This is a genomic window from Corynebacterium sp. HMSC034H07 (assembly GCF_001815175.1).
In the GTDB taxonomy this organism is placed as follows: domain Bacteria; phylum Actinomycetota; class Actinomycetes; order Mycobacteriales; family Mycobacteriaceae; genus Corynebacterium; species Corynebacterium hiratae.
In genome coordinates this window covers 1-57,016 of record NZ_KV819499.1, presented here as the reverse complement: position 1 = coordinate 57,016, position 57,016 = coordinate 1, and the positions used below count along the sequence as shown (strand labels likewise).

The 57,016-nt window shown below is 59.8% G+C and carries 52 protein-coding genes (1 of these 52 cut by a window edge); 24 read left to right on the top strand and 28 right to left on the bottom strand.

Annotated elements, in window-relative coordinates; genetic code table 11:
* Positions 1–416 carry the 5' end (the start) of a DUF4192 domain-containing protein gene (locus tag HMPREF3009_RS01980; protein ID WP_070679662.1) on the bottom strand. Its footprint begins 733 nt before the window's first position, so 416 of the gene's 1,149 nt are visible here — the first part of the coding sequence; the start codon lies at positions 414–416; the stop codon falls past the left edge of the window.
* 335 nt (positions 417–751) lie between these two features.
* Between HMPREF3009_RS01980 and HMPREF3009_RS01975 the strand changes: the two genes are divergently transcribed.
* The 5 genes from HMPREF3009_RS01975 to HMPREF3009_RS01955 all read left to right on the top strand — a co-directional run bounded on the left by HMPREF3009_RS01975 (position 752) and on the right by HMPREF3009_RS01955 (position 6,915).
* Complete coding sequence (locus HMPREF3009_RS01975) at positions 752–1,771, top strand: PAC2 family protein (RefSeq protein WP_070516895.1); 1,020 nt, start codon at positions 752–754, stop codon at positions 1,769–1,771.
* A 102-nt stretch (positions 1,772–1,873) separates the two neighbouring features.
* Positions 1,874–4,447 carry a DEAD/DEAH box helicase gene (locus HMPREF3009_RS01970; RefSeq protein ID WP_070516893.1) on the top strand — a complete coding sequence of 858 codons (2,574 nt, stop codon included), beginning with the start codon at positions 1,874–1,876 and terminating at the stop codon, positions 4,445–4,447.
* An 82-nt stretch (positions 4,448–4,529) separates the two neighbouring features.
* On the top strand, positions 4,530–5,654 hold the full coding sequence (locus tag HMPREF3009_RS01965) for a PTS sugar transporter subunit IIC (protein ID WP_070516891.1): 1,125 nt from the start codon (positions 4,530–4,532) through the stop codon (positions 5,652–5,654).
* A gap of 28 nt (positions 5,655–5,682) precedes the next feature.
* On the top strand, positions 5,683–6,060 hold the full coding sequence (locus HMPREF3009_RS01960; RefSeq protein ID WP_049157524.1) for a hypothetical protein: 378 nt from the start codon (positions 5,683–5,685) through the stop codon (positions 6,058–6,060).
* 144 nt (positions 6,061–6,204) lie between these two features.
* Positions 6,205–6,915: a VIT1/CCC1 transporter family protein gene (locus HMPREF3009_RS01955; RefSeq protein WP_070516890.1), complete on the top strand. Its 711-nt coding sequence runs from the start codon at positions 6,205–6,207 to the stop codon at positions 6,913–6,915.
* A gap of 132 nt (positions 6,916–7,047) precedes the next feature.
* Here HMPREF3009_RS01955 and HMPREF3009_RS01950 read toward each other — a convergent pair whose 3' ends face one another.
* Together HMPREF3009_RS01950 and HMPREF3009_RS01945 are read right to left on the bottom strand one after the other, a co-directional pair.
* A complete protein-coding gene (locus HMPREF3009_RS01950; RefSeq protein ID WP_070516888.1) occupies positions 7,048–7,581 on the bottom strand; it encodes an alkylhydroperoxidase, AhpD family in 534 nt (177 codons plus the stop codon).
* A gap of 44 nt (positions 7,582–7,625) precedes the next feature.
* Complete coding sequence (locus HMPREF3009_RS01945) at positions 7,626–8,219, bottom strand: peroxiredoxin (protein ID WP_046648222.1); 594 nt, start codon at positions 8,217–8,219, stop codon at positions 7,626–7,628.
* A 173-nt stretch (positions 8,220–8,392) separates the two neighbouring features.
* Here HMPREF3009_RS01945 and HMPREF3009_RS01940 point away from each other — a divergent pair, with 173 nt between their 5' ends.
* Positions 8,393–9,352, top strand: a complete 960-nt coding sequence (locus HMPREF3009_RS01940) for a hydrogen peroxide-inducible genes activator (RefSeq protein ID WP_070516885.1) — start codon at positions 8,393–8,395, stop codon at positions 9,350–9,352.
* Positions 9,353–9,516: 164 nt separating this feature from the next.
* Here the strand turns inward: HMPREF3009_RS01940 and HMPREF3009_RS01935 are convergent, their stop codons facing one another.
* On the bottom strand, positions 9,517–10,599 hold the full coding sequence (locus HMPREF3009_RS01935; protein WP_049157529.1) for a hypothetical protein: 1,083 nt from the start codon (positions 10,597–10,599) through the stop codon (positions 9,517–9,519).
* Between the two features lie 110 nt (positions 10,600–10,709).
* Here HMPREF3009_RS01935 and hrpA point away from each other — a divergent pair, with 110 nt between their 5' ends.
* Entirely contained in the window at positions 10,710–14,585 is a 3,876-nt protein-coding gene (hrpA, locus tag HMPREF3009_RS01930; RefSeq protein WP_070547107.1) for an ATP-dependent RNA helicase HrpA, read from the top strand.
* A 4-nt stretch (positions 14,586–14,589) separates the two neighbouring features.
* Here the strand turns inward: hrpA and nrdR are convergent, their stop codons facing one another.
* On the bottom strand, positions 14,590–15,048 hold the full coding sequence (gene nrdR, locus HMPREF3009_RS01925) for a transcriptional regulator NrdR (protein ID WP_046648225.1): 459 nt from the start codon (positions 15,046–15,048) through the stop codon (positions 14,590–14,592).
* A 777-nt stretch (positions 15,049–15,825) separates the two neighbouring features.
* Here nrdR and lexA point away from each other — a divergent pair.
* Both lexA and HMPREF3009_RS01915 read left to right on the top strand, forming a co-directional pair.
* Positions 15,826–16,548, top strand: coding sequence for a transcriptional repressor LexA (lexA, locus tag HMPREF3009_RS01920; protein ID WP_046648227.1), 723 nt, complete (start codon positions 15,826–15,828; stop codon positions 16,546–16,548).
* Between the two features lie 372 nt (positions 16,549–16,920).
* Entirely contained in the window at positions 16,921–17,703 is a 783-nt protein-coding gene (locus HMPREF3009_RS01915; RefSeq protein ID WP_046648229.1) for a DeoR/GlpR family DNA-binding transcription regulator, read from the top strand.
* Positions 17,704–17,808: 105 nt separating this feature from the next.
* Here HMPREF3009_RS01915 and ptsP read toward each other — a convergent pair whose 3' ends face one another.
* Positions 17,809–19,503: a phosphoenolpyruvate--protein phosphotransferase gene (gene ptsP, locus HMPREF3009_RS01910; protein ID WP_070679659.1), complete on the bottom strand. Its 1,695-nt coding sequence runs from the start codon at positions 19,501–19,503 to the stop codon at positions 17,809–17,811.
* Positions 19,504–19,740: 237 nt separating this feature from the next.
* Between ptsP and HMPREF3009_RS01905 the strand changes: the two genes are divergently transcribed.
* From HMPREF3009_RS01905 to HMPREF3009_RS01895, 3 genes are read left to right on the top strand one after another with little or no spacing between them, the layout of a single operon-like run.
* Complete coding sequence (locus tag HMPREF3009_RS01905; protein ID WP_070679656.1) at positions 19,741–20,712, top strand: 1-phosphofructokinase family hexose kinase; 972 nt, start codon at positions 19,741–19,743, stop codon at positions 20,710–20,712.
* Positions 20,713–20,735: 23 nt separating this feature from the next.
* Entirely contained in the window at positions 20,736–22,820 is a 2,085-nt protein-coding gene (locus tag HMPREF3009_RS01900) for a PTS fructose transporter subunit IIABC (RefSeq protein WP_070679653.1), read from the top strand.
* A 58-nt stretch (positions 22,821–22,878) separates the two neighbouring features.
* The gene (locus HMPREF3009_RS01895) at positions 22,879–23,148 is read left to right on the top strand and encodes an HPr family phosphocarrier protein (protein WP_010190265.1); all 270 of its coding nucleotides are present in this window, start codon (positions 22,879–22,881) and stop codon (positions 23,146–23,148) included.
* Between the two features lie 364 nt (positions 23,149–23,512).
* Here HMPREF3009_RS01895 and HMPREF3009_RS01890 read toward each other — a convergent pair whose 3' ends face one another.
* The gene (locus HMPREF3009_RS01890; protein ID WP_070679650.1) at positions 23,513–24,793 is read right to left on the bottom strand and encodes a uracil-xanthine permease family protein; all 1,281 of its coding nucleotides are present in this window, start codon (positions 24,791–24,793) and stop codon (positions 23,513–23,515) included.
* A gap of 34 nt (positions 24,794–24,827) precedes the next feature.
* On the bottom strand, positions 24,828–26,306 hold the full coding sequence (gene hflX / locus HMPREF3009_RS01885) for a GTPase HflX (protein ID WP_070679647.1): 1,479 nt from the start codon (positions 26,304–26,306) through the stop codon (positions 24,828–24,830).
* Between the two features lie 122 nt (positions 26,307–26,428).
* Between hflX and HMPREF3009_RS01880 the strand changes: the two genes are divergently transcribed.
* Positions 26,429–27,211, top strand: a complete 783-nt coding sequence (locus HMPREF3009_RS01880) for a hypothetical protein (protein WP_046648241.1) — start codon at positions 26,429–26,431, stop codon at positions 27,209–27,211.
* 21 nt (positions 27,212–27,232) lie between these two features.
* The gene (locus HMPREF3009_RS01875; protein ID WP_070679644.1) at positions 27,233–27,766 is read left to right on the top strand and encodes a hypothetical protein; all 534 of its coding nucleotides are present in this window, start codon (positions 27,233–27,235) and stop codon (positions 27,764–27,766) included.
* Between the two features lie 18 nt (positions 27,767–27,784).
* Here the strand turns inward: HMPREF3009_RS01875 and dapF are convergent, their stop codons facing one another.
* The 3 genes from dapF to HMPREF3009_RS01860 are packed head-to-tail and all read right to left on the bottom strand — an operon-like array spanning position 27,785 to position 30,191.
* Positions 27,785–28,621 (bottom strand): diaminopimelate epimerase, encoded by an 837-nt coding sequence (gene dapF, locus HMPREF3009_RS01870; RefSeq protein WP_070679641.1) that lies wholly within the window; start codon positions 28,619–28,621, stop codon positions 27,785–27,787.
* 11 nt (positions 28,622–28,632) lie between these two features.
* Positions 28,633–29,559: a tRNA (adenosine(37)-N6)-dimethylallyltransferase MiaA gene (gene miaA / locus HMPREF3009_RS01865; protein WP_070679639.1), complete on the bottom strand. Its 927-nt coding sequence runs from the start codon at positions 29,557–29,559 to the stop codon at positions 28,633–28,635.
* Positions 29,559–30,191 (bottom strand): hypothetical protein, encoded by a 633-nt coding sequence (locus HMPREF3009_RS01860; RefSeq protein WP_046648247.1) that lies wholly within the window; start codon positions 30,189–30,191, stop codon positions 29,559–29,561. The genes miaA and HMPREF3009_RS01860 overlap by 1 nt, the downstream gene beginning before the upstream one ends.
* A gap of 131 nt (positions 30,192–30,322) precedes the next feature.
* Here HMPREF3009_RS01860 and HMPREF3009_RS01855 point away from each other — a divergent pair, with 131 nt between their 5' ends.
* Positions 30,323–31,639 carry a DUF349 domain-containing protein gene (locus tag HMPREF3009_RS01855; RefSeq protein WP_070679636.1) on the top strand — a complete coding sequence of 439 codons (1,317 nt, stop codon included), beginning with the start codon at positions 30,323–30,325 and terminating at the stop codon, positions 31,637–31,639.
* A gap of 13 nt (positions 31,640–31,652) precedes the next feature.
* A complete protein-coding gene (locus tag HMPREF3009_RS01850; RefSeq protein ID WP_070679633.1) occupies positions 31,653–32,738 on the top strand; it encodes a GNAT family N-acetyltransferase in 1,086 nt (361 codons plus the stop codon).
* On the opposite strand, the gene HMPREF3009_RS01845 is transcribed toward HMPREF3009_RS01850, so the two are convergent.
* From HMPREF3009_RS01845 to miaB, 3 genes are read right to left on the bottom strand one after another with little or no spacing between them, the layout of a single operon-like run.
* Complete coding sequence (locus HMPREF3009_RS01845; protein ID WP_083312699.1) at positions 32,711–33,799, bottom strand: alkene reductase; 1,089 nt, start codon at positions 33,797–33,799, stop codon at positions 32,711–32,713. The two genes, HMPREF3009_RS01850 and HMPREF3009_RS01845, sit on opposite strands and share 28 nt — an antisense overlap.
* A gap of 28 nt (positions 33,800–33,827) precedes the next feature.
* Positions 33,828–34,460, bottom strand: coding sequence for an Rv2732c family membrane protein (locus HMPREF3009_RS01840; RefSeq protein ID WP_070679630.1), 633 nt, complete (start codon positions 34,458–34,460; stop codon positions 33,828–33,830).
* Positions 34,461–34,480: 20 nt separating this feature from the next.
* Positions 34,481–36,043: a tRNA (N6-isopentenyl adenosine(37)-C2)-methylthiotransferase MiaB gene (gene miaB, locus HMPREF3009_RS01835; RefSeq protein ID WP_083295550.1), complete on the bottom strand. Its 1,563-nt coding sequence runs from the start codon at positions 36,041–36,043 to the stop codon at positions 34,481–34,483.
* A 138-nt stretch (positions 36,044–36,181) separates the two neighbouring features.
* On the opposite strand from miaB, the gene gluA reads away from it, so the two are divergent.
* The 4 genes from gluA to HMPREF3009_RS01815 all read left to right on the top strand — a co-directional run bounded on the left by gluA (position 36,182) and on the right by HMPREF3009_RS01815 (position 39,563).
* Complete coding sequence (gene gluA, locus HMPREF3009_RS01830) at positions 36,182–36,910, top strand: glutamate ABC transporter ATP-binding protein GluA (protein ID WP_046649369.1); 729 nt, start codon at positions 36,182–36,184, stop codon at positions 36,908–36,910.
* Between the two features lie 68 nt (positions 36,911–36,978).
* Positions 36,979–37,863: a glutamate ABC transporter substrate-binding protein gene (locus tag HMPREF3009_RS01825; RefSeq protein WP_070679628.1), complete on the top strand. Its 885-nt coding sequence runs from the start codon at positions 36,979–36,981 to the stop codon at positions 37,861–37,863.
* Between the two features lie 75 nt (positions 37,864–37,938).
* Entirely contained in the window at positions 37,939–38,625 is a 687-nt protein-coding gene (locus tag HMPREF3009_RS01820; RefSeq protein ID WP_070679625.1) for an amino acid ABC transporter permease, read from the top strand.
* Positions 38,625–39,563, top strand: a complete 939-nt coding sequence (locus HMPREF3009_RS01815) for an amino acid ABC transporter permease (protein ID WP_046649359.1) — start codon at positions 38,625–38,627, stop codon at positions 39,561–39,563. The genes HMPREF3009_RS01820 and HMPREF3009_RS01815 overlap by 1 nt, the downstream gene beginning before the upstream one ends.
* Before the next feature lie 20 nt (positions 39,564–39,583).
* On the opposite strand, the gene recX is transcribed toward HMPREF3009_RS01815, so the two are convergent.
* The 3 genes from recX to HMPREF3009_RS01800 form a co-directional block, all read right to left on the bottom strand.
* Positions 39,584–40,177, bottom strand: coding sequence for a recombination regulator RecX (gene recX, locus HMPREF3009_RS01810; RefSeq protein WP_070516857.1), 594 nt, complete (start codon positions 40,175–40,177; stop codon positions 39,584–39,586).
* A 9-nt stretch (positions 40,178–40,186) separates the two neighbouring features.
* Positions 40,187–41,320: a recombinase RecA gene (recA, locus tag HMPREF3009_RS01805; protein WP_046649357.1), complete on the bottom strand. Its 1,134-nt coding sequence runs from the start codon at positions 41,318–41,320 to the stop codon at positions 40,187–40,189.
* Between the two features lie 257 nt (positions 41,321–41,577).
* Positions 41,578–42,087: a hypothetical protein gene (locus HMPREF3009_RS01800; protein WP_141756286.1), complete on the bottom strand. Its 510-nt coding sequence runs from the start codon at positions 42,085–42,087 to the stop codon at positions 41,578–41,580.
* 111 nt (positions 42,088–42,198) lie between these two features.
* On the opposite strand from HMPREF3009_RS01800, the gene HMPREF3009_RS01795 reads away from it, so the two are divergent.
* From HMPREF3009_RS01795 to HMPREF3009_RS01785, 3 genes are read left to right on the top strand one after another with little or no spacing between them, the layout of a single operon-like run.
* Positions 42,199–42,771, top strand: coding sequence for a biotin transporter BioY (locus HMPREF3009_RS01795; RefSeq protein WP_070679622.1), 573 nt, complete (start codon positions 42,199–42,201; stop codon positions 42,769–42,771).
* 5 nt (positions 42,772–42,776) lie between these two features.
* Positions 42,777–43,469, top strand: a complete 693-nt coding sequence (locus HMPREF3009_RS01790; RefSeq protein ID WP_070516851.1) for an energy-coupling factor ABC transporter ATP-binding protein — start codon at positions 42,777–42,779, stop codon at positions 43,467–43,469.
* Between the two features lie 4 nt (positions 43,470–43,473).
* Positions 43,474–44,088 (top strand): energy-coupling factor transporter transmembrane component T family protein, encoded by a 615-nt coding sequence (locus tag HMPREF3009_RS01785; RefSeq protein WP_070679619.1) that lies wholly within the window; start codon positions 43,474–43,476, stop codon positions 44,086–44,088.
* A gap of 3 nt (positions 44,089–44,091) precedes the next feature.
* On the opposite strand, the gene HMPREF3009_RS01780 is transcribed toward HMPREF3009_RS01785, so the two are convergent.
* The 4 genes from HMPREF3009_RS01780 to pgsA form a co-directional block, all read right to left on the bottom strand.
* Positions 44,092–44,928, bottom strand: a complete 837-nt coding sequence (locus tag HMPREF3009_RS01780; protein WP_070516847.1) for a PspA/IM30 family protein — start codon at positions 44,926–44,928, stop codon at positions 44,092–44,094.
* 106 nt (positions 44,929–45,034) lie between these two features.
* Positions 45,035–45,382, bottom strand: coding sequence for a helix-turn-helix domain-containing protein (locus tag HMPREF3009_RS01775; protein ID WP_049157573.1), 348 nt, complete (start codon positions 45,380–45,382; stop codon positions 45,035–45,037).
* 45 nt (positions 45,383–45,427) lie between these two features.
* On the bottom strand, positions 45,428–45,913 hold the full coding sequence (locus HMPREF3009_RS01770; protein WP_049157575.1) for a nicotinamide-nucleotide amidohydrolase family protein: 486 nt from the start codon (positions 45,911–45,913) through the stop codon (positions 45,428–45,430).
* Complete coding sequence (pgsA, locus tag HMPREF3009_RS01765) at positions 45,910–46,500, bottom strand: CDP-diacylglycerol--glycerol-3-phosphate 3-phosphatidyltransferase (protein ID WP_198531099.1); 591 nt, start codon at positions 46,498–46,500, stop codon at positions 45,910–45,912. Before pgsA ends, HMPREF3009_RS01770 begins: the two co-directional genes overlap by 4 nt.
* Positions 46,501–46,547: 47 nt before the next feature.
* On the opposite strand from pgsA, the gene HMPREF3009_RS01760 reads away from it, so the two are divergent.
* Positions 46,548–46,838 carry a YciI family protein gene (locus HMPREF3009_RS01760; protein ID WP_010190299.1) on the top strand — a complete coding sequence of 97 codons (291 nt, stop codon included), beginning with the start codon at positions 46,548–46,550 and terminating at the stop codon, positions 46,836–46,838.
* 17 nt (positions 46,839–46,855) lie between these two features.
* Here the strand turns inward: HMPREF3009_RS01760 and HMPREF3009_RS01755 are convergent, their stop codons facing one another.
* From HMPREF3009_RS01755 to dapB, 7 genes are all read right to left on the bottom strand, one after another.
* Positions 46,856–47,974: a TerC family protein gene (locus HMPREF3009_RS01755; RefSeq protein WP_070513055.1), complete on the bottom strand. Its 1,119-nt coding sequence runs from the start codon at positions 47,972–47,974 to the stop codon at positions 46,856–46,858.
* A gap of 179 nt (positions 47,975–48,153) precedes the next feature.
* Positions 48,154–51,384, bottom strand: coding sequence for a DNA translocase FtsK 4TM domain-containing protein (locus HMPREF3009_RS01750; protein ID WP_070516845.1), 3,231 nt, complete (start codon positions 51,382–51,384; stop codon positions 48,154–48,156).
* A 77-nt stretch (positions 51,385–51,461) separates the two neighbouring features.
* Positions 51,462–52,088, bottom strand: coding sequence for a TIGR03085 family metal-binding protein (locus tag HMPREF3009_RS01745; RefSeq protein WP_369816101.1), 627 nt, complete (start codon positions 52,086–52,088; stop codon positions 51,462–51,464).
* A 55-nt stretch (positions 52,089–52,143) separates the two neighbouring features.
* Entirely contained in the window at positions 52,144–54,207 is a 2,064-nt protein-coding gene (locus tag HMPREF3009_RS01740) for a ribonuclease J (RefSeq protein ID WP_083295551.1), read from the bottom strand.
* A gap of 2 nt (positions 54,208–54,209) precedes the next feature.
* Complete coding sequence (gene dapA, locus HMPREF3009_RS01735; RefSeq protein WP_049157584.1) at positions 54,210–55,118, bottom strand: 4-hydroxy-tetrahydrodipicolinate synthase; 909 nt, start codon at positions 55,116–55,118, stop codon at positions 54,210–54,212.
* 71 nt (positions 55,119–55,189) lie between these two features.
* Positions 55,190–55,939, bottom strand: coding sequence for an FAD-dependent thymidylate synthase (gene thyX, locus HMPREF3009_RS01730; RefSeq protein ID WP_070513046.1), 750 nt, complete (start codon positions 55,937–55,939; stop codon positions 55,190–55,192).
* Positions 55,939–56,685 (bottom strand): 4-hydroxy-tetrahydrodipicolinate reductase, encoded by a 747-nt coding sequence (gene dapB, locus HMPREF3009_RS01725; RefSeq protein ID WP_070513043.1) that lies wholly within the window; start codon positions 56,683–56,685, stop codon positions 55,939–55,941. The genes thyX and dapB overlap by 1 nt, the downstream gene beginning before the upstream one ends.
* Positions 56,686–57,016: the final 331 nt, after the last annotated feature.

Here is a 57,016-nt window from a genome sequence, read left to right as displayed (position 1 = left end):
CTCCCATCTGCGTTGACGGTTCCGTGCAACAGAACGTAGGGCTCATGTTTGGTGATTTCCTTGGCGTACCAGGCCGCGTCAATCTCCAACCCGTCACAGGAACGATCCAGGCCGTAGAGCCAGTGGGTCACCTCCCGTAATTCAGTAAGCGGGCGCTGCGAAATGAGGAAGGCGAAGACGCCTTCGCGGGCATTCTCTGCCAGCATCGCCGCGATGTCTGGCAGGGCTCCGGCGGCATCGGGGATATCGACGCGGGCGAGCGGACCCATGGCCGGGCCGCGCGGGGGGGGGTCAATGGCCATGAATACCACCGATTCGGTGGGATAGAAGCCAAGGAGTCCGGGGATGTTAGCAAGGAGATGACCAGGTGTCGTAATCGGTGGGGTGTTATCTGTGTGCGTTGAGAATGTGCTCATACTTGTACCCTGAACCAGGGCTGCCACAGGACGCTAGGGGGATCACGCCACACACGGAGAATCTGTGGATAACTAGTCCGGACTGGTCTGCAATCCGAGGGAAAGAGCCAAGTTATTCACACCCACCAACTCGACATGCTGGCACAACGGATGGCCATGTGGCATGCTTGAACGATCATCACCAGTGCCCATGATCAATCCCAGCTCGGCTTGGCAAGGAACGCACAATCGCAGCTGGGAATAGGTAGTAGCCCTACAGCGTTGCACGGCACAGAACGCTGATTAAGTCCGTACGCTTCTAAAGAAGCGCACGGATAGAAGGAGGAGTCACAATCATGCAGGAAGAACAGGGCCGCATGTATGAGCTGGAGTATCCCGCACCAGTGGTCAAGGACGATTCCGCCCCAGACAATGGCCCTACGATGATCGTGGCCATGAATGGCTATGCCGATGCGGGCCAGGCCGTCGAAGCCAGTGCTGATCACCTCAAGGCCGCGTTAGAGAACCGCCAGCTGGCTTCGTTTAATAATGACGAGCTTATTGACTACCGCTCTCGCCGCCCCGCCGTCACCATTGACCACGACCGCACGGTAGAGATTGAAAACACCGATCTGGGCATCAAGGTGCTGCGGGATAACTCCGGCACACCTTTCCTGCTGCTTTCTGGACCGGAACCGGACTTGCGCTGGGAAGCATTTACGGACGCGGTGGTGAACTTGGTAGAAAAGTTCGATATCAAGAACACCATCATGCTGTACTCGGCCCCTATGCCGGTGCCGCACACCCGCCCCACCGTGGTCACGGCGCACGGCAATGAGCCAGAGCTCCTAAACTCCATGGTGCGCATGGAATCCACCATGATGGTCCCCGGCGCCGCCGCCCTGTATATCGAGCGAGCCTTGGATAAGAAGGGCCGTCGCGTTGCTGGATACACCGCTCATGTTCCGCACTACCTTGCGGCGTCCCCTTACCCGGCCGCCACGCTACGGCTGCTGGATTCGGTCGCCACGGCAGCTGACCTCAACATTCCGCTGGGCAGCCTGGAAGCGGACGTTGCTCGCATCAACCAGCAGTTGGAGGAGCAGGTTACCGATTCTGAGGAGATCGCTGGCGTCGTGCGCCAGTTGGAAGAGCAGTACGATGCCTACATGGAGCGCTACCGCTCCCGCCACCCGCAGGCCATCATGCCAGGTGAGGAGCACATGCCCACCGGCGAGGAGATCGGTGCGGACTTTGAGGCCTTTCTTGCTGGCCTCGATGACAGCTCGGACATTCTGTCCGAAGATATCGATGACCGCGAAGACAACTACGGCCGCGATGAAGGCCCCGGCTTAGACATGGATGACGACGTCTAAGCATGTCTTGCCCCGGCTGTACGGCAACTGGCAAGGCGGTGAAGTTGGGGCGCAGGGCCGACGCGCTCTGCTCTATAGAGCTTTTCGCCTAAGGTGGGACGGGTGAACCTTTCTCAGATGTTGCCCGATCTCGCCGAAGTCCCCGAGTCGATGGTTGATGAGGCCATCTGGGACACATTTTTGTCTTGGACTTCCGGCCGCGGTATCTCGCTTTACCCGGCGCAGGAAGAGGCCTCCCTTGGCGTTCTCGCCGGGGATAACGTCATCTTGGCCACCCCCACCGGTTCTGGTAAGTCCATGGTGGCCAACGCCGCCCACTTTATTGCATTAGCCCGCGGCCAGCGCAGCTTCTACACCGCTCCCATCAAGGCCTTGGTGAGCGAAAAGTTCTTCGCTCTCTGCGAGATTTTCGGCCCCGAGAACGTCGGCATGATGACCGGCGATGCCACGGTCAATGGCTCCGCCCCGATTATCGCCGCCACCGCTGAGATCGTGGCCAATATTGCGCTACGCGATGGCGCGGAAGCCGCCATCGATCAAGTGATCATGGACGAGTTCCACTACTACTCCGAGCCCGATCGCGGCTGGGCCTGGCAGGTACCGCTCCTGGAGCTACCGAAGGCCCAGTTCCTGCTCATGTCCGCCACCCTGGGTGATACCGCCTGGCTGGAGAAGGATTTGACGGAGCGTACCGGCCGCACGACGACTCTGGTAGCGGGAACAACTCGCCCAGTGCCCCTCGACTTCTCTTATGTCTTTTCCGCGGTCCACGAAACAATCGAAGAATTGCTCGCCGATGGCAAGGCGCCCATCTACGTCGTCCACTTCTCCCAACGCGAAGCCTCAGAGCGTGCGCAGGCGCTCACTTCGTTGTCGAAGATCATCACTGCCGAGGAGAAGGAGGCCATTGCCGCGGAGCTCGCGGGCTTCCGCTTCACCACGACGTTTGGCAAAGACCTCTCTAAGCTTCTGCGTAAGGGAATCGGTGTCCACCACGCTGGCATGCTGCCGAAGTACCGGCGCTTGGTTGAGCGCCTGGCTCAGAAGGGCCTTCTCAAGATTATTTGCGGCACCGATACTTTGGGGGTGGGCATCAACGTCCCCATCCGCACAGTGCTGATGACGGGTTTGGCCAAGTACGACGGGACCCGCCAACGCATTCTAAAATCCCGTGAGTTTCACCAGATTGCCGGGCGCGCGGGACGCGCGGGTTATGACACGGAAGGCACCGTCGTCGTGCAGGCGCCGGAGTATGAGATTGAGAACGCCAAGGCGCGGCGCCGTGTGGGCGATGACCCAGCAAGGCTCAAGAAGCTGAAGAAGAAGTCCGCGCGCGACGGTGAAGTGTCATGGTCGGAACAGACGTACGCACGGCTTATCGACGCCGAACCGGAGCAACTGACCTCCCAGTTCCGAGTGTCCAATTCCTTGTTGCTCAACGTACTTGCGCGCCATGGCAACGGTTATGAGCATCTCAAGCACCTGCTCCGCACGAGCCATAACACGCGTGCCCGCCAGAACGAGGACATCCTCACAGCGTTGAGTCTGTTCCGTGGCCTCCTTAATTCGGGCGTGGTGCAAAAGTCTACGAAGGGACTCGACATCTACGGCCGCCCCTACCACGTGGTGCGTGAGATGCCGCGCGATTTCGCCCTCAACCAGCCTTTAGGGCCCTTCGCGCTGGCGGCGCTCACCTTGCTGGATCCCGAGTCCGAATCCTATGCCCTCGATGTCATCTCTGTCTTTGAATCGGTGCTGGATGATCCACGCCAGGTGCTCATTGCCCAACAGAAGCAGCGGCGCGGTGAGGAAATCGCGGCGCTCAAAGCTGAGGGCGTGGACTATACCGAGCGCATGGCCATCGTGGAAGACATCACGTGGCCAAAGCCCCTAGAAGAGCTCCTCGAACAATCCTATGAGACCTTCTGCCAGACCAACCCATGGGCCAAAGAGTTCGAGCTGCGGCCTAAGTCGGTGGTGCGCGACATGCTGGAGAGCGCCATGACTTTTTCCGATCTCGTCGCCACCTACGGTCTTGCCCGCTCGGAAGGCGTCATTTTGCGCTACCTCACCGATGCGTGGCGTACTCTCAAGCAGTCCATCCCCGCGGAATTCCTCACAGAGGAACTCGAGGACATCATCGTCTGGCTCGGAGAGCTTATCCGCCAAGTCGATTCTTCGCTTGTCGACGAGTGGGCTGAGATGGCTGGCGAGGACTCCCCCATTTCCCAGGAGGATTTGGACCGCGAGTTGGCCTTCGGAGTCGAGGATCCCACCGCCTTGACCGCTAATCAGCGGGCTTTCAGCATCATGGTGCGCAATTACTTCTTCCGCCTTGCACAGCTCTTTGCGTTGGAGAAGGAAGAGCGCTTGGCAGACCTGTTGGACTACTTAGAGGAGATTCCTGACTTTGGCCGTGCCCTCGATGACTACTTCGATGACTACGATGACATCGACACTGGGCCAGCGGCTAGGGGGCAGGAATACTTTGTCTTAGACAAGGGCGACACGGGCTCGGGCGCTCGTGGCGTTGGCGGCTCGCGGTCGTGGACCGTGCGTCAGATTCTTAAGGACCCAGAGGGCGATAACTCCTATCAGCTCGTTGGCACCGTAGATCTCGATGCCTCCGATGAAGCCGGGGAAGTACGGCTATCTGAGCTGAGCGTGGAGTACTAGGGCGCATAAGCAGGGAATATTAATACCCCCTTGCCTGCATTAATATTTTCTACCCATCGCATATTATGCGTATGATTGAGGGATGACCACGCCACAGCAGATAGACGAACGCAAGCTTTCCCCTATCCCACACGCCAGCGCTGCCCCCGCGGCCGAGCGCCTCACACCCGGTTCCTTCACCATGAAGGTCCTCAACGGCATCTCCATCGCCGTCGTGGTGTCACTGGTTCCGCAAGCCCTACTGGGCGAACTGGCCAAGGCACTGCTGCCCTTCTGGTCTGGTGCCGCCACCGTCATGGCCCTCACCGGTTTGGCCGCTAGCCTTTTGCCCGTCATGATCGGCGTCCTCATCGGCATCGAATTCAAGATGACTCCCATCCAAACCGCCGCGGTGGGTATTGCCTCCTTCTGCGGCTCCGGCGTGGCCACAGTGAATCCCGAGGGTGGCTTCTTCCTCAAAGGCACTGGCCTTGTGATCAACTCAGGACTTACCGCAGCCATCGCGGTGGGACTGCTTCTTTTTATCGGTGACAAGCTCAAGAACTACTCAATCTTACTGCTCTCCACCATTGTGACTCTGGTCGCGGGCACGATTGGATGGGTAGTCACTTTCCCCGTTGTTAAGGTCTTCACCCTGTGGTTGGGCAACTTGGTCAACGGCGCAACCACCTTGCAGCCAGTCCTCATGGGCGTGGTCCTCGCTATTCTTTTTGCCGTCATGATCGTCTCCCCAGTCTCCACCGTTGGCATTGCCACTGCCATCTTCATTGACGGCGTTGCCTCCGGTACCGCCAACCTGGGCGCCGTGGCCGCCGGATTTACCCTCCTGGTTGCTGGTTGGCGCGTCAACGGCTTCGCCACCTCCATCCTGCACGTCCTCGGTTCCCCCAAGGTGCAGATGGCCAATATGCTGTCCAAACCAGTGACCTTCCTCCCGGTAATTTGTTCCGCGGCCGTCTTGGGCGGCGTCGGCGGCGCCCTAGGGATTTCCGGTACCCCGATTTCCGCTGGCTTCGGCATCTCCGGCCTCATGGGCCCCTTGGCCGCCCTCAACTACGAAGGCTGGGGCTGGAGCGCTGGCAACGTAATGATCATCACCTTTGTATACCTCGTCCTGCCACTCGCCCTTGCGCTGCTCTTTTGCTGGCTCTTCGAGAAGGTCCTGCATCTCACCAAATCTGAATACTTTTCTCTCGATTTCAAGTAGTGGCATGGGGAGTACAGTGGGTGGCGCTATGAATACTCCAGACTCCCCAGCCACCAGTATTCGCCTCGCAGGCGTTCACTTTGAAACGCAGGATGACGCCGTCACGGTCCACTGGCTTCTCGGAGGCCTTCCCCACCACCGTGACGTCGTGTTTAAGCTACACACCCTCGATCTTCAACTCATCATCCACTTTGAGCAAGACCAGCTCGCCTCCATGGAAATCGCTTCCTTTGGTGAGGACACCAGGGATGCCCACCGGCCCGTCGATTATCACTACATCTACACCCCCGAAGAGCTCGTAGTCACCGTGCCAACGGCTCATTTTGAACTCACCGACCAGGTTTTCACCATGGGTCTGTCTGTGGACGGCGCGCCGTGCGGCGAGTGGACTGGAACTATTACCTAAGCCTCCACTTTCCCACTTGAGCTAAGCCTACACACGCTTTACAGGACGTTGACCAGCAACAATACTGGAGAATAGAAAGTTCTCTAGACAATTGCGAGAGCCCTAGAGCACGATGCGGACACCCTAGACTTCGAGGAGCTGGCAATGCCCCACCATGGCAACGAACCCCACGGATCTTCGCACAACGCACGTCTCAACTCTTTGCGGGCAGGCGTTCTCGGCGCCAACGACGGTATCGTCTCCGTCGCCGCGCTTCTACTCGGAGTGGTGGGCTCGGGGGCGTCGGCAAGCGCCATCCTCACCGCAGGCTTGGCTGCTACCGTGTCCGGTGCCGCCTCCATGGCGCTCGGAGAATACGTCTCGGTGTCCGCGCAGCGCGACTCCGAGCGGATGATGATCGACAAGGAGACCCGCGAGCTGGCGGAAATCCCCGAACAAGAACATGCTGAGCTCGTCTCCATGCTTGCCAGCTACGGCATGGGAACTGATACCGCAGACACCGCAGCGCGCGAAATCGCCGCCGAGGATCGGCTGCTGGAGGCACACCTCCGACTTGAAATGGGCATCGACGGCGAGGATCTGACCAATCCCTGGCATGCGGCTTTCTGGTCCGCAGTATCCTTCCTCGCCGGCGCTGCGCTGCCCCTTCTATCTATTTTCCTCGCGCCGATGGACAAGGCGGTAATCGTTGTGGCCATCGTGACACTTTTTGCCCTTGCCATCACAGGCTACGTCTCCGCCCGCCTCGCTGACACGAACACCGGGCGCTCCGTCCTCCGCCTCGTCATCGGTGGCGCACTGGGCCTGGCCGTCACTTATGGCATCGGCGTCGCTATCGGCGGGGTCGTCGGCTAGGCAGAAAAGAGCCGCCCGACGCGACCTCTACGCACCGACGCCCCTCCCCGATGGGCCAAAACAGAAAGCCCCACCTCCCGCCTAATGCGGGCAGTGGGACTCTACGTTTAGCTAGAAAAGTGCTAGCTGGTTTTACTCAGCGGTGCGCACGGCCTCGGCCTGCAGCGCCTGGGCCACAGCCTCGATGACGCCAGCTACCTTGATACCTTCCCAGATCTGCTCCTTGGTCACGCCCTCTTCCAAGAGAGTGTTGGCGTGAGCGGACAGGCAGTGCTCGCAGCCGTTTATGGCGGAGACCACGGTGCTCCACAGCTCAAACGTGGCCTTCTCCACGCCAGGCTTAGCGATGATGTTCATGCGAAGACCGAACTTGACCTGAGCAAAGTCATCGCCCAACCAGCTCTTTGCGCGGTAGGCCACATTGTTCATAGCCATCACCGTGGCAGAGCCGAGAGCTGCGTCAATTGCCTCTTCGCTGAGGTGCTCGCGGGCTTCCTCAAGAATCTCCGACAGTACCAAGTCATTGCGGGTAGCGGCCGCGGCAGCAACCAAGCTTCCCCACAACTGCTCCTCGTTCAGTTCGGTCGTACGAGTAAGGGTACCGATGTTGAGCTTCTGATCCTTGGCATATGCCGGAAGCGCGGACTTCAGGTTTTCGATGGACATTGATGTAACTCCTTTAAGGTTGGACGGTTGTGCTTAGTGCTGCTTTACAGAGCGGACTGAACAACCTCGAGCTTGTCGATGTTCTTGGTCGGGTCATTAGCCTCCCAGTTGCAGGCACAGACCTCTTCGGACTGCAGGGCGTCCAGCACACGCAGAACCTCATCCACGTTGCGGCCGACAGCATCCGGAGTCACGGACACGAACTGGATAACACCGTCCGGGTCGATGATGAAGGTAGCGCGGTCAGCAACACCGTCGGCATTCTCCACACCGAGGGCACGGATCAGGTCGTGGCGAATATCAGAGAACATCGGGAACGGAACTTCCTTCAGCTCCGGGTGGGTTGCACGCCAGTTGAAGTGTGCGAACTCGTTATCGGTGGAGCCGCCAAGGACCTGGGTATCGCGGTCCAAGAACTCCTCATTCAGCTTGCCGAAGGCCGCAATTTCAGTCGGGCAGACGAAGGTGAAGTCCTTCGGGTAGAAGAACACAACCTTCCACATTCCCTGGTACTTGTCCAGAGATACCTGCTCGAAGTAGTCCTCCGGCTGGTTAGCGTTAACGTCGTGGAGGTCACCGCCCTTCAGTGCGGTCAACTCGAACTCTGGGAACTTCTCGCCAACGGTCAGGATAGGCATTAAAGGCTCAACTCCTTATAGTGTCACAACAATGCATAACTGTGATGCAACTCTCTACAACCACACACCAATCTGCCTTTTAGCAGGTACGCGGTCGCTCACCTGCCAAGTATGCCACGGAAGGCTTCGCGCGTCAATAGGACCGACGAATTAGAAGTGTTACAGTTATAGGCATGAACAATAAGGAGTATCGTCCGACCCTCGCCCAGTTGCGTACCTTCGTCACGATCGCAGAGAACAAGCACTTTGGCTCCGCGGCCGCCAAGCTCGATATCTCCCAGCCTTCGCTCTCCCAAGCCCTCGTCGCGCTCGAGCAAGGACTGGGAGTGCAGCTCATTGAACGCTCCACCCGCAAGGTCATCGTGACGTCCACCGGCGAAATGCTCCTGCCCTATGCAAAGGCGGCCCTCGAAGCCTCCGATGCCTTCCTGAGCCAAGCCCGCGGCGCCAACGGCACACTCACCGGTCCCCTCACCATCGGCATCATCCCGACCATCGCGCCCTATATCTTGCCGGGTCTGTTGCGATCCATCGATGATGCTTACCCCGATTTGGAGCCCCGCTTCGTCGAGGAGCAAACCCAGCATCTTCTGGATAAGCTGCGCGAAGGAAACCTTGACTTAGCCGTTGCTGCACTACCCACTGAGGCTCCCGGCATGGTGGAGATCCCTCTCTACACCGAGGCCTTCACCGCAGTAACTCCAGCGGCGCATCCACTCGCAGGGCGCGATGACCTCACGCTGTCGGAGCTCGAGCATCTCGATTTGCTCTTGCTTGATGACGGCCACTGCCTCCGCGACCAAGTCCTCGACCTGTGCCGCCGCGCGAAAGTGAACCCCTCCGAGGCCACCAACGCCGTCACGCGCGCCTCGTCATTGACCACTATTTTGCAGCTTGTCATGGGAAACCTCGGCGCCACACTCGTACCTGAATCCGCACTCGTTACGGAATGCCAGAACCCGCAGCTTGCCGTTGCTCGCTTTGCCCCTTCGGTAACAGCAGAGCGCCAGGTGGGGCTCGTTTTTCGCTCCTCTGCCGCCCGCGCCGATGAATACCGCACTTTCGGGACACTGGTCACCAGCGCATTTGAGGACGCCGTCGAGCGCTCTCGGGACCTCTTTTCGTCTCCCTAGTCAGCTCCCTCTGATCAACACGCGTGCCCCAGCGCGACACTCAAAACGCCAAAGCCGCCACTGACCGGCCTCCTTGTCTAGGCCCTCCTCTGTGAAAGGGCTATCCGAAGAGGACAGTCAGGGCGGCGGCGCGCGTTAAATGCGCTACGTGTGGCCTTTAGTGTTTAGGCTGCGGGGGCATAACGCCCTTGACACTGGCGGCACAGGTGCGCGGTTGCCAGCTGCATAGCCGGTGCGATGACTACCAGCGCCAAGCCCAACGTGATGAAGGACGCGGCAAACATGAGAGCCGTAAGAACGATGAACAGCAGGATGTGGCTGTAATTCTGTTTGCCTAGCTTGAGCCCCTGCGAGAACGCCTCACCGATTGAGGAGGTATCCGCTGCCAACCAGGGCATGAGGGTAAAGAAGGGCTGGATGAATAGCCCGATCAGCATGAGCACGGCGAGAATACCGAAGATGGAACCGACGAGCGCGAGAATCTCCCCGTCTCCGAGGTTCTCGACGTTCTGCATATCCATTGCAGAGGCCCCGCCGAAGCCCACAGCAAACACAATGACGACAACAATCACGAGGGCTATAGCGCCAAGAATACCCAGGACCAGGTTCACCACAAGCGGCGACACCCAGCGAACACCTTGGAAAAGAGTGCCCCACGTGGGGCTTGGCTTATCGATCTCGCGATAGGCCAAGCGGTACACAATCAAAGAGATAACGATGGAGAGTATAGACACGGCAAAGGAGAAGAAGCTCACCATGACGCTCGCGCCCGTACCATCGGCGTTCTGCTCGCCAACGCTGATGCCAATTTGTGGAATAACCTGAATAAAGAACACCACGACAGCACCCAGCACCCACAGCATCGCATTACCCAGCGCAGCCTTGAAGCCCCATTTGATCGCCTCTAGGGCGCTGACTGGGCCCGTGTAGGCAGGGCCGGCGCCCGGACCAGGGCCCTCATATCCGGAATCGCCTCCGTAGCTTGCCCCGGCGTATCCCGGCTGACCGGCGTTGTAGGCGCCATAGGAATTGCCACCATAGGGCTGAGCGCCGTAGGACTCGCCACCGTAATTGCCATAACTGCCGGACTGGCCGAAGCCAGCCTGATCCTCTGGGTGCGTGGTGGGTTCATACCGCGGCAGGCCGCCATTGTTTCCCGAGGAGTTATTGGCGTTGTTTCCCGGATTGTTGCCGAACCCGCCGTGGGAGCCGTTGTCATCCGGTTTCGGATCAAAAGGATTGGTCATACACTTCTGCCCTTCTGTAATCTCTTTTCACACAGTCACCACAAGAGTACCAATTTCTCCACCTCGACCTGTGAGCGAAAAGCACTTCCGAGTAGACTTCTAGGTCGACTATGACTGCTACTCGCGAAGACCTCTACAACGCCCTCACGACAGTTTCCTTGAGTGATGAGCGTGCTTTCCGCCGCCGCCTCCGCAAGGCTCGCTCCCCCAAAGCGCTTGCAGCTATCGGGGCTGATATTGCATCTGCCCAGGAAAAAGTGAGCGCCATCGACGTAAACGTGCCGTCGATTTCCTACCCCGAGCAGCTTCCCGTTACCGGACGGCGGGACGATATCGCCGAGGCCATCGAGAATAATCAGGTGGTCATCATTGCCGGCGAGACTGGTTCGGGCAAGACCACTCAAATTCCCAAAATTTGTCTAGAGCTCGGCCGTGGACGCCGGGGTCTCATCGGCCATACCCAGCCGCGACGACTCGCAGCACGGACCGTCGCCGAGCGCATTGCGGAGGAACTCGGCCAATCAATCGGGGACTCCGTTGGCTACGCCATCAGGTTCGATGACCGTGTCTCCTCGACCACAGCCGTGAAGCTCATGACCGACGGCATCCTGCTGGCGGAAATGCAACGCGACCGCTTCCTCAACGCCTACGACACGATCATTATTGATGAGGCCCACGAGCGGTCCCTCAATATCGATTTTCTCCTCGGCTATCTCAAGAGGCTGCTTCCCAAGCGTCCGGATCTCAAGGTCATTATCACCTCCGCGACGATCGATCCGGAGCGTTTCGCCGAACACTTCGCTGACGCTGAAGGGAAGCCCGCGCCGATCATCGAAGTGTCCGGGCGCACCTACCCGGTAGAAATCCGCTACCGTCCCCTCGAAGTCGAGTCAGGGGGAAAGACCATTGACCTCGATCCACTGGACGCCCTGTGTGAAGCCATCGAGGAGCTCATGGCGGAAGGCGAAGGAGATATCCTGTGCTTCTTCCCAGGCGAGCGCGATATCCGCGATGCAATGGAAGCGATTGAGGGGCGTCATTGGCGCAACGTGGAAGTCACTCCGCTCTTTGGGCGCCTGTCCAACCAGGAGCAGCATCGCGTTTTCCGCTCACACAAGGGGCGCCGCATCGTGCTCTCCACCAACATCGCCGAAACCTCCCTGACGGTGCCGGGCATTCGCTATGTCGTGGATACCGGAACCGCACGTATCTCGCGCTACTCCACCCGCACTAAGGTGCAGCGATTGCCCATCGAGCCGATTTCCCAAGCCAGCGCTAACCAGCGTTCAGGGCGGTGTGGTCGCGTGGCCGATGGCATTGCTATCCGTCTGTATAGCGAGCAGGATTTCCTCTCCCGGCCGGAGTTTACCGACCCTGAGATTCTGCGCACTAACCTAGCCAGCGTTATTCTCCAAATGATTTCGCTGCGCCTCGGCGACATCGCTGATTTCCCCTTCGTCCAGGCCCCAGAGCCCAAAGCCGTGCGTGACGGCCTGCTCCTCCTCCACGAGCTGGGCGCACTCGAGGGCAAGGAGAAAGACGGGCTACCGGTGCTGACACGCATTGGGCGGGATCTTGCCCGCATCCCGGTAGATCCGCGCATGGCTCGCATGCTCGTTGAAGCCAACACCTCCGGATGCCTGCACGACGTCATGGTCATCGTTGCCGCGATGACAATCCAGGATGTGCGCGAGCGCCCCATCGACAAACAGGCCCAAGCCGACCAGGCCCATGCTCGCTTTAAGGACAAGTCCTCAGACTTTATGGCGATGCTCAACCTGTGGGACTTTGTCCAAGAAGCTCGCGATGAGATGAGCGGCAATGCTTTCCGCAAGCGGATGAAGGCAGACTTCTTGCATTACATGCGCATCCGCGAGTGGTTTGATCTGGTTCGACAACTCAGGGATGTCGCTAAGCAGCTCGGTTGGACGGCCCAGGAGAGCACCGAGCGCCGAGCGGATGACATCCACATGTCCCTGCTGTCTGGCTTGCTGTCCAATATCGGCGCACGCGATGGAAACTCTAAGGAGTTCATTGGCGCACGAAATACCCGCTTCCTCATCTTCCCCGGTTCAGCACTAGCAAAGAAACCGCCAGAATTTCTCATGGCGGCTGAGCTGGTGGAGACCTCACGTTTGTGGGCCCGCGACGTAGCGGCCATCGACCCCGCTTGGGTAGAAAAGCTGGCCAAGAACCTGCTCAAGCACAACTATTCGGACCCGACGTGGTCGCGCAAGCGGGGCTCCGCGGTAGTCACCCAGCGCTCGACCCTCTACGGAGTCACCGTGGTGGCCGATCGAACCGTTCCCTACCATCGCGTCGATCCCGTTGCGGCACGTGACATGTTCATCCGCAATGCGCTTGTCGACGGCGACTGGACCACCCACCATAACTTCTTCCACGACAACAAGCGCAAGCTTGCCGAGGCTTCCGAATACGAAGAAAAAGCACGGCGCCGCGGTCTCGTTGTAGACGAGGACACGCTTTTCGACTTCTACGATCAGCGCATCCCGGAATCTGTGACCACTGCCCGACACTTCAACTCGTGGTGGAAGAAACAGAAAAACAAGCATTCTCTGGACTTCGACCCAGAAGCACTCCTCGAGGATGACCACGATGTCACTGAGGACGCCTTCCCGGATCGGTGGTTGAAGGGAAGCATCGATTACGACCTGTCCTATAAGTTCGAGCCAGGTGACCCGCTTGACGGCGTCACGCTCAGGGTTCCCGTTCCACTGCTGGCCGGATTGGATACTGAGGGATTCGACTGGCTCGTGCCGGGCCTGCGTCTAGAGCTTGTCACTGAGCTGATCCGCTCGCTACCGAAAGCGCTGCGCCGTACTGTGGTTCCGGCCCCCGAGTTCGCTGAGCGGGCCTTGCCCAAGCTCCTTCCCTATGAAGGAGCGCTCATCGACCAGCTCGCAGCTGTGTTACGGGACATGGGCGGCCAGGGCATCAACGCGGCTGACTTCCGCCCTGATCAGCTCCCGCCCCATTTGCGCATGAACTATGCCGCAGTGGACAAGCGGGGCAAGATCATCGATTCCGATCGCGATTTGAAGGCGCTCGTGCAACGCCAAGCCGGGCATATCTCGTCCTCCGTGTCGCGCGTCGGCCGCGCCGCCGAATCCGCTTCCGTCAAGGAATGGTCGGAAGACACGCTGGGCGCTATCGATGAGGAAGTGACCACGGTGGTTGATGGGCATGAGGTCACCGCTTATCCTGCACTTGTCGCTACGAAGGAGGGCGTGGCGCTGAAGGTGCATCCAACCAAGGCGGCTGCCGACGCCTCCATGATCACCACCACCCTGACGCTGCTACTCCGAGAGATTTCCGTAAACACGCAGCATATGGTCAAGGGCCTGCCCCTGCAGCAGCGGGTTGCTGTCGACGCCTACCCGCACGGCGGGGCCGAAGGTCTCGTCAACGATGCTCGGGTCGCCGCAGTACGCGACATCATGATGGAGAAGGGCGGGCCGGTACGAAGTCCTGGTGAATTCACCACTCTTCTCAACGCGGTTAAACCGGAGGTGCCAGGCCGCGTCCGCCAGGCGGTGGTCGCGATCGCCCCAGGCTTGGCAGAGTATTCGAACCTCAACGCTGAGCTCAATCAGTGGGAGGGGCCGGCAATCGATGATATTCGCGGTCAGCTGAAGTTCTTGTTGCCCCCGAATGCGATCACTATGCACGGCATGCAGCACCTTCGCCACCTGCCGCGTTATATCCAAGCCGCGCGCATCAGGCTCGAGGACATGAATCTAGACCCGGATCGGGATGCCGACCGCCAAGCCGATGTCGACGAAGCGAAGGCATATCTGAACAATCGTTTGCGCACGCTGCCCGCCGGCCGCGAGAAGACCCGTGAGGTCAAGGACATCTACTGGATGATCGAGGAGTTGCGCGTATCGCTCTTCGCACAACGCCTGGGTACCGCGCATGCGGTGTCCGTGCGGAGAATCCAAAAAGCCGCGGACAAGCTGCGCTAAAACGTTAGAAGCTGTCGCGGTCGCGCCGGCGCATGAGGCGAATTTCGGATTCAAAGTCGTCGGCGCTCTCAAAAGACTTGTATACCGAGGCGAAGCGAAGATAGGCCACCTCATCGAGGTCACGCAGGGGTTCCAAGATAGCAAGGCCGATATCGTTGGCGTTGACTTGTGACGATCCGTGACTGCGCACGGTTTCCTCGACCTCTTGCGCAAGCTTTTTCAAGGCATCATCGCTAACATCCCGCCCCTGGCACGCGCGCTTCACGCCGCGGATTAGCTTGTCCCGGCTGAAAGGCTCGGCCAAGCCATTACGTTTGACCACCGACAAGACAGCCTTCTCGATGGTGGTAAACCGGCCTCGGCATGCAGCACACTCGCGACGTCGGCGAATTGACGTTCCACTGTCGATCACTCGGGAGTCAATCACTCGTGACTGTTCGTTGTGACAGAACGGGCAATACACTGTGCCGTATCCTTCCTCTCGACCGCTGCGCAGACGCCTTCCGGCCCCTCGGGAAGTCTAGCGCGAAGAAACAACCGCTGTGGCTGATGCACCGCTAGCGCTAGGGGCCTCACCATCAATACTAAGACCACCCCACACGGTGCCGATAAATACCGCTGCACCGAAAACTGCTCCAAGAACATAGTTACCTACGTTCGAGCCGCTACGGCGAGGTAGGGACGCAGCACGCTGGTATGAAACTGAGGAATCCCCTATTCGATCTGTGCGCCCCTGTGTTCTATCTCTCGGCTCGAGCGTTCGAACACGCGACAAACCACTTTCACGCGTTAACGCGAACGAGTGACACCGCTCAGGTTCCCACACGGCCGCGGGCGGGACGAGCACAGGACCCTTTCCGGACTTCTCGGGAGTTACTCCATGCAGAGCAGAGCTAGTATTAAGTGCAATGGCCATGACAGTTCCTTTCCAGGACTTCTTCTTCATTGTGGTGATGCCTGAAGTGTAAGAGCGAGGTTCGACATCGTCGAACACTTCCATCGACCAACCGTTCGATTTGGTCTGTATGTTCGATTTATAGCAGGCGCTCGAAAGTTTGTCCACATCCAAGCGGCGTTAGTCGAACATTTTTTCTTTACGTGCTAAAAAGGAAACGGAAACACCAATACGGCGCACGCCACGATGAGCAACCAACGAGACGTCACCGCGATGCCCACCAGCGTCCTGCACGCCTCAACCCGACGCGCTGTTTTGCGCACACCGATAGCCCTAGGAGTAAGAATGCCCCGCAAGCCGAAGCGAAGCGACCAACCTACCCTCGACTCACTTTCCGCCCGTCAGCGCCGCATCTTGGAAGTCATCCATGACGCTGTCATGCTGCGCGGGTACCCGCCAAGCATTCGAGAAATCGGCGATGCAACAGGCCTACAGTCCACGTCTTCCGTGGCCTATCAGTTGAAGCAACTAGAGGAGAAGGGCTTTCTTCGCCGCGATCCAAACAAGCCGCGCGCCGTTGATGTGCGCCACTTCCCCGGCGCCGACGATCCAAAGAAGCCGGGCCGCAAAGCCGGGCAGGCCAACACCACAGCAGGGCAGTCCACTCCCGACGTCCCCGAGGATGCAGCAACGCCGAACTACATCCCAGTAGTCGGCCGCATCGCCGCGGGCTCTCCTATCACCGCCGAAGAAAACATCGACGGCTACTTCCCCATGCCAGGTGAGATCCTGGGAAGCGGCGAGCTTTACATGCTGCAGGTCGTCGGCGACTCTATGCAGGACGCCGGAATCCTCAATGGCGATTGGGTTATTATCCGCTCCCAGTCCGTCGCCGAAGAAGGCGAATTCGTCGCTGCACTCCTCGAAGGCGAAGAAGCAACTGTAAAGGAGTTCCACCGCGATTCTTCTGGAGTGTGGCTCCTCCCCCACAACGACGCCTACGCTCCCATCAAGGGCGATGAGGCCGAAATCATGGGCAAGGTTGTATCGGTGTTCCGCAAGCTTTAGGCACCCCTAAGCCACAACTATCCCTCCCCCAACCGGTTGCCCACGCCACCGCTTATTTCCACTCGGTGCGGGCGAACTGGAGGGAGGGATTTTTTCTTTTTACCCCCTTGTGTGTGTACATGTCCGAATCGCGCCGTTTAAGCGTCCGACATCACACATTTGCAAACATGCAGTATAAACATTGTTTTTCTCGCACGTTTGCCGCCAGCAATGTGAGCTTTTATTTGTTTGGTTCCGTTTTGTTCGCATTCAGTGGGACAATAGAAGCATCGCCGCAACATTCGTTGCTCTCTTCGCTCACATGCCCCGGCCCCACTTATTATCACCGCCGGGCGCAGCGACTACCACAGGCAAACTTCACTGGGAGGAACTATGTACGCAGAAGAGCGTCGCCGACAAATTGCGTCATTGACCGCCGTCGAAGGCCGAGTCAATGTCACTGAGCTTTCCGAACGCTTCGATGTTACCGCTGAGACGATTCGCCGCGACCTCGCGGTCTTAGACCGGGAAGGAGTTGTCCACCGCGTTCATGGCGGTGCGGTTGCTTCCCAATCGTTCCAGACTGCAGAATTTACACTCGATACTCGTCAGCGTTCCGCCACGGGCGCGAAAATGGCTATCGCCCGCGCCGCACTAGAGCAGCTTCCCGACGGGGGCAGTATCTTCATCGACGCTGGAACTACCACCAACGCCCTCGCTGACCTCATCGGACAGCGCTATTCTGCTGGCCAGTTCAGCATTGTGTCGAATAGCCTACCGATCGCCCTCTCGTTGGCCAGCAATGGTGTTTCCGAGGTGCAGCTCCTAGGCGGCACGGTGCGCGCGATCACCCAAGCCGTCGTCGGCGATACCGCCCTTCGCACCATGGCGCTGATGCGCGCAGATGTTGCTTTCATCGGCACCAACGCCCTGACCATCGACCATGGGCTATCCACGGCGGACTCACAGGAAGCAGCTATCAAGTCGGCCTTTGTTACCAACGCGCATCGCGTCGTCGTCTTGTGTGACTCGTCGAAGCTCGGCAATGACTATCTGGTCAGCTTTGCCTCGCTCGATGAGATTGATGTCGTCATTACGGACGCCGCTGCTCCAGCCGCCTACGTCGAAGCCCTGCGCGAGCACGGCATCGACGTGATTATCGCTTCGGAGAAATAGGCGGTTTCATCCCACGACCGCGTAAGGGCGGTGTGGTTCCCCGAGGGGCCTCTCGGGGAACCACACCTCCCTGTTTCAGCAGCGGCCTAAACCAAGCTAGAGCTACTAGGCAGTCTGGTATTCCTCCAGCAGCGCAATCACTGCGGATCGCGCATCTGCTGGGCTTTCGGCGTTGATAGCCGCCTCCGCCATCTTCTGGCACTGCTCGAGTGTGAGCTCAGCCAGCTGTGCACCAACGCCCGCAACTGCGGTCGACGCTGCGGACAGTGAGGTGACTCCAAGGCCAGTCAGCACGCAAGCGAGCATGGGATCGGCGGCGGCCTCACCACAGACACCAACCGGCACATTGTTATCGCGACCCACCACGCACGTGTGCTGGATCAAACGCAGCACGGCCGGCTGCCACGGATCGGTCAGGTAGGCCAGCTGCGGCGACAGGCGGTCCGCGGCCATCGTGTACTGAGTCAAGTCATTGGTACCGATGGACACGAAGTCGAGGTGCGGCATGATGGTATCGGCCATCAGGGCCGCTGCAGGCACCTCAATCATCGCGCCGGCGATGAGCCCGCGCTCACGACACAGTTCAGCAAACCACTTCGCCTCTACTGCCGTGGCCACCATGGGCGCCATGACCCAAGTGGTAGCGCCATCAGCACGCTTTTCCGCGGCCTGTGCGATGGCGTCGAGCTGACGGGTGAGAAGCGCCTCGTTGTTTCGGGCGATGCGCAGGCCGCGCACACCCAAGGCCGGGTTCTCCTCAGAGTCCAACGTGGCGTAGGAAATCGGCTTATCCGATCCGGCGTCGAGCGTTCGAACGACGACCTTGGATTCGGGGAAAGCGTTGAAAACCTTGCCGTAGATGCGTGCCTGCTCCTCCACGGTCGGTTCTTCGCTGGCAGAGAGGAAGGAAAGCTCCGTGCGGTACAGGCCGATCCCCTCTGCCTGCGAATCCGAGGCGATGCGAGCTGCGTTCCCGTCGGCCACGTTGGCCAACAGCTGCACGCGGTGACCGTCCTTGGTCTGGGCAGGGCCACGCCACTCGGCCACTCGCGCTGCCTTCTCGCGGTATTCCTCAACTGCCTTAAGTGAGGTGTCACGATCCGCGCCAAGGGACACCGTTCCCACGGAACCATCGACGAAGATCTGGGTTCCCGCTTCAATCGAGCGGAGATCAGCGCCGACCGCCACAATGCACGGAAGGTCGAGCTGACGAGCAATAATTGCCGTGTGGCTGGTGGGGCCGCCCAGCTCGGTCACTAGCGCCTTGATGTGGGTGGTGTCCAAGGTTGCGGTATCCGCCGGTGCAAGGTCATCCGCCAGCAGCACCGCCTCCCCTTCAACCATGGGCAGGCCCGGTTCCTGCTCACCGCGCAGTTGTGCGATGACGCGGTCGCGCACGTCCTTGAGGTCAGTCGTACGCTCGGCCATTACGCCGCCGGCAGCCTCAAACATGGTGACAAACCTGTCTGTGGCACCAACAACTGCATATTCGGCGTTCTTGCCGCTGCGAATACCTTTGCGCACTGCCTTGTGCCAACCTCGGTCCTTGACCATTCCAGCAGTAGCGCCCAGAACTTCTGCTGCCTGACCTTCAGCACCAGCGGCACGCTGCTCTAGCCTGCTGGCAACGATGTCGGCGGCTTCGAGGAAGCGATCGTATTCAGCATCACGTTGCTCCTCCGCCACGGTTTCTCCAGCCGTGGGCAGTTCTGGGCGTGGGCGAACCCACACCGCCTCAGCGTATGCAACGCCGGCGACGACGCCGGTGCCTTTAATGGTGGATGGGGATGCGTTTTCCATGACACATTTCCTTACGGAGACGATGTTTTCTCTATCCAGATCATCACAAGTCGGTCAAAAATGCAACGAAAACCACAGTGATTCCGTTGACATTCGGACACATACGGGCAATAATCAACATTAAGCAACATTACTTTCACGCTGACCACGGGCAATCCGCACGGGAGTTCTTGTTTAAGCCGCCGAGGCGCGTTTGCCCCCAATATACGCACTCCGCGAAAGGGGACATTGTCCACAATGATCCTTACCTTGACCCCCAACCCAAGCATCGACGCCACCGTGCGCCTAAACGAGGAACTCGAGCCTGGTGCTGTACACCGCGCAGGGTCTGTATCCAGCGTTGCCGGCGGTAAAGGCGTCAACGTTACGCACGCCGTAACGCTCGCCAACGTCGACAGTCTGGCCCTTCTACCGGCTGTGGCCTCAGACCCTTTCTTAGCCCTCGCCGCTGACGCGTCTATCCCCGTACACGCCGTGCCGGCACATGGCGCGGTGCGCACCAATACCACCCTGACCGAACCGGATGGCCGTACGACCAAACTCAACGGACCCGGCCCCACGCTCGATGAATCAGTTCAGCACGACGTGGCGCAGGCCGTTGCTGAACACTGCGCTGACGCCGAGTGGATCGTCATGGCGGGCTCTCTTCCCCAAGGCGTTCCTACAGATTGGTACACGCAGCTCATCTGTGTCGCGCGCGAAGCCAACCCCGGCATCCGTGTAGCCGTCGACACCTCCGATGCCCCTATGGTGGCTCTCGGAGAAAACCTCGAAACCGCCAGCCCCGACCTCATCAAGCCGAATGGTCTTGAGCTTGGCCAGCTAGCCAACGTGGATGGTCAGGCCCTCGAAGCTGCCGCCGAGAACGGTGATTTTAGCGGTGTGGTCAAGGCCGCGAGGGTCGTCGTCAAGCGCGGCATCCCCGAGGTTCTCGTCACCCTGGGTGGCGCTGGCGCAGTGCTGGTCACTGCCGATGAAGCGTGGGCCGCTACTCCCCCGCCGATTACCCTGCGCTCTACCGTGGGTGCCGGTGATTCTTCACTCTCCGGCTATATCCTCGCCCGCCGCTCGGGTGCCTCCTACTCGGAAGCCCTGCGCCAAGCAGTGGCCTACGGCTCGGCTGCCGCAGCGCTCCCAGGAACCCAAATACCAACCCCTGAAGAACTCGATATTGAACACACGACGGTTCAGGCCGTCACCGACCTTTAGCAGTACTGAGGAGTACTTACCCGATGTCATCAGAACTCATCACCACCGACCTTGTGGCGCTTGACGCCGACTTCGGTGGCAGCATCGAATCAGTCATTACCAACCTGGCCACGCTTGTCCATGACACCGGCCGCGCCACCTCCGTCGAAGAGCTGGCCGGCCCCGCCATCGAGCGTGAAGCCAAGGCCGGCACCGGTGTTCCCGGCGGCGTTGCCATCCCGCACTGCCGCTCCGCCGCAGTGTCTGAACCCACCTTGGCCTTCGCCCGCCTCTCGCGCGGCGTGGACTTTTCCGGCCCCGATGGTGACGCCCACCTGGTATTCCTCATTGCTGCCCCGGAAGGTGGCGGTAAAGCACACCTGAAGATCCTCTCCAAGCTTGCCCGCGCGCTGGTGAAGAAGGACTTCCTGGAGGCTCTGCGCACCGCGCAGACCAAGGAGGAAATCGTCTCCCTGGTACTCGACGTGGTTAACGCCGAAAAGCCAAAGAAGAAGGCTACGGCCAGCGAATCGGAACCTGCAGCTGCAGCTGCAGCGCCTGCGGCGAGCAAGGCTGCGGATTCACAGAAGACCCGCATCGTGGCCGTCACCGCATGCCCGACCGGCATTGCCCACACATACATGGCGGCCGACGCCCTCACCCAAACCGCCGAGGAGCGCGACGATGTCGAGCTCACCGTAGAAACCCAGGGATCCTCCAACAACACCGCTGTTTCGGCAGACACCATCGCGGCTGCCGACGCCGTCATTTTCGCTACCGACGTCGGCGTTCGCGACCGGGAGCGCTTCGCTGGTAAGCCCGTCATTGAGTCGGGCGTCAAGCGCGTCATCAACGAGCCGGGCGTAATGCTCGATGAGGCCATCGCTGCGTCCAAGAATCCCAATGCGCACAAGGTGGCAGGCACGGCAGGCGCAGCCTCCTCTAGTTCCGCGGAAGAAGGCGAAGGACTGGGCTGGGGCAAGCGCATTCAGCAGGCCATCATGACCGGCGTGTCCTACATGGTGCCCTTCGTCGCCGCCGGCGGCCTCCTCTTGGCCTTGGGCTTCCTCTTCGGCGGTTACGACATGGCCAACGGATGGCAGGCCATCACTACTGATTACTCCCTTACCAACCTGCCGGGCCATGACGTCATGATTGATGGCGAGATGATGACCTTCCAGAAGGCAGGATTCGCCCTATACATCGGCGCCGTGCTCTTCGCGATTGGTCAAGCATCGATGGGATTCATCGTGGCGGCGCTCTCCGGCTACATCGCCTTCGCACTGGCAGGCCGCCCGGGCATCGCGCCGGGTTTTGCCGGCGGTGCCATTGCGGTCACCCTCGGTGCAGGCTTCATCGGTGGTCTGGTCACCGGTCTCATCGCTGGCTTCGTTGCGATGTGGATTGGCAAGTGGAAGGTCCCGCGCTGGATCGGCTCTCTCATGCCTGTGGTTATTATCCCGCTGCTCGCCACGATGATTACTGGCCTGCTCATGTACCTGCTTCTCGGTGCCCCGCTGGCCGCCATCATGGAGGGCCTGCAGAACTGGCTGTCCTCTATGTCCGGTTCCTCCGCGGTCCTTCTGGGCATCATCCTGGGACTTATGATGTGCTCCGACTTGGGTGGCCCGGTCAACAAGGCTGCTTACCTCTTCGCTACTGCTGGCCTGTCCACGGGTGATGAGGCTTCCATGAAGATCATGGCCGCCGTTATGGCCTCCGGCATGGTTCCGCCGATTGCACTGTCCATCGCTACCTTCGTACGCAAGAACCTGTTCACGCCTGCGGAGCAGGAAAACGGTAAGTCCGCCTGGCTGCTGGGTCTGTCCTTCGTCTCCGAGGGTGCTATCCCGTTCGCTGCTGCCGACCCGCTGCGTGTCATCCCGTCGATGATGCTCGGTGGCGCAGTAGCAGGTGCTCTGTCGATGTCCCTGGACGTCATGTCTCGCGCCCCGCACGGCGGTATCTTTGTTATCTTCGCCATCGAACCTGCGTGGGCCTACTTCGTGGCTATCCTTGCCGGCGTCATCGTGTCCGCCATTGCGGTCATCGCGATGAAGCAATTCTGGCCTAACAAGGCTGCTGAAGAGGCTGCTGCGAAGGCAGACAAGGCCAAGGCCGCCGCCTAGCGCTTAAGCCGCGTACACTTGTAAACACGAAACTCCGTAATTCGAAAGGATTATTATCATGGCTTCTAAGACCGTCAAGGTTGGCTCCTCCGTCGGACTGCACGCACGTCCGGCCTCCATCATTGCCGATGCCGCCGCTGAGTTCGACGAGGACATCTTCCTCACCCTCGTTGGCGATGAGGACGAGGATGAGACCGATGCTGCTTCCTCCCTCATGATCATGGCTCTCGGCGCCGAGCAGGGCGACGAAGTCACCGTGACGTCTGAGAACGAGGCCGCTGTGGAGAAGATTGCGGGTCTCATCGAGCAGGACCTCGACGCTTCCTAAAGCATTTTCCGTCTATAGAACGGCAGAGCTCCCGCTTCCCTCTTTGCTGAGGGTAGCGGGAGCTTTCTGTTGCTTGGTTGTCTAGCACAAGGTTCCAGTCATCAGGCTCTACTCAAACGGTTCTGTTGGGGGCAAGGAAACCAAATAGAGGTGCCTAGAAGGTTCATTTGACCTCAGAAGAACCTTCTGACCCAAACCGTTTGAATGGAACCATGTGTATGCGCGTCTTCATACCGCAGAGGGACCGAAGTAAAAGCACCTTATGCAGATTCCTGCACGAATTCACCTGGGGCTTTCTAAATCAAAGCCCCCAGATGGTGCCTTTACTCCGGTCCCTTATCCTCGCTAGTCGGCGGAAGCGCCTCTAGTACTTCGCGCCGCGGCCCTCACCGATGGTGCTATAGAGCTTCTTCATCACCGGGTAGAGCACGATTATGCCGACAGAGCCCCAGGCAATACCTTCCAGCGTCACGCCGAAGACGTCGAGGGTGAGGTTGCCAATGCCCGCGATGAGCGCCACCGCCGCCGCAGTGAGGTTGACCGGGTTGTTGAAGTTGACCTTGTTGTCCATCCAGATGCGCACGCCGAGCATGCCGATGAGGCCGTAGAGGACGATGCAAGCGCCGCCCAGCACGCCGGTGGGAATGGTGAAGATGAGCGCGCCGAACTTCGGGATGAAGGCCAGAGCTATGGCGGTGATAGCAGCGACCCAGTAGGCGGCCGTGGAGTAGACGCGGGTCGCGGCCATAACGCCGATATTCTCCGCGTAGGTTGTGGTGCCGGAGCCGCCGAAACCACCAGCCAAGGAGGTAGCCAGGCCATCGGCAATGAGAGCGTCGCCGGCTAAATCATCGAGATCGCGCTTAGCCATCTCCGAGACCGCCTTGACGTGGCCGACGTTTTCCGCAATCAGCACCACCAGCACTGGAAGTGCTGCCGCGATGGCGGAGACGTGAAACTCCGGCGCATGGAACTGCGGGAAGCCAATCCAGGCTGCTTCGCGGATGGACTCCACGGCCCCCTCGCCCAGGTTGCCCGTGGCCGCCGCGAAAGCCCAGCCGACGACGACACCGATAAGAATCGACAGACGCGAAACCATGCCGCGACCGGCCACGGTGGCCAGGATGATGACCGCCAGCGTCACCGTGGCAACTAGAGGCTGGCTCGAATAATTGCTGGCAGCATTGGGTGCCAAGTTAAGGCCGATCAGTGCCACAATGGCGCCGGTTACGGCCGGCGGCATGACGGCGTCAAGAACCTTGCGGCCCGCTGCCTTCACCGCGAAACCAATGGCTACCAAGACCAGGCCAGTTACTAAGACAGAACCTGCCTGCGCGCCAATGCCATACTGCTGGGAGGCGCTCAGCGGTGCAATGAACGCGAAGGAGGAGCCCAGGTAGGAAGGCAGGCGGTTGCGGGTAATCAGGAGGAATAGGATTGTTCCCAAGCCTGAAAACAGCAGCGTGGTATTGACCGGGAATCCGGTCAGGGTGGGCACCAGCAGGGTCGCGCCGAACATGGCCACCACGTGCTGCATGCCGATGCCGATAGTGCGGCCCCAGCTCAATCGTTCTTCGGGTGCGACAACCGCGCCCGGCTTAATCGTTTTTCCGTCCCCGTGGACGGCCCAGCCAAAATTACTCACGAACCATAATTATGGCTCACGGGAGCACCGAAACCTAAGCGTCCTCACCAATCACGCGAAATTCGCTGAGTTCGGCGGCGATGGAGGCGGGCAGGCGGACGTCGACAAGCGTGCCCTCCCCCGTGTACTCCTCGCTGCGCACCGTACCCTGAGTATGGATGCGATCGACCACGTCCCCGCGAGTAAACGGAATGAGCAACTGCACATGCTCGTCCTGAGAATTGAGGAAGAGCTCCACGCGCGTGGTGAGCTCCTCGATGCCCTCCCCCGTCTTGGCGGAGACATACACCACGTTGTCACGGTCGAGGGCGTGGCGAAGCTCCGCCAGCACCAGCGGATCGGCCTGGTCTATCTTGTTGATGACGATGATCTCCGGCGGGGCCTCCTCGCCGGTTTCCTTCACGATGTCATAGATGACCGCATTAACCGCCTCAATTTGCTTCAGCGGGAAGGGATCTGAGCCGTCCACGACGTGCAGCATCAAGTCTGCTGCGAGGACCTCCTCCAAGGTGGACTTGAAGGCCTCCACCAACTGTGTGGGAAGGTGGCGGACGAAACCAACGGTATCGGTGAAGACGACCTGGCGGCCATCAGCAAGCTCGGCGCGCCGGGTGGTGGGGTCCAAGGTAGCGAACAGCGCATCCTCCACCAGCACGCCAGCGCCCGTCATTGCGTTGATGAGCGAAGACTTACCAGCGTTGGTGTAGCCGGCGATCGCAATCTGCGGGATCGTCGATGACGCACGGCGCGAGCGCTTAATCTCACGCGCCGTCTTCATCGCCTTAAGCTCCTTCCGCAGCAGCGCCATCTGCGTGCGGATACGCCGACGGTCCGTCTCAATCTTGGTTTCACCGGGGCCGCGCAGACCGACGCCGCCGTTGGAACCAGCACGGCCGCCCGCCTGGCGCGAGAGGTTGCCGCCCCAACCACGGGTATGCGTATAGAGGTATTCCAACTGCGCGAGCGAGACTTGGGCTTTGCCTTCCTTGGACTTGGCGTGCTGCGCAAAAATATCCAAGATGAGCATGGTGCGGTCGATAACTTTGGTGTTGAGAGCGCGTTCCAAGGCAGAGAGCTGGCCGGGGGTTAGCTCGCCGTCGCACACCACGGTATCCGCGCCAGTGGCAGCCACGATATCCTTGAGCTCGTTCACTTTGCCGGAGCCGATATAGGTACCCGGGTCCGGCTTATCGCGCTTTTGATACAGGGCTTCTACTACTTCGGCTCCCGCGGTTTCCGTGAGCGCCGCGAGCTCCGACATCGTGGCCTCAACCTCGGCCACGGTGCCTTCAGTCCACACTCCTACGAGGACTACTTGTTCAAGGCGCAGCTTGCGGTACTCCACTTCGTAGCCGTCGGTGGTGTCTTCTGCGCGAATGGTGGTCTCGCGGGTTACTCGGCGGAAGGCGTTGCGCTCAGCTAGGTCGAGATCACCGGTAGTCGGCTCCGGTGAGGTGGGCGCGGGCTCACCAAAAGCCTGCGCGAGGAGATCATCATGGGTTTCTTTTGTCATATGCTTTCTATTCTTGCACGTCACGCCTCTTAACAGGGAATCTCCGTTGCACACGACCTTGTGCCGATCCCGGCGGCAAGGCTCACCGACAACATTTTTGAGTCATCGCGGCGCCAGATACAATGGGCCGCATGACCGTCAAAGAGACCACTCACCCAGAGATGCAGGCCATTGGCCTCAACTACGAGCGCTGGCAGGACGCCGTCGAAGCAGCCATTTCGACCAACCAGCTGGCAGTCACGGGGGAGGTTCGCGGAGGACAACTCATTCAGTTCTCGGATCCTTCCGGGGCGCAACTCAATATCCTTGCCGTCGAACCTTTCGCCACCTTCATTGGGTTTGAGGGCGTCACCCAAGGCTTCGCCCACGTCTCTATGATCAACGATGTCTTGGCTTACCTGGACATCATCGATCCTTTCGGAAACGTTCTCGCGCAAGCGACGGCGAACTTGGCGCAGGGCCCGCTCTTGGCTGATGAGGACACCCAGCAGTGGCAGCAGGTAGAGCTTACTGCGATGGGTCTCGATGTCACCGCGTTCGACAACGCAGATGCCTACGAAGCCGAGAAGGGCACCTACCCAGCCACGTTTGAATCCACCGGTGCGGCAGTTGTTGCGGCCGGTTCCGGCGCCGAATCCCCTACCCCGGGCTGCACTTTTTCCGCTCGGGTTATGGAGTCCGAGTGGCGCCACAACCAGCTCACCGGTGAGCGCTTCATGCACCTCGTCATGGATGGCACCTTCCCCTTCGATCTGTGTCTGCCGGAGAGCTTTGGCGAGCTGCCGCCGAAGGATTCCGTGCTTGCGGGTTCGGCGATGCTGACCGCCTCTATCGCGCTACCCACCGGCGGCTGTGGCAGCGACGGCGGCTGCGCCTGCGGCTCTGGAGGCTGCGGCGGCCACTAGGCATACCGTAGAGTCGTAAGCATGAGTTTTTCCGCATCTCAGCGTCAGGGTTTTGCCCTGCTCCTTGCCGGGGTTACCGCTACGGTACTGGTTCTGACGCTGAAGCTGCCGGGAGTTATTCTCGCCATCTTTATCTGCGGGGCGCTATGGCTCTTGGCCGGCGCCCGCCCCGATGCCTCGGAACATGCGGCGCTGAGGGCTTCCATTGCGCTCACGGTGGAAGACATCACGGGCGTCCTCGAGGACTACGCCACGTTTGCTACGAGCGACGATGCTGAAGCACTAGCGGACCGCACGCTTCACCGCCCGGCGCTTGCCGACGTCGACTGCACGAACCCCACTATCGAAGCGTTCCACTACAAGATGCATGGCGCGCAGCGTTTCTTGCGCCGCCTCGATGCGCGGGTTAATTCGCCAGATACTGGCACCAGCGAACTCGAATCCTTGCTCAAGGTGGCCGATGATCGGGCCGCCGAACTCAAAGAAGCCTGGCTGGCCGCCCGCCGCGCTGCCTTGGCCTTGGGCACCAACTACAAAAAGGGGGACGGGCGCTAAACGCCGTCCCGAAAAGCCCTATAGTGAGGTTTCGCCTGTTGCTACGATGCGCGAAGGCCCCGTCAGCGTGGAGCCATCTTCGGTGATTTCCACCTCTACCTCGCCGCCCGGAACGATGACGCGGACGCGGCCGGTGGTGTGGGAGGCATCGGCAAGCGCGGCGCACGCTGCCGCTACCGTTCCGGTGCCGCACGAGCGGGTCTCCCCTGACCCGCGCTCGAAGACGCGCATGTGAATCACACCATCGCGCAAAGGTGTCACCAACTCTACGTTGACGCCTGCCGGGAAAAAATCAGTGTCAAAGACAGGCTGCTCAAGGCGCTTGCCAGCCAAGGCCTCTGCGCTAAGCCCCGGGATAACGGCCGCCAAATGGGGGTTTCCCACATCCACTCCTAGCCCGGCGAAGCTCTCTCCTGCCATCGAGGCGGTGGAGACACCGAGCACCTGTGCTGGCCCCATCTCCACGCTAACTTCGGCCTCAGTCTCGTTGAAAGAGTGCACGGTAACCTGCTTGGCGCCGGCGCGCGTGCCTACGGTGAAGGTGTCTTCTTCCACCAACCCACGGGAACGGACCCAATGCGCGAAGACGCGGGTGCCGTTGCCACACATTTCCGCCACGGAGCCATCCGCGTTGCGGTAGTCCATGAACCAGTCATCGGCGTTAATACCCGGCGCGAGCTCATCGATTTCTCCAGAAGCGAGCAGTTCACCGGCGCGGATGACGCGCAGTACACCGTCGGCGCCGATTCCCGCTCGACGGTCACACAGTGCCACTACCTTTTCCGCTGGTAGCGGCTCGGTTCCCTCCACAATGACGAAGTCGTTCTCAGTTCCGTGGCCTTTAGCAAAGTTCATAGCAGTAGAGTCTAACGCCCTTCGAGGACACGCAAAGCCTGCGTTCTCGTGTCAGCCGCAGCATCCAACCAGTGGATCCGCTTATCGCGGTTGAACCAGGCGCGCTGGCGGCGCACATAGCGGCGGGTTCCGGTGATAGTGCGCTCCACTGTCTCCTCCCATGTCAGCTCTCCGCGCTGTGCTTGGAGAACTTGGGCATAGCCAATCGCCCGCCCGGCCGTAGACTCAGCCTTCAAGCCGCGGATTTGGAGGCTCTCTACTTCCTCCACCAGCCCCTTGTCGAACATGAGGCGGCTACGCAGCTCGATGCGCGGGTTCAACCAGCTGGCTTCCGTGCGCAACCCGAGGATTCTCGTGCCCCACCGGGGCGGGGCGTTCTTCGGTGGCTGGCTGGCTTTGAAAGGCTTGCCCGTGAGCTCAATGACTTCCAGTGCGCGCACGGTACGGCGCGGGTCCTTATCTTCGATGATGGCCGCGGCTGCCGGGTCCACGCTGGCAAGCTCTGCGTGCAAGGCATCGGTACCAATCTCTTGGCGCCGGGCTTCCCAGCGAGCGCGCACCTGCGCATCAGTGGGTGGGAATTGCCAATCATCCACGAGTGATTGGACATAGAGCATGGAGCCGCCCACCAAGATCGGGGTGTTGCCACGCGCTCGAATACTCTCGATATCCGCGATGGCAGCGGACTGATAGCGCGCTACCGACGCCGTTTCCGTCACGTCCCACACATCGAGCTGGTGGTGCGGGATACCTTCGCGCTCCTCCATCGTCAGCTTGGCCGTGCCGATGTCCATGCCCCGGTAAAGCTGCATCGAATCGACGTTGACTACTTCCCCGGCAAGCTCGTGCGCCAAGGCGACTCCGAGTGCTGATTTTCCGGAGGCCGTCGGCCCTACGACGGCAATCGGGGTTGGGCCGCTACTGAGAGTCTCTGGCATTAGCACTGCCACCCCGCCACATAGCGGCCCACGCCCAACGTCGAATCTGCAGCCCGGAGTTCTGCATGATGCGGGTGCACGCCTGCTAGCTGCGCCCACAGTGCCGTTTCGAGCACTCCCGTCGAATGGAGCAGCTCTTCGTCACAGTCTTCCTCCGCGCCGGCCAGCACGCTCTCGCACCACAGGTGAGTGTCCCGCGCACCCTCGACGAGGGCGAGCGGCGCGCGCTCTGTCAAGCCTGCAGAGCCATCAACGCACACTATTGTGAACCGTCCGGAACGCACTTCCCCTAGGGAGGCGCGGGAGTCTTCCACCGTGAAGGCGTGGTGACTGCTTTCTGCCCCGAGCGCGCTAGTGAGTACGTAGCGGGCCATGATTTCGGGCAGGTAGTTTCCGCCGCCGACGTCGACCTGGGGTGCGCCCCACGCTCTCAAACTTCCCGTGCGCTCGGTACGCCAGCGCGCATCGCGCGATCCCACGATGTCGACCTTAAGCGGTGCCCTACCGTTGACGCGTGCGGCATCACGTGCGAGCTCGCAGGCGGCGCTAAGGAGCGCGCGCGAAGCGTCATCGCTCGGTGACAATTCTTCCGCCAAGGCCGGTGAGGCTGGCATAACCATGAGATTTTGCATCAACTCCCATCCTATAAGGTTAGTTTTTCGGGGTTAACACGCGGCTGCGCGGCGGAAACGGTAGTGTTGTGTCACATAAGTTCTGGCAGCCGTGTCGCGCGGCGCGATAATACCGAAGGTGGTTTCTTAGCATGTCCGCTATTCCTTCCCCTGGAGCCATGCCTCGCAAGGGCGCTCGTCCCGGCCCGTCTTCCTCTGCCCCGGCAGCACGTCCCGTGCAGCCCGCAAAAAACGATCCGGCCCAGTGGGGCCGCGTTGATGCTGATGGATCGGTATTCGTCAAGGCCCCCGAAGGCGAACGCAAAATCGGCGAGTGGCAGGCCGGCACCCCGGAAGAGGGCTTGGCGCACTTTGGTGCACGCTATGACGATCTGTCCACCGAGATCGAACTACTAGAATCCCGCCTCACAGCCCATCCGGGCGATGCTGCGTCGATCAAGGCGACTGCTGCGGAACTGCGAGAGTCCCTACCTACACAGGCAGTAATTGGTGATATCGCGGCACTGGACAAGCGCCTAGCCACTATCATCGAACACTCCGTGGAAGCCGGTGAGCAAGCACAGGCTGACAAGGCTCGTCGCCGCGAAGAAGCCATTGCCAAAAAGGAAAAGCTCGCTGCCGAGGCCGAGGACATCGCCGCCAACTCGACGGAGTGGAAGGCCGCCGGCGACCGTATCCGCGCCATCTTGGAGGAATGGAAGCAGATCCGTGGCATCGACCGCCAGACGGATGATGCCCTGTGGAAGCGCTACTCTCGCGCCCGTGACTCCTTCAACCGCCGCCGCGGCTCCCACTTCGCCGAACTGGATCGCAACCGCGCGGCCGCCCGCGCCAAGAAGGAAGAGCTGGTAGAGCGCGCAGAAGCCATTAAGGACTCCACCAACTGGGGCGAAACGGCGCGCGCGTACCGTGATCTCATGACGGAGTGGAAGGCTGCGGGCCGTGCCCCTCGTGAGATCGACGACAAGCTCTGGGCCCGTTTCCGCGCCGCCCAGGATCACTTCTTCAACGCCCGCAACGCCGTTAATGACGAGCGGGACAAGCAGTTCGCAGAGAACGCCGCCGCCAAGGATGCGCTCATTGCGGAATATGACTCCCTGATTGATCCCACCAAGTCGATCGACTCGGCGAAAGCCAAGCTGCGGGAGCTGCAGGAAAAGTGGGAGGAGATCGGTTTCGTTCCGCGCAACCAGGTGCGCGAGTACGAGGCCAAGATCTCGGCGCTGGAAAAGCGCGTGAGTGACGCCGAGGATTCACAATGGCGCCGGACGGACCCAGAGGCCCAGGCCCGCGTGGCCCAGTTCCAGTCCAAGGTCGATGATTTCACCGCGCAGGCAGAAGCTGCCGAGGCCAAGGGCAACACCAAGAAGGCGGAAGATCTGCGTGCCCAGGCCAAACAGTGGCAGGAATTCGCCGATGCCGCAGCGGCTGCTGTCAACGACAAGTAGCACCCTAGTCTGAGTGTTCGTTCAGATTGTCGCGCCGCCGGGTTCGGCCTCAGCTGAGCCGGCGGATTGCCTGCGTAGCTTCGTTTTCGACGCCAACCTAGCCGCCCAAGAGGCCAGCGGCGATCCCGCTGCCAGCGGTTCCCCGCGCCGTGTGCTTCAGCGCCTGCAAGGCTCCACAGAGTCTCGCACCTATCTCTTCGGGTTGACTGACTCCGCCTTGGGGCCGGCTGGTGAACTAGGTCTACCCGTTATCTCAGCGGCAGAGCCCAGCCCCGAAGTCGATTTCGATGGCTTCATCCACATCTCTCTTCCACTCTTGGAGGAAACAGAGAACGCCGATATCGAATGCGTCCTCGCCGCGGATCTCCTGCCCTTGCCTGGGGAGGATCTAGAGCCAGAGGCTCTAGAGGTCACGCGGGTCCTCGCCCGCGAGGCACTCCGGCTTACCCGCCAGCTGGGCCGCACGACTGCCCAGGTTGGCATGCTGTACCCGCCAGACGCGGACCATACCTATGACCCAATGTCGCAGGCCTACCTTGAGCTCGGGTTTCGTCGCAAGCATGCCGAGCGCCAAATGTTCGTCGAAATAGCCCCCACTCCTCCAGTGGTTGGTGCGCAGGTGTGGCCCGACTACGACATCCCGGAAGAGCTGCTTGATGATGTCCTGCGCCTGCTCACCCTAGCCTCCACCGACGCGGTCTACGGTGACTTAAGCGTCGAGCCCATCGTGTGGACACGACAGCGCCTGAACGAAGCGCACGCACGGCTGCGCTCCCACAAAGCGCATACGCTCCTCGTCGGCATTGTCGAACAGGGACGCGTCGTCGCACTCACCGAGCTCTCCCGCCACGGCGATGCGGACCCTGAGGTATGCGAGTGGACTCTTACCGTGACAGAACGCGAACAGCGCCGCCGTGGCCTGGCTACACATGCCAAGCAGCATGCCCAGTATGCGGTGGCGCACCACTGGCCCGACGTCCGCCGAGCTTACTGCTCAGTCGCCCAGGCGGATCCGGCGATGAATGCGCTCTACAAGCGCCTCGGCGCGCACGTCATCTCGGCGAGCAGCGCCTACGAGTTGACCGTGGAGAACGGATAGTCGGTGTAGCCGTGCGCTCCACCCGTATAGAACGTGGCCTCATCCGGCGCAGTGACAGGAAGCTCCTCCTGCCAGCGGCGAACGAGATCCGGGTTGGAGATGGCCAACCGGCCCACGGCCACGGCATCTCCGTGCTGTACTAGGTCTTCGGCTTCTGCGCGCTGGGTCACCTCTCCAAATCCCGAATTCAGGATGACTCGGGTACGCCCGTTAGCACGCGCTTCGGCGCTCAGCCCAGTGATGAGCTCACCCGTAGGCGCTGCATGCAGGAAGGAGACGTAGGCCAAACCAAGGTCTGCGACTGCGCGCAGCAACCCACCATAGGTGGCACGCACATCCGCAGCGTCGGTTTCCTCAATGCCCTGAATATTGTGCTGCGGGGACAGGCGCAGAGCTACGCGGTCGGCTCCGATCTCCTCGGCCACTGCGGTTAGGATCTCCACTACCAGGCGGTAGCGCTTCTCCGGGGTTCCGCCGTAGGCATCCTCTCGGTGATTGGAGCTCGGAGAAAGGAACTGGTGCAACAGATAACCGTTCGCACCATGAAGCTCCACGCCATCCATGCCAGCGTCGATGGCATTGCGGGCAGCTTGACGGAACTCATCGACAATGCGCGGTAGTTCCTCGATGTCGAGGGCGCGGGGCACCGGGCACTCCTTGCGGGATTCGAAATCCCGTACCGCAGTGCCTGGCGCCAGCGCAGAAGGTGCCACCGGTTCTGCCCCCTCGAGGAGGCTGGCATGAGACAGGCGCCCGCCGTTCATCACCTGCATGAAAATGCGTCCCCCGGCTTCGTGTACGGAATCGGCCACACGCCGCCAGCCGGAAATCTGTTCCGAAGTTTCGATACCGGGCTGGCCAGGGAAAGCGCGGCTTGTCACCGTGGGAAATACGCCCTCCGTCACGATAAGACCCATGGAGGCACGCTGTGAATAGTACGTCTCATGCAGGGGCGTGGGGACGCCATCGCGACCTGCCCGTGAGCGGGTCAACGCTGCCATGGTCACGCGGTTTGGCAGGGTTAGTCGTCCCATTTCAAGTGAGTCGAAGAGTGTAGTCATGCACTCCACAACACGAATCTCGTAGCGCTTATTCCTCGTCCTGCTGGCGCCGGTGGCGGGAGGCCGCGCGGGAGCGGCGGTCGTCGATAAGCAGCGGATTCTGTTCTGCCGGCAGCTCGGTAGCGGCTTCGGTCTGCAGGACTCCCACGTGATCGAGCTGGCCGGCGACTTCCCGCACGCGTTCTGCGGCGGCCAACTGCTCAGAACTGCGGCGCAGTGCTACCTGGCAGTACACAAGAAAGGCGACCAACGTTGAGAAGACGCCCACGTACATACCTATGGCAGCGCCATCCGAGGCGCTGTCCCTGTACCAAAATCCCCACAGGTTAGCGAAGAAAGAGATCGTCGTCATCATCCACGCTACGAGAGCCAGCTTGGTCCGGCGAGTGATAATCGTGGCGGTGGTTAAGATCCCCACTCCACCCAGCGCTAGCCATGCGCTGACGGTTTCCATGAGGGAGATACGCACGCCCTCGGCCGTTCCACCGACGAAGAGAGCTTCCCAGCCGCGGGCATCACCGGCATAGGGCAAAACCAAGTAAGCAACCCACGCCACGACGGCCACGATGAGCGCATATTTATGCTTTCCCAATTCGAGAGTCTGCGCTGCGCGCTTCTCAGCAGCAACGGCATCGTGAACGGACTTTAAGTCATCACTCATAAAACGGAGCCTACCCCCTTTTAGCAGCCGCAGGAATCGGCAGGAGCACTGGGCTTGCCGACGCCCGGCAGACCCAGACCCACCCCAATCGGTGCCGTCGTGGGCGTCTGCCCCGCCGCCGACATATCGCCGGCCTTCGTGCGACGGTGCTCGCTCACGCCGGAATCAGCTACCAGGAAAAAGGAGCCTGCATCCGTCACGGTAGCGTGCACAACATCACCGGGGCGAATCTCCGCAGAGATGTCCTTGCCCGCGGCATCGACTGGTGCAAAGTGAACAAGGCGACCATCACGCGCGCGTCCGGTGAGGCGGTGGGTCTCGGCGGCCTTGCGGCCGCCTTCCGCCTGCACCAACAGCTCTACATCAGTGCCGACAAGCTTGGCGTTTTCTTCTGCCTGAATGGAATCCTGCAAGGCGACGAGGCGCTCGAAGCGCTCCTGCACAACTTTCTTGGGGATTTGGTTATCCATTTCTGCGGCCGGGGTGCCGGGGCGCGGCGAGTACTGGAAAGTGAAAGCGGAGGCGAAACGTGCGCGGCGAACCACGTCCATCGTGGCTTCGAAATCCTCCTCGGTCTCGCCTGGGAAGCCCACGATGATGTCGGTGGTAATTGCCGCGTGTGGCATCTTCTCACGGACCTCGTCGAGAATCCCCAAGAACTTTTTCGTGCGATAGGAACGGCGCATGTCCTTGAGGACCTTGTCAGATCCAGACTGCAGCGGCATATGCAGCTGCGGGCACACAGCCGATGTCTCCGCCATGGCATCAATAACGTCGGAGGTGAACTCGGCCGGGTGCGGCGAGGTAAAACGCAAGCGCTCGAGACCCTCAATCTTGCCTACCTCGCGCAGCAACTTGGAAAAGGCGAAGCGATCACGCGGCAGGTCTGGGTCCGCGAAGTTGACGCCATAGGCGTTGACGTTCTGCCCCAATAGGGTCACTTCGGACACGCCTTGATCTACCAGGGCCTGAACTTCTGCGAGGATATCGCCGGGGCGGCGGTCTTCCTCTTTGCCACGCAGCGAAGGGACGATGCAGAAAGTACAGGTGTTATTACAGCCCACGGAGACCGAGACCCACCCAGCATAGGCGGATTCGCGTTTTGCCGGCAGTACGGAGGGGAAAGCCTCGAGGGCATCGACGATTTCCACCTGCGCTTCATTGTTGTGACGTGCACGCTCAAGCAGTGCCGGCAGCGCCGCCATGTTATGGGTTCCGAAAACCGCATCCACCCACGGCGCGTGGTCCAAGACGGTGTCCTTATCCTTCTGCGCCAAGCAGCCGCCAACCGCGATCTGCATGCCGGGATGGTTTTCCTTCGTCTTCTTCAGCGCACCCAGGGTGCCGTACAGGCGCTTGTCGGCGTTCTCGCGCACGGCGCAGGTGTTAAATACGATGAGGTCAGGCTCGGCGCCATCCGGCGCCGCCGAGTAGCCGGCCTCCTCGAGCAGGCCGGAAATGCGCTCGGAATCATGAACGTTCATCTGGCAGCCAAAGGTCCGCACCTCATAGGTGCGGGGCTGGTTATTAGTTACGGGGGAGCTCACGTGGGGACATTCTAACTGGACGACCCCACTACTCATAATGCCCCGACCGCATATAAGAGTTATGGATTTGTTACACAAACCTCCCCGCCTCCACTATCCACACGCCTATTGTTCTACATATGATTCAGCTCACTCTATCTAAGGAGGTGTGATGTGACCGACCATTCCGGCCCGATGATCAAGATGGACGGAGTCAATAAGTACTTCGGTGACTATCACGCGCTCCGCGATATCAACTTGGAGATTGGCCGCGGCGATGTCGTCGTTGTTCTCGGTCCGTCCGGCTCCGGCAAGTCCACCCTGTGCCGCACCATCAACCGGCTTGAAACCATCGACGAGGGTTCCATCGCGATCGACGGCACTCCCCTTCCTGAAGAGGGACGCGAGCTAGCCAAGCTGCGTGCGGACGTGGGCATGGTGTTCCAGCAATTCAATCTCTTTCCACACAAGACCATCAAGGACAACGTCACTCTGGGGCCTATCAAAGTCCGCAGGATGAAGAAGTCCGAGGCCGAAGAGCGTGCGATGCAACTGCTTGACCGCGTTGGAATTGCTAATCAATCAGAAAAATACCCTGCACAGCTCTCCGGCGGCCAGCAACAACGTGTCGCCATTGCCCGTGCCTTGGCTATGCGCCCGAAAGTCATGCTCTTCGATGAACCTACCTCAGCTCTCGACCCTGAGATGGTCAACGAGGTGCTTGACGTCATGACGGATTTGGCCAAAGAAGGCATGACCATGGTCGTGGTGACCCACGAGATGGGCTTCGCCAGGCGCGCGGCCGACCGCATCCTCTTCATGGCCGACGGGGCCATCGTCGAGGACACCGACCCGGAATCCTTCTTCACCAACCCACAATCAGAACGAGCAAAGGACTTCTTGGGCAAGATCCTGCAGCACTAAACGGTTACCAGTTCACCTCTTTTCTCTACCTTCATTCATTTTCCACTCACCTCATCAAGGAGAATCTCATGTCCCGCACTTTCAACCGCATTACTGCCACCGCCGCCGCCATCGCCGCATCCAGCGCTCTGCTCGTTGCGTGTGGTGATTCCTCTGACTCCGCCAGCGGAGGCGAGGGCCTTCTCGGCGCTATCGAGTCTGGCTCTGTCACCCTAGGCACCAAGTTCGACCAACCGGGTCTGGGCCTGCGCGAGGGCGATGGTTCTATGACCGGCCTCGACGTTGACATTGCCACCTACGTGGTCAACCACATTGCCAAGGATAAGGGGTGGGAGGAGCCGGAGATCGAGTGGCGCGAGACTCCGTCCGCGCAGCGCGAAACTCTGATCGAAAACGGCGAGGTTGACCTCATCACCGCAACGTACTCCATCAACGCTTCCCGCGCGGAAAAGGTCAATTTCGCTGGTCCGTACCTCATCACCCACCAAGCGCTTCTTACCCAGGCTGATAACAAGGACATCAGCGGGCTCGAGGGCCTCGACGGCAAGATCCTGTGCTCTGTCACCGGCTCCACCCCGGCACAGAAGGTGAAGGAAGCTCTGCCCAGCGTGCAGCTGCAGGAGTACGACACCTACTCCTCCTGTGTGGAGGCACTGAGCCAGGGCAACGTCGACGCCATGACTACCGACGCGACGATCCTTAACGGCTACGCCGCCCAGAATCCTGGCAAGTTCCAGGTCGTCGAGTTGGAGAAGGACGGCAAGCCCTTCACCGATGAGTACTACGGCGCGGGTCTAAAGAAGGATGATCAAGAGGCTACAGACGCTGTCAACAAGGCCCTGGAAGAGCTTCATTCCTCCGGCGAATTCGACAAGCTCGTAGCCAAGAACTTGGACAAGGGCGAGGGCATCGACGAGGCCACCGTCGGTGACCTCTCCTTCCTCAACTCCTAAACGCTCGATTAGCCCCCACCTAGCCTGCGCCGAGGACATTCAGCCTCGGCGCAGGCCCGTTAGTAGGAGATTTCTATGGAATCCATGTGGGCCGCACTAGGCCCCGAACTATGGCCAGCCTTTTGGCTCACCATCCAGCTGACGTTCTGGTCTGCCATCGGCGCAATGATCCTCGGCACCATCCTCACTGCCATGCGTGTCTCCCCAGTAAGAATCCTGCGGTGGATTGCCACGACGTACATCACGACGGTGCGCAATACTCCCTTGACTCTCATTATCCTGTTCTGCTCGTTTGGCCTGTACCAGAACCTAGGGCTCACGCTTGCTAGCCGGGACTCTGCGACCTTCCTAGTGGATAACAACTTCCGCCTCGCCATCGTCGGGTTCATCTTGTACACCTCGGCATTCGTTGCGGAATCCTTGCGCTCGGGAATCAACACCGTGGACTTCGGTCAAGCCGAGGCCGCACGATCGCTGGGTTTGAGCTTCTCACAGACCTTTAGCACGATCGTCTTCCCTCAGGCGGTACGTGCGGCAATCGTCCCCCTGGGAAATACGCTCATCGCGTTGACCAAGAACACCACGATCGCCTCCGCAATCGGAGTGGCAGAAGCTTCCCTACTGATGAAATCCACCATTGAGATGCATGCGAGCCAGCTCTTGGTCATCTTCTTTATCTTCGCGCTGGGCTTCATCATCCTGACCTTGCCCATGGGCTTAGGCCTAGGCAAACTCTCCGAAACTGTGGCGGTGAAGAAATAATGGCTGTACGCGCAACCGTGCTTTACGACGCCCCCGGCCCCAAGGGCAAGCGGCGCAACCTCATCTATACCGTCATCACCGTCGTTCTCTCGCTAGCTGCACTGTATTGGGTGCTGTCTACATTGGGTGAGCGCGGGCAACTCGACTCCGCGTTATGGACCCCTTTTCTTAACAGCCAAACGTGGACCACGTACCTGCTCCCTGGCCTGCGCGGAACGATCCTTTCCGCTGTAGCATCCATCATCTTGGCCATCGTGTTCGGCGTCATCTTCGGCCTAGGCCGATTGAGCGAGAACGTCATCGTACGCGGCGTGTGTGGTGTGGTCGTGGAATTCTTCCGCGCCATCCCCGTCCTGCTGCTCATGATTTTTGCCTACCAGCTTTTCGCCATCTATAACGTAGTTCCGTCGAAACAGCTGGCGTTTAGCGCCGTGGTCTTCGCGTTGACCCTCTACAACGGCTCTGTCGTCGCAGAGATTCTGCGCTCCGGAATCAAGTCGCTGCCCAAGGGGCAAACTGAAGCCGCTCGAGCGCTGGGCCTTTCGCATGGGCAAACGATGCGTACCATTCTGCTCCCGCAAGCAGTAGCCGCAATGCTTCCGGCCCTCATCGCCCAGATGGTTATTGCGCTCAAGGACTCTGCGTTGGGCTACCAGATTGGCTATGTCGAGGTGGTGCGCTCCGGTATCCAATCGGCGTCCTACAACAAGAATTACCTGGCCTCGCTCATCGTCGTTGCGATCATCATGATCCTCATCAACTGGGGGCTGGGCCTCCTGGCCGAACGCATCGAACGTCAGCTTCGAGCGGGCCGTGCGCGCCGGAACATCATCGCTAAAGTTCCGGAGCAACCAGACCAAGGCTTGGACACCAAAGACCAGGTCAACGTTGATTGGCACTCAGAAAGCTATACAGAAATCCGCAACCCGGACGAATAGAAACCGCCAGACAGAAACAGCTAGGAGAGCTCGGCGATGCGCGCATCCAGCACTTCGATGGAAATACGCATCACCAGCTCCTGGCGATAGCCGCGCCGCGCGAGTGTTCCTACAATGCGACGCAGGAACTTGTCCCTCTCATGGCGGTCGGCGGGAACACTCTTCAAGGTTCGCGCCTTCTTCTCCGCTACGCGGCGCGCTACGGCCTCCTCAGATTCCTCGGTAATCTGCTCTAGGGCCGCTGCGCGATCGGCGGCCTCAACGCCCTTCTCCTTGAGTTCCACATTGAGGGCACGGGCCGACTTACCGCGCCGCGCGTGACGCTGGCGCACCCACTCCTTGGCGAAGGTTTCATCATCAACGAGCCCCACCCCTGCAAGGTCATCGACCACGTCCTCGACCACATCGGGCTCAAAGTCCGCCGCGACAAGCCGGTCACGCAGTTCCTTGCGGGAACGTGCACGTTGATCTAGCAAGCCTAATGCTCGGGAGCGCACGGGCGCCTTCGCTGCTTCAGCATTCGCATCAACAAGCTGCCCACCGGCGTCGCCCGCCTCGTAGGCTTCGAGAGCTTGACGTAGCTTCTCTAGCTTCTCTGGTGAAGGTTGTGCCATTGCGCCTGTTTAGTCGTCGTCGAAATCAACGTTCGGTACCAGATCCACAGCCTCATCCGTCAGCGGATCGTCTGCACCCGGCACATCCATGGCGACGTCCTCACCAGCTTCGGCTGCGGCAGCACCCACGCCGAGCTTGACGAAGATCTTCTTCTCAATCTCATCCGCTAGATCGGGGTTGTCCTTGAGGAAGTTGCGGGCCTTTTCCTTGCCCTGCCCCAGCTGATCGCCTTCGTAGGTAAACCACGAGCCAGATTTCTTAATGAACCCGTGTTCGACACCCAAGTCAATGATGGAAGACTCGCGCGAAATGCCTTCTCCGTACATGATGTCGAACTCAGCGATCTTGAACGGCGGGGACACCTTGTTCTTCACCACCTTGAGCTTGGTGCGGTTACCGATGGCATCCTGGCCGTCCTTCAAGGTTTGGATTCGGCGGATATCGCAGCGCACAGAGGCATAGAACTTCAGCGCCTTACCACCCGTGGTCGTTTCCGGTGAGCCAAACATCACGCCGATCTTTTCACGCAGCTGGTTGATGAAGATGGCGGTAGTCCCGGAGTTGTACAGAGCACCCGTCATCTTGCGCAGCGCTTGGGACATGAGACGGGCTTGGAGGCCAACGTGGCTATCTCCCATCTCACCCTCAATTTCCGCCTTGGGCGTCAAGGCGGCTACGGAGTCAATCACGATGATGTCGATGGCGCCAGAGCGCACGAGCATATCTGCGATTTCCAGAGCCTGCTCACCGGTATCCGGCTGGGAAACCAAGAGGTTATCCGTGTCCACGCCAAGCAGACGCGCGTACTCAGGATCGAGCGCGTGCTCCGCATCGATAAACGCCGCGATGCCGCCGTTCTTCTGCGCCGATGCGATGGCGTGCAGAGCAACGGTGGTTTTACCCGAGGATTCAGGTCCATAAATCTCTACGATGCGACCGCGCGGGAAGCCACCGACGCCCAGCGCAATGTCGATGGCCGTATTCCCGGAGGAAATGGCCTGGATTGGCGGGCGGTCATCGTCACCAAGACGCATGACGGCTCCTTTGCCAAAATCCTTCTCAATCATCGCCATTGCGGCATCGAGGGCTTTCTGACGATCATCGCCCTTGCTAGCCGCCGAGGACTTCTTCTTCGTAGCCATTTATTTCCTCACTATCGTGCGTCAGTTAGTGTGCAGTGCTGTATGTCATTAAATGGGGGCACCTAGTTAGACTGCCATGAAGCAACTTCGGTTCCCAGGCCCGTCGCATTGTGTTTCCGGCATCGTCCCGGTTCCATCACATGCCACGAAAGTACCCTAACGTTTCCACCAGACCACAACCCACAATACACACACAAGTGTTCGATTGCCCATTCGAGCAACGCGCGTGTCTGAGACCTAATCCAACGCCTCGCCGCCTAGTGAAGTTTCCACGGACCGCCCTGCTCTGTACGGACGAAAGACACCTGCTCATCGGCAGGCAGTACGGCAACTACCCCGCCCAGCGCGCTACAGACATCCAGCTCATCAAGAGAGGCCCTGCTGCTCACATACTTCGACGCTCCACGCCCCTGCGCATCCCGATAAATCTCAACACTCCCCGAGCTTGGCGGCACCCATTCATCATCCTCGTCGGTACCGCCCTGCCAGGTTCCCCCACTAGCGTTTATGACATCCTCCTCGACAGCCCCAGGACAGATAAAGATCACGCGGTGATATTCGGAATCGAAGATGTCGCCGACGCGCATGTCGACGCTGCCAGACTCCCCTTCCTCCACCCCGGCCGCTTCTTCGATATTTTCGATGACATTCGCGGAACCTATCAACGAACATCCAGCCACGCTCCCCAGCGCGATACCGGAAAGAAGCGCTACCACACTGACACGAGCAAGCCCTAAGACATGCTCCATCTTCTTTCTATTTGCCATGCCTCTAGATTACCCCGTTCGGGGTAGTTTCAAGGCCTAAAAGCCGTGCTTGAACACTGTTCAAAAGTGCCTATTTGCTGCATCATTAAGCTACTAGATAAACTTTGGCCCATGAAAGAGAATTCCGTCGCGACTGATATCGCGTACGTCGCGGTCTTCACCGCGCTCATCATAGTCTTTGCGTTCGTCTCTATCCCTACGCCTACCGTGGGCGTGCCCATCGTTCTTCAAAACGCCGTCATCATCCTGGCTGGCCTCGTCCTTGGTGGCCGCCGTGGCTTTTTCGTCGGTCTACTCTTCATAGCTCTCGGCCTCGTCGGCCTTCCCATCCTTGCCGGCGGCCGCAGTGCCCTGAGCGCCATTGCCGGCCCCACCGTGGGCTACCTTGTCGGCTACGTCGTCTCACCCGCCATCGCCGGCCTCATCGCCTACCGCGCGCCGAGAAGCAAAGGAGGCATGACGGTAGTCCTCGCCATCGCCGGCGTCGTCGGCCTGGCCGTGCAGTACTTGTGCGGCATTGTTGGCCTGATGGTCCGCTCTGACATGTCCTTCGGGGCGGCCGCCGTGGCTCAGGGCCCGTTCGTCATCCCCGATCTCATTAAGGTCGCCGTGATGGTTGTCATCGCCGTCGGTGTCCACGCAGCATTCCCCGACCTGATGGGTCGCCGCACCAAGGCAAAGTAGCACCAGTGCCGCAGATTGACTTCCGCAACGTTTCCGTCACCTTCGACGAAACACCGGTGCTCAAGGATATTTCTCTCTCATTAAACGAACAGCGCATCGGCATCATCGGTGCCAATGGTGGCGGGAAATCCACTCTCGTCCGGCTCATCAACGGTCTTGGTGAACCTTCACGTGGTGAGGTCTTGGTGGATAACGTGGACGTCGCCAAGCACGGCAAGGAGATTCGCCGCCAGGTGGGCTTCGTGTTTTCTGATGCGGAGAACCAGATCGTCATGCCGCACGTGCGCGATGACGTGGAATTCTCCCTTCGCCGGCTCAAGCTGTCTCGTGAGGAGCGCACCGCGCGCGTCGACGCCGTTCTCGAGCGCTTCGGCCTGACGCCGCTAGCTGAGCAGTCCCCGCACACTCTCTCCGGCGGGCAGAAGCAGCTCCTCGCGTTGGCGGCAGTGCTTGTCATGGAACCCACCGTCATCATCGCTGACGAACCCACGACCTTGCTAGATCTGCGCAACCGCGATCGCATTCGCCGCGAATTTGCGCAGCTCGAACAGCAACTCATCGTGGTTACCCATGACCTTGACTTTGTCTCTGATTTCGATCGCGTTCTGTGCATCGATAACCACCACGTCGTAGCCGACGGATCTCCCGACAAGGTCATTTCCTTCTACACCGAACTCATGAAATCCCGCCCGCTCTAGAGTCATGCCTAAAAACATCCCCCTCGGCTACTACGTCGACGCCGATACCATCATTCATCGCATACCGGCCGCGGTGAAATTCCTCGTGCTCATCGGCTTCATCCTCGTGACCTCGCTCGCCGTGCACACGCTTCCTTGGGCGTCGGCCAGCCTCTTCCTCCCACTAGTGCTCTTTCCCGTCGCCCGCATCCCGTTTCGCGTCGCACTCGGACAGCTTGTTCCTCCGCTCTACCTCCTCGTTGCGCTCGCAGCTTTTCAGTGGTGGCAGAAGGATTTGCTGTCGGCCGCGATCATGTTTCTCACCATCTACGCAGCCATCAGCGCGGCGGTGCTGCTGACGCTGACAACGAAGGTGTCGGAGATGATGGACTCCCTCGATCGGGCCCTCGCGCCACTGGGGCGCCTCGGGGTTCCGGTTGAGAACATCACGCTGGCGATGTCCCTGACAATTCGTTTGCTCCCCCTCATGCTGGGGACCGTGGTCGAGGTGCTTGATGCACGAAAAGCCCGGGGTGCCACGGCATCACTGACCGCTTTTGGCACCCCGGTTATCATTCGCTCAATCCGCCGAGCACGCGCGATGGCTGAGGCGCTTCAAGCCCGCGGCGTCGGCGACTAAACCTTATTCTCCGCGCAACTCGCGTAGGCGAGCCTGGACGGCATCCTCCTGCACGTTCGGCTGACCCTTAGCCTCTGCCGAACCGATTGCCTGCTGGGAGTTTCCCTCCACTGCCTTCGGGTTATTCATCTCCGCGCGGATCTGCTCGAGACGGGAGTGGCCAGCCAGTTGCACGCCAGCCTGCTCGATCTCCTGCATGCGGTTAGACACTGAGTTCTCGGCGAGCTCTGCCTGGCCCAGGGCCTTGGAGTAGCGGCGCTCAATCTTGTCACGCACAGCATCCAGGGAAGGCGAGTTACCGTTTGCGGAGAGCTCGTTCATCGAGTTGAGGGACTCGGAGACCTTCTCCTGCATCTTGGCCTGCTCGAGCTGCGACAGCAGCTTGGAGCGCTCGTTGACCTTCTCACGAAGCGCCATGCCGTTGCGTTCAACGGCCTTCTTGGCCTGCTCCGCCTGCTGTAGAGCCTGATCGTGGAGCTTCTTAGTGTCCTCAACAGACTGCTCAGCGGTAACCAGCTGGGCAGCGAAGGCTTCAGCCGCGTTTTCGTACTCGGTCGCCTTCTGTGCATCGCCTTCGGCACGGGCCTTGTCCGCAAGGCTCAGGGCGTTACGGGTATTCTGCTGCAGCTTTTCAATCTCACTCAAACGACGGTTCAGCTGCATCTCCAGCTGGCGCTGATTACCAATGACCGCAGCGGCCTGCTGTGACAGCTCCTGGTGCTGGCGCTGCGCCTCCTCGATTGCCTGCTCAATCTGAACCTTCGGGTCGGCGTTCTCCTCGATCTTGGAATCAAAGAGAGCCATCAAGTACTTCCAGGCTTTTACGAATGGGTTCGCCATAACAGGAGGTGCCTTTCTCAGCAGTTCGTTGTGTCAATAAGGTGTGTAACAAGAATATTTCCTGCCTGCCTAATAGTAGCGAAGCAGACAGTATTCCGTTGCGGTTCTATAGTTCCGATGCAGCGGGTGCGGTGGATGCGAGCTCCTCATCCATCGACGGCAACGCCATGTAGCCGGCCGCCTCAATGAGGACATCGGAGACGCTGACATCGAGTGCATGGCAGACAGAGGCCAGCAGCTCGGAGGAAACCTCCTTGCGGCCACGCTCCAGCTCCGAAAGATATCCCGGGGAAACACGCGCCACACCGGCGAGTTCGCGGAGGGTCACGCCTTTATCCGCGCGGAAGGCGCGAAGCGTTAATCCGAGGGCCTCACGCAGCAGCGGTTCAGGAGTCCGCGTCGACCGCGCCGGGGACTGGGTGGGTTTATCGAGTAGTGCAACTGAAGTGTTCATCACCCCGTACAACGGCTCAGCAATCGTACTTGTTCCCACAATCAACTAATTTTCTTCAAGAGTTGATAGGAGAAGACTCAATGCCGCCTCAATGGCAGCGAAACGAATCGCGTTGCGCCCCTCAGCAGGAAGCTCATAAAGGACGCCGCGCTTGGCGACGCCCCCGCCACCCCTCCCGCATAACCCCACGTACACCGTGCCCGCGGGTTTGCCTTCCTGGAGGTCCGGCCCGGCTACACCAGTCAGCCCTACCCCCCAATCTGCACGCGTTTCAACGACCGCCGCCTCAGCCATCTGCGCAGCAGTCGCAGCAGACACCACGCCTTGCTCCTCAAGTTCTTCCACGGTGGTGTTGAGAAAATGAGCCTTGACCTCTGTCGCATACGTCACCAGCCCACCCCGCAGCACCGCCGAGGCTCCCGGGATGCACGCCACAGTCGCAGCGGCTAGACCAGCAGTAAGGGACTCACAGAACGCCACAGTTTCACCGCGTTCGCTGAGCGTGGATACTAGTTGCGCCTCGATGCTCATTGGTTCTCCCTATGGCCATCAATGAGGTACTGGATGCCGGTCAGGACGGTAACGAAGGCGGCGGCCAACATAACGAGGAGGCTCGGAAGGTCCATCCACCCTGGCAGCGGACAAAGATACAACGCCACCGCCACAGTCTGCAACGCTGTCTTGAGCTTTCCGCCTTGGGAAGCCGGCACCACCTTCCCTTGACGCAGCAAGAAGAAGCGCCAAATCGTAATGCCGAATTCGCGAAACAGAATCAGCACGGTGATCCACACCGGCAAAGCCCCGGTGATATTGAGGCACACGAGGGCCGCGGTCATCAGGGCTTTATCCGCGATCGGGTCCGCAATCTTGCCAAAGTTAGTGATGAGTCCCCGCGCGCGTGCAATATCGCCATCCAACTTATCCGTGAGCATCAAGAGCGCGAAGCAGAGGAAAGCCCACCATTCATGGCCGGCGAGCACCAGCCAGGCAAACAGGGGGATAAAGAGGATGCGCAAACTAGTCAGGATGTTGGGCAGGTTCCAATTGGAGACCTCGGGGTTTACATCCGTGGTTCGAGATTGGTTGCGCGCAGCCTGAGAATCATTCACGCTCTTCATCCTACCGTGGCCTCCCTGCCACTCGAGCGAGCACTACCATGGTCGGTATGAAGTATTTCGCAGTTTCCTATGAATACAATCCATCTAACCCGGTTATTGCTGAGGTTCGCCCGAAGCACCGCGAATTCATCGGCGCACTCCACGACAAGGGCCAGATCTGTGGCTCTGGCCCCTACACCGATTCCAAGGGCGGGGCGCTCATCGTCCTGCAATTTGAGGATGAGTCCGTAAAGGTGGCCGATGTCATCGCCCTCATGGACCAGGATCCCTTCTACACCGAAGGCGCTGTTACTGGGCGCGCTTTCCGCGAGTGGAATCCCGTTATTAATTCCTTCTAAATCCCCGCGGCCCGAGTTTAAGGCAGCTCGGACTTGGGAAGTTCGTCCGCCTTGCCGACGAGCTCGCCCTCCTTGTTGCGAACGATCTTGTTGCCATAATCGTCCCAGTCGTAGTGGTTGTGGGAAATCACCACACCACCCTGGGCTTGGTCGCGTTTGTCCTTCCACACCGACAACAACACCGTCACGAAGAGGACGCCAACGATGACCAGCAGCGACACCATGGTCGTAATTTCCGGTACCGCACTGACATTCTCGCCGCCGTTGATGAAGGGCACGTTGTTCTCATGCAAAGCGTGGAAGAGCAACTTGACACCGATGAACAGCAAGATGATACCCAGGCCATAAGGCAGGTAGACCAGGCGGTCCAACAGGCCATCAATGAGGAAGAACATTTGGCGCAGCCCCATGAGAGCGAAGGCATTGGTGGTGAAGACGAGGAAAGGCTCCGAGGTAATGCCGTAGATAGCTGGGATGGAGTCGAAGGCAAACATGACGTCGATCAGCCCGATAGCCGCCAAAGCAACGAAAAGCGGCGTCAGGGCGAATTTGCCCTTCTTCTCACCGGATTCCTCACGGTGGGTGAGCTTGTCACCGTGGTAGCGCGGGGTCACATGGATCACTTTGCGCAGCCACTTGACTACCAGCATGTCGTTGGGGTCGGTCTCGGGCGTCCCGTTGATCTCATCGATGAGCAGCTTGACTGCGGTGTAAATAAGGAAGATGGCAAACAGGTAGAAGACATCCGACCATGCCGCAATAATGGCCGCGCCCATCAAGATGAAGACAAGGCGGAAAACCAGCGCTAGGACGATACCGATGAGCAATACCTTCTGCTGATACCTGCGGGGAATCTTGAAGGAGCCCATGATGAGCGAGAACACGAATAGGTTATCCACGCTCAAAGCCTGTTCCGTCACCCAACCGGTGTAGAACTGTGCCGCGTGTTCGCTGTCCCACAGCACCCACACAACTCCGCCAAAGACAACGGCCATCGCCATGTAAAACAGGGTCCAGCCGCCGGATTCCTTAATGGTCGGCTCATGTGGTGAACGAACATGACTGTAGAAGTCGAAGATGAAGAAGCCTAGGATCACCGCGATGGTGATGGCCCAGACCCATAGTGGCACATGCATAATGAGTTATCCCTCCGGTCGACACGACAATAAAGACCGGAGGTCTCCCCCGCTAGCAAGCCGATGTCACAGCCTCGCTAGCCGACGCGACCGGGAACTGTACCGCAGTTGCCGTGTTGACGATCGACGCCGTGGATTGGGGTACTCCCCTCCAAGACTCGTCCTATCCTACACGGAACTTAGAACGCACCTGTGGAGGGGTTAGCGGAGATTTCAACGGTGCGGGTATCGGCTTCAGCGTCGTCTACCCCGCCGGCACCTTCGGCGTCTTGGACCTCCTTCGGGGCCTCTGCTGGGTCAGCGCCCTTGATCATCCAGATGATAGTGTCGAGCTCCTCCGGCTTGACCAGAACCTCACGTGCCTTGGAGCCTTCGGAAGGCCCGACAACACCGCGCGACTCCATGAGGTCCATGAGTCGACCGGCCTTGGCAAAGCCGATGCGCAGCTTGCGCTGGAGCATCGACGTCGAGCCCAACTGGGAGGTGACCACAAGGTCGACGGCCTCCAAGAGATCGTCCATATCCTTGCCGATCTCCTCGTCGATCTCCTTCTTCGCCTCCGAGGCCTTATCGTCCGTCACGCCTTCCGTGTAGTTCGGCGAGCCCTGTGCCTTCGCGGCGTCGACAACCGCCTGCACCTCCTCGTCGGAGACGAACGCACCCTGCATACGCACCGGGCGGCCGCCCTGCGGGATGAAGAGGCCATCGCCCATACCGATGAGCTTCTCGGCTCCACCCTGATCCAGGATGACTCGAGAGTCCGTAAGCGAGGACGTCGCAAAAGCCAGACGAGAAGGAACGTTGGTCTTAATAAGACCGGTCACAACGTCCACGGACGGGCGCTGCGTTGCCAGCACCAAGTGGATACCGGCCGCACGTGCCTTTTGAGTAATGCGAACGATGGAATCCTCAATTTCCTTCGGCGCCGTCATCATGAGGTCCGCGAGCTCATCCACGACGCACACGATGTACGGGTACGGGCGCATCTCTCGTTGGGAGCCGGCAGGAGCCTGGTATTCGCCACTGCGGACCTTCCGGTTGAAGTCCTCGATCTTGCGCACGCGGGCAGCCTGCATGTCCATGTAGCGCTGCTCCATCTCCTCCACCAGCCACTGCAGGGCCGCCGCAGCCTTCTTCGGCTGCGTGATGATGGGGGTGATGAGGTGCGGGATACCTTCGTACGGGGTGAGCTCCACCATCTTCGGGTCGACGAGGATGAGGCGGACGTCTTCCGGAGTCGCGCGGGTCAACAGCGAGACCAGCATGGAGTTCACGAACGCCGATTTACCCGAACCGGTTGCGCCGGCCACGAGCAGGTGCGGCATCTTCTTCACGGAGAAGGAGGTGTACTCGCCTTCGATATCCTTGCCCAAGCCAATCAGCATGGGGTCATGGTCGGCACGCAGTGCCGGGGAATCCAGGACGTCGCGCAGACGCACCATCTCTCGGTCCGCATTGGGCACCTCAATGCCGACTGCGGACTTGCCTGGAATCGGGGTGAGCAGGCGCAAGTTATCCGTCGCGACGGCGTAGGCCAGGTTGGACTGCAGGTTCGTAATCTTCGAGACCTTGACGCCAGGGCCCAGCTCGATCTCATAGCGCGTGACTGTCGGACCACGGCTAAAACCGGTGACCTGGGCATCGACTTTGAACTCCTCGAAGACCTCGGTGATGGCCTCGATGATGCGATCGTTAGCCTCCGTGCGTGCCTTCGCAGGTTTGCCGGCGGTGAGCAGGTCCGTCGTCGGCACATCGTAGCCGCCGCCCAGGGCAGTGTCTTCCGCACCACTCGGGGCTGCGGGTGCTTCTTCGGCTACGCTCTGGGCTTCATCCTCAATCTTGGCACCCGTTCGCGCATCACGTCCGGATCGTTCCTGGAACATGCGCACTGCCTCGGAATGAGCGGCGGAGACCACGTCCTCTCCCGCTGAGCCAGCCGACGCTGCGCTTGCCGACGCCTCGGCAGCCGCCGCTCCCAGTGCTGCACCGGCGGCACCGCCGACGTCCACGCGGGGACGCTTCATCGGTGTTGGCTTGGGCTCTGGCTTTGGTTCGACTTTCTGCTCCGGTTGCGGAGTTGGCTGCGGGGCTGGCTCAGGATCCGGTACGACGGGGAACTCGTCGGTATCATCCGCGCGGCTATCAAAGCTCGGGCGGCCGTGCTGTACGGGCTCCTGGCTTACTGGCTGAGCTGCCGAGTCGAAAGAGACGGTGGCATTGTCATCCAGAATCTGCTTTGGCATCGGCTTCGGTGTCTGCTTCGGGCGCGGTCGCGAAGTGTATGCCGGGCGCACAGGACGCTCACGCCCCTCGGCGATGGCGTCGATGTCATCGCTGACGTAGTCGTAGTCGTCCGCGGGGGCGTCGTCAAGCAGCTCCTGATCTGAACGATTCTTCCTGTCACGCAGGCCGCCGACGAGCGCCGCACATTGCGCGGCCACAAAATCATATGCTTCACGCAGGGTGATGCCCGTGATATTGAGTGCCCCATACACAATGAGCAAGAAAAGCAAAGGCACCGCGACATAACTAGAAAAGGCCGCCACCAGCAGCTCGCCGACTCCAAAGCCGATGGCACCGCCTGCCTCCCCGGCGGCGTTGTTATTCCAGGTCAGCTTCGGAAGACCGGCAAAGATGTGAATGAGGCTCAGCATGCACACGACGATGAGGGCCGTGCCGCCCACCACTCGTGGCTTGAAATGGCCCGCCGGACCGGACAGATCCATCATGAGCGCAATGGCGACGGCGACCAGCGCAACGGGAAGAACATAGGCGCCCGCGCCAATCACATAGCGCACAGCGTTGGTGAGGTACTCACCGATAATGCCGGCCACCTGGAACCACGTCGCGCAAGCAAGGATGATGGCCACGCCGATAAGCACAAGAGCCACCGCATCTGGATTGGAGACGCGGATGCTCTTCTCAGTGTGAGCTGGACGCCCCATGACCGTCGTCGGCATCTCACTGTCGACGTCGCGTGCTCGCGTTACCTTGCTCTTTGCCGGAACAGCGCTATCGGCCTTGTTGCTCTTTTTCTTGTTCTTCGCGCGTCCAGAAATTTCCCCTGGCTCCCTCAACTCGTCGTAATCATCGTAGGCACCCTCGTCATGAGCAGCATCGTAGGCGGAGTCATAGAGGTCGTCATCTCGACTCCCCGCATCTACCGGCTTGAGACCGGCAAGGCCGTGCCCGACCCCTCGCGCCATGCTTCCCACGCCTCGGGCGGTAGCGCCAAAAACGGTTCCCAGTCCTCGGCCAACGGCGCGAAAGGCGCTGCCGGTCCTCTCTTCGGAGGTCTCGGCAGCGCGGGTTGCGGAGGTCAGCGAATAGCTTGTGCGGCCGGACGGCCGCGACCGATTGGCGGTGCGACCTCGGCCGGAGGCGCGAGACGGAGCGTTCTTGACAGACATGCCTGCCACTTTAGTAGCAAACACACCATTAACAACATGCGCCACACGCGTGCACTGAAGATTTTAGACAGTTCAGCCTACAGACTTGACCTAACGACGGCGGATGAATCCCCGTCAATCTCAACGCGAGCCGCCTCGCGGCCGAACGCCCATAGGAGCAACTCGGAAACTGCCCCACGGACCCGCACCACGTTGTCCCCCTTCGCTGCCACACGATGTTTATCCGCCGCGACGAGTGGCGCAAACCCAGCCGGCTCCAGCACTACCGGGAGGCGAGAGTGCGCCAACAGCCTTAACCCGAGAAACTTTAGCGGTGCGAGCAACTCCTTCTGCACCGCTAGCGAGAAATCACGCGGTTCGCTGTGCGCATTGGCCCGGCGTAGGTCTTCGTGGTGCACAAAATGCTCTGCGGTGTTGAGCACTGAATCCACGTAGCGCAGAGGGTTGAGCTTTCCCAATCCCCTACCCCAGTCATCCACCAGTTCCTCAAAATCTCGCGCACGGACTTCCTCCATGATGCTGTCCGCATGGGAAGTCAGCGCTGGAACAAAAGAACTGATGACGACGTCGGGCCGGTTTTCGCGGATCCAGAGGTGCGACACGAGGTCGCGGGCCGTCCCCCCTTCGCACAACGTTGGAGCATCGGGACCAAGTTCACGGAATAACGCCACCATCTTGGCGCGTTCTGCTGAGGAAAACGACATGCGCCCCAGCATACCTACCAGAAGCAGGAACGCTGGGGCACTGTCTACCTAGACGTTAGAGCGATTCACGGGAGGCGTGAACTTCATCGTCGTCAGGCATCAGGACATCCGAGTTCGTCGGCACGATGGTCGGCAGAATGACCGGCTCGCGCTTGTACTTGGAATCCATGAGCTTGGATACCTTGCGGCGCAGCTTCTGCACCATGCGGTAGGTATCGTTCTCGCCCTCAGCGGCGAGATCGTTCATCGTGGACTCAACCAACTTGGCAACCTCCGGCACGATGCCGCGGTCATCGTCAGAGAAACCAGTGGTGGATACAGCCGGATGCTCAAGCAGCCGGGACGTGCGGTTATCAATCACACAGGTGATGGAAACGACGCCGCCAGAGCCGAGGTTGGTGCGGTCTGCCAGGGTATCTGCGTCGACGTCACCCATGGAGACGCCATCGACGTAGAGGTTACCCACGGTAATCTGGCCAACAACCTCTGCACGGCCGTTGCGCAGATCAACGACAACGCCGTTCTGTGCCAGAACCACGCGGTCGCGGTCAACGCCAGTGGAGACTGCCAGTTCCTTGTTTGCACGCAGGTGACGCCACTCGCCGTGGACCGGCATAACGTTCTTCGGACGCGCAGCGTTGTACAGGAAGAGCAGCTCGCCGCCGTAGCCGTGGCCGGAGGCGTGAACCTTGGCTTCCTTGTTGGTGATAACTTCAGCACCAATCTGGGAGAGCATGTTCATGACACCGTAAACGGCCTCTTCGTTGCCCGGAATCAGGGACGAGGAGAAGATGATGAGGTCGCCGTCGCGGACGGTGATCTGACGGTGCTCACGGCGTGCCATGCGTGACAACGCAGCCATTGGCTCGCCCTGGGTACCGGTGGTGATGAGCAAGACCTTGTGCGGTGCCATCTTGGCAGCCTCGTCGATCGAGATGATGGTTCCGCGCGGAACCTTCAGGAAGCCCATCTTCTCGGCGATTTCCATGTTGCGCATCATCGAGCGGCCGTTGAAGGCAACCTTGCGGCCAGCATAAACGGCGGCGTCGATAGCTGCCTGTACACGGTACACGTTGGACGCGAAGGTTGCGATGATGACGCGCTGCTTAGCATTGGACACCAGGCGGCGGAAGGTAGCCGGGATATCTCCCTCGGATGCGGAAACGCCCGGGATGTTCGCGTTGGTGGATTCGCAGAGCATCAGGTCGACGCCCTCATCACCGTAGCGAGATAGCGCCGGAAGGTCGGTCGGACGGTTATCCAGCGGGGTCTGGTCCAGCTTGATGTCACCGGTGTGGATGATATTGCCAGCCGGGGTGCCCAGCATGATGCCCAGTGCATCCGGAACGGAGTGGTTAACTGCCCAAAAACGGCAGCGGAACGAACCGTAGTTCACATCCGACTTCTCGTTGACCTCAACGAACTTCGGCTTCTGGCGGTGCTCCTTACACTTCGCCGCAATCAGCGCGATGGTAAAGCGCGATGCCACGATTGGAATATCCGGGCGCAGCTTCAGCAGCCACGGGATAGCACCAATGTGGTCCTCGTGAGCGTGGGTTACAACGAGAGCCTTGACCTTGTGAATCTTCTTCTCGATCGGGCCAAAGTCCGGCAGGATCAGGTCAACGCCAGGCTCACCGGAGGACGGGAAGAGCACGCCACAGTCGATGATGAGCATCTCGTCCTGGTACTCGAAGACGGTCATGTTACGACCGATCTCAGAAATACCGCCCAGGGCATAAATACGCAGCGAATCCTTCTGCTGCTTCGGCGGCTCCGGCAGACGCTTCGTCAGATCCGCGCCCTGCATGGACTTGGGAACGTTGCGGCGGCCACGGTTGTTATTACGGTTGCGATTGTTGTTGCGGCCACCGTTGTTGTGGTTGTTGTTGCCGCCGCGACCGCGACCACGGCCGCCACGGGAACCACGGGAGCGAGAACGGCGGTTGCCGTCCTCAGAATTCGAGTTATTAGACTCGTTCGAATTATTGCCGGATGCAGCCGATTCGTTCGGCGCTTGAAAAACCGGCGAAGCCGCCTCATTCGAGGCGGTCTCAGTCTCCGAAGGCGGACCCGCCTTACGGGTTACCTTGCGGGAGCGATTACGGGATTCAGTCATTCTTAAAGGACTCCAGCCTTTTCCAAATCGTGGCGGAGAGCCTCGATCTCCTCCGCGTCAGCCGCGGTAACTGGGAGACGAGGTTCTCCAACTTCAATACCCTGCAGACGCAGGGCAGCCTTAACAAGAGTTGCTCCTCCGAGGCGGCCTTGCGCCTCGACGAGCGGGGACAAAGTTTTCGCGTTAATCTCTCGTGCACGTGCAATATCGCCTTCATCGAAGGCCACGTAGAGATCAGCCAGGGCGCGCGGAGCGAGGTGACCAATCACGGAAATAACGCCCGAAGCACCGAGGGCCAGCCACGGCAAGTTCAGTCCGTCATCTCCGGAGTACCATGCCAAACCGGTTTCCTGGATAAGCGGTGCGGCTGCTACAAGGTCGCCCTTGGCGTCCTTAACAGCCTTGATGTTCGGCACCTCCGCGAGGCGAAGAAGGGTCTCCGTCTCAATCGGAATGCCCGAGCGGCCAGGGATGTCGTACAGACAAATGGGGAGGTCCACGGCGTCAGCCACAGCAGTAAAGTGCGCGTACACACCAGCCTGGGAAGGCTTGGAGTAATACGGGGTCACGACCAGAAGGCTGTCTGCTCCCGCATCAGCGAAAGCGCGCGCGGCCTCAATACTGGTGGCGGTGTTATTAGTTCCCGCACCAGCGCACAACTTAGCGCGGCCGCCTACCTCTTCCTTTACAGCTGCGAACAGCTCCAGTTTCTCATCCAACGACGTCGTCGGTGATTCGCCCGTGGTCCCAGACAAAATGAGCGAATCAACGCCGTTATCAACCAAATGAGCTGCTAGGCGACGACCAGCGGACACGTCCAAGGCGCCGTCCTGGTCAAATGGAGTGACCATAGCTACGCCTACGCGTCCGAAGGTGTCGACGCCTGCCTGTGCTGTCATACCTGTGCTCATAGGCGTCAAGATTACCTGCTTTCGCCCCTATTGGCCGCATCGGGGTCGTGCGCGAGTCTCCTGCAAAGCCTTTAAGCGTACGGGCTCGAAGCCATTTCGGTGCCGTCAGCCAGGGTGGTGATATGGAAGTCGTCGAAAAGCACCGGCGATTGCTCCCGCAACAGCTTCAAGCACGTGACGGCGAGCTGGCGCATCTCTGTATCGGCTTGTTCAGTCGCCCGCGCGCCAATAAAGTGACGCCACGCGCGATAGTTTCCCGTCACGACGATGCGGGATTCCGTGAGATTAGGTAATACCGCACGCGCTGCTTGTCGAGCCTGTTTCTTGCGCAGCAATGCATTTGGCTCCTCTTCCAACTTGGACTCGAGAGCGTCGAGGAGCTCCTCGTAGACAAACCTCGCTTCGTCGGCCGCCTGGAGGGTTAACCGCGTTAGCTGTTCATCTTCCGCAATGAATTTGGGCAGGACTACCTCCGCCTCCTCGGAATGCACGAAACGTTGCGAGAGCTGCGAGAAGGAGAAATGACGGTGGCGAACCAGCTCATGCGACGCCGACCGCGATAGTCCCCGTATATAGAGCGTCGCCGTAGCATGCTCCAGCAATGCATCGTGGCCTACCTCCAGAATGTGGTGCAGATAGGCCTGATTTGAGGCGGTACGGGGATTCGGCTTGTCGAAGGACTCATAACAGGCGCGTCCGGCAAATTCGACTAGAGCCTCGCTTTCCGACGCCCCCTCATCAACCTCCCAGTCCACTCCTCGCGGCGCATGGAATGCGGTTGCCGCAATGAGCTGGACATCAAGCTCAGAGACCTTTGCCATTACAGCCCCAAGTACTTCTCAAGTCCCACGGTCAAGCCTGGGTGGGATGCGATTTCTCGTACACCCAGCAGAACACCGGGGGTAAAGGAAGAGCGGTCATAGGAATCCTGACGGATGGTCAAGGACTGGCCTTGAGTGCCGAAGATAACTTCTTCATGAGCCACCATTCCCTGCATACGGACTGCGTGGACGTGAACACCATCGACGTCTGCGCCGCGCGCTCCATCGAGAGACTGCTCGGTCTTGTCCGGCATAGCGTCCAAGCCTGCCTCCTGGCGAGCCTTCGCAATACCCTGCGCAGTGTGAACCGCGGTACCGGACGGCGCATCGAGCTTGTTCGGGTGATGGTATTCAACTACCTCGGCACTGTCGAAGAACTTCGCCGCCTGCGCGGCAAACACCATGGTCAGTACAGCTGAAATAGCGAAGTTCGGGGCAATGAGAACGTTGCCGGCGCCCTCTTTCTTAGTCCACTCCTCCACCTTGGCTAGGCGTCCTGCATCGAACCCCGTGGTACCCACAACAGCGTGGATGCCATGTGCGATGCAAAACTCTAGATTGTCCATGACCGATGCCGGCTGGGTGAAGTCGACGGCGACCTCGGCACCCGATTCAACCAGCTTCTCCAACGGGGTCTCGCGGTCGATGGAAGCAACTAGCTCCAAATCCTCTGCCGCATTAACGCCTTCCACGATTGCTTGGCCCACGCGCCCTTTAGCCCCCAAGACGCCTACCTTGATAGTCATTGACAATCCCTTCATACGTGTTCGTGCGGTTAACTGTGCCCAGTCTATCCCTGACACCGGCGAGGTTTCAGACAGGGCTCAAAAGGCTGCCTTTAATACGCATTTTCTTCCTTTCGTTGCGGACACAGGCGACACCACTCAAATCATTCGGTATCGAATGTCCTGGCTAACCCATGGTGACTACCCCCGTTTATAGTGACAACTTGACATGAATTTAGTGCTGGCTATGGCTATGTGGGGTGTGTGGTACTAGAATCATGGTTAGAACACTTCTTCTAACTCATGTTGATCTCGGGGGAGACCATGACCACCACCGCTACACGCCCGCCTA

Bases quoted from the DNA above. Each gene is read 5' to 3' on its own strand.
- HMPREF3009_RS01975 (WP_070516895.1), top strand. From the start codon at position 752: ATGCAGGAAGAACAGGGCCGCATGTATGAGCTGGAGTATCCCGCACCA.
- HMPREF3009_RS01965 (WP_070516891.1), top strand. From the start codon at position 4,530: ATGACCACGCCACAGCAGATAGACGAACGCAAGCTTTCCCCTATCCCA.
- HMPREF3009_RS01960 (WP_049157524.1), top strand. From the start codon at position 5,683: ATGAATACTCCAGACTCCCCAGCCACCAGTATTCGCCTCGCAGGCGTT.
- HMPREF3009_RS01955 (WP_070516890.1), top strand. From the start codon at position 6,205: ATGCCCCACCATGGCAACGAACCCCACGGATCTTCGCACAACGCACGT.
- HMPREF3009_RS01950 (WP_070516888.1), bottom strand. From the start codon at position 7,581: ATGTCCATCGAAAACCTGAAGTCCGCGCTTCCGGCATATGCCAAGGAT.
- HMPREF3009_RS01945 (WP_046648222.1), bottom strand. From the start codon at position 8,219: ATGCCTATCCTGACCGTTGGCGAGAAGTTCCCAGAGTTCGAGTTGACC.
- HMPREF3009_RS01940 (WP_070516885.1), top strand. From the start codon at position 8,393: ATGAACAATAAGGAGTATCGTCCGACCCTCGCCCAGTTGCGTACCTTC.
- HMPREF3009_RS01935 (WP_049157529.1), bottom strand. From the start codon at position 10,599: ATGACCAATCCTTTTGATCCGAAACCGGATGACAACGGCTCCCACGGC.
- hrpA (WP_070547107.1), top strand. From the start codon at position 10,710: ATGACTGCTACTCGCGAAGACCTCTACAACGCCCTCACGACAGTTTCC.
- lexA (WP_046648227.1), top strand. From the start codon at position 15,826: ATGCCCCGCAAGCCGAAGCGAAGCGACCAACCTACCCTCGACTCACTT.
- HMPREF3009_RS01915 (WP_046648229.1), top strand. From the start codon at position 16,921: ATGTACGCAGAAGAGCGTCGCCGACAAATTGCGTCATTGACCGCCGTC.
- ptsP (WP_070679659.1), bottom strand. From the start codon at position 19,503: ATGGAAAACGCATCCCCATCCACCATTAAAGGCACCGGCGTCGTCGCC.
- HMPREF3009_RS01905 (WP_070679656.1), top strand. From the start codon at position 19,741: ATGATCCTTACCTTGACCCCCAACCCAAGCATCGACGCCACCGTGCGC.
- HMPREF3009_RS01900 (WP_070679653.1), top strand. From the start codon at position 20,736: ATGTCATCAGAACTCATCACCACCGACCTTGTGGCGCTTGACGCCGAC.
- HMPREF3009_RS01895 (WP_010190265.1), top strand. From the start codon at position 22,879: ATGGCTTCTAAGACCGTCAAGGTTGGCTCCTCCGTCGGACTGCACGCA.
- hflX (WP_070679647.1), bottom strand. From the start codon at position 26,306: ATGACAAAAGAAACCCATGATGATCTCCTCGCGCAGGCTTTTGGTGAG.
- HMPREF3009_RS01880 (WP_046648241.1), top strand. From the start codon at position 26,429: ATGGGCCGCATGACCGTCAAAGAGACCACTCACCCAGAGATGCAGGCC.
- HMPREF3009_RS01875 (WP_070679644.1), top strand. From the start codon at position 27,233: ATGAGTTTTTCCGCATCTCAGCGTCAGGGTTTTGCCCTGCTCCTTGCC.
- dapF (WP_070679641.1), bottom strand. From the start codon at position 28,621: ATGAACTTTGCTAAAGGCCACGGAACTGAGAACGACTTCGTCATTGTG.
- miaA (WP_070679639.1), bottom strand. From the start codon at position 29,559: ATGCCAGAGACTCTCAGTAGCGGCCCAACCCCGATTGCCGTCGTAGGG.
- HMPREF3009_RS01860 (WP_046648247.1), bottom strand. From the start codon at position 30,191: ATGCAAAATCTCATGGTTATGCCAGCCTCACCGGCCTTGGCGGAAGAA.
- HMPREF3009_RS01855 (WP_070679636.1), top strand. From the start codon at position 30,323: ATGTCCGCTATTCCTTCCCCTGGAGCCATGCCTCGCAAGGGCGCTCGT.
- HMPREF3009_RS01845 (WP_083312699.1), bottom strand. From the start codon at position 33,799: ATGACTACACTCTTCGACTCACTTGAAATGGGACGACTAACCCTGCCA.
- HMPREF3009_RS01840 (WP_070679630.1), bottom strand. From the start codon at position 34,460: ATGAGTGATGACTTAAAGTCCGTTCACGATGCCGTTGCTGCTGAGAAG.
- miaB (WP_083295550.1), bottom strand. From the start codon at position 36,043: ATGAGTAGTGGGGTCGTCCAGTTAGAATGTCCCCACGTGAGCTCCCCC.
- gluA (WP_046649369.1), top strand. From the start codon at position 36,182: ATGATCAAGATGGACGGAGTCAATAAGTACTTCGGTGACTATCACGCG.
- HMPREF3009_RS01825 (WP_070679628.1), top strand. From the start codon at position 36,979: ATGTCCCGCACTTTCAACCGCATTACTGCCACCGCCGCCGCCATCGCC.
- HMPREF3009_RS01820 (WP_070679625.1), top strand. From the start codon at position 37,939: ATGGAATCCATGTGGGCCGCACTAGGCCCCGAACTATGGCCAGCCTTT.
- HMPREF3009_RS01815 (WP_046649359.1), top strand. From the start codon at position 38,625: ATGGCTGTACGCGCAACCGTGCTTTACGACGCCCCCGGCCCCAAGGGC.
- recX (WP_070516857.1), bottom strand. From the start codon at position 40,177: ATGGCACAACCTTCACCAGAGAAGCTAGAGAAGCTACGTCAAGCTCTC.
- recA (WP_046649357.1), bottom strand. From the start codon at position 41,320: ATGGCTACGAAGAAGAAGTCCTCGGCGGCTAGCAAGGGCGATGATCGT.
- HMPREF3009_RS01800 (WP_141756286.1), bottom strand. From the start codon at position 42,087: ATGGCAAATAGAAAGAAGATGGAGCATGTCTTAGGGCTTGCTCGTGTC.
- HMPREF3009_RS01795 (WP_070679622.1), top strand. From the start codon at position 42,199: ATGAAAGAGAATTCCGTCGCGACTGATATCGCGTACGTCGCGGTCTTC.
- HMPREF3009_RS01785 (WP_070679619.1), top strand. From the start codon at position 43,474: ATGCCTAAAAACATCCCCCTCGGCTACTACGTCGACGCCGATACCATC.
- HMPREF3009_RS01780 (WP_070516847.1), bottom strand. From the start codon at position 44,928: ATGGCGAACCCATTCGTAAAAGCCTGGAAGTACTTGATGGCTCTCTTT.
- HMPREF3009_RS01775 (WP_049157573.1), bottom strand. From the start codon at position 45,382: ATGAACACTTCAGTTGCACTACTCGATAAACCCACCCAGTCCCCGGCG.
- HMPREF3009_RS01770 (WP_049157575.1), bottom strand. From the start codon at position 45,913: ATGAGCATCGAGGCGCAACTAGTATCCACGCTCAGCGAACGCGGTGAA.
- pgsA (WP_198531099.1), bottom strand. From the start codon at position 46,500: ATGAAGAGCGTGAATGATTCTCAGGCTGCGCGCAACCAATCTCGAACC.
- HMPREF3009_RS01760 (WP_010190299.1), top strand. From the start codon at position 46,548: ATGAAGTATTTCGCAGTTTCCTATGAATACAATCCATCTAACCCGGTT.
- HMPREF3009_RS01755 (WP_070513055.1), bottom strand. From the start codon at position 47,974: ATGCATGTGCCACTATGGGTCTGGGCCATCACCATCGCGGTGATCCTA.
- HMPREF3009_RS01750 (WP_070516845.1), bottom strand. From the start codon at position 51,384: ATGTCTGTCAAGAACGCTCCGTCTCGCGCCTCCGGCCGAGGTCGCACC.
- HMPREF3009_RS01745 (WP_369816101.1), bottom strand. From the start codon at position 52,088: ATGTCGTTTTCCTCAGCAGAACGCGCCAAGATGGTGGCGTTATTCCGT.
- HMPREF3009_RS01740 (WP_083295551.1), bottom strand. From the start codon at position 54,207: ATGACTGAATCCCGTAATCGCTCCCGCAAGGTAACCCGTAAGGCGGGT.
- dapA (WP_049157584.1), bottom strand. From the start codon at position 55,118: ATGAGCACAGGTATGACAGCACAGGCAGGCGTCGACACCTTCGGACGC.
- thyX (WP_070513046.1), bottom strand. From the start codon at position 55,939: ATGGCAAAGGTCTCTGAGCTTGATGTCCAGCTCATTGCGGCAACCGCA.
- dapB (WP_070513043.1), bottom strand. From the start codon at position 56,685: ATGACTATCAAGGTAGGCGTCTTGGGGGCTAAAGGGCGCGTGGGCCAA.